Origin of the sequence: Microbacterium stercoris (genome assembly GCF_017592545.1) — a bacterium.
GTDB lineage: Bacteria > Actinomycetota > Actinomycetes > Actinomycetales > Microbacteriaceae > Microbacterium > Microbacterium stercoris.
The window spans coordinates 663924-720742 of the sequence record NZ_JAGFOA010000002.1 but is presented as its reverse complement, the minus strand read 5'-3'; the positions used below and the strand labels follow the sequence as shown (position 1 = coordinate 720742).

The following is a 56819-nucleotide window of genomic DNA, read 5'->3' as shown; positions in this document are numbered from 1 at the left end:
TGACCACTGAGGCGGCGCAGTGCGGTGTCGTCGTCGAAGCGGAGCAGCGCGTTCGCCTTGCCTCGGGCGTACTCGAGCGCGCGCTCGTAGTCATCGTCGGGCAGCATCTCGAGCGCCTGGTCGATGGTCGCCCGGTCGATGCCGCGCGCCGACAGCGCCTGGGCGATGGCGCGACGCCCCTGGTTCTTGCGCTCCACGCCGGCGTAGACCAGCTGGTCGGCGAGGGCCGCGTCGTCGAGTGCACCGATCCGTGAGAACCGATCGACGATCTCATCGATGGCGTCCGCGTCGAGCTCGCTCTCGCGCAGCTTCGCCCGTGCTTCCGAGACCGACAGCGAGCGGCGGCGGAGCGCCTTGACGAGTCGCTCCTCGGCGTCGGCACGCAGCTTCTCCAGATCGGGCTCGTCGCCCGTCTCCTCGTCGGGCAGCTCGACGAAGCGCACTCCCCCGGCCGGCTTGATCGCGAGGGGCTGCACCGGTACGGGCCGGCGGTCGCCCGGACGGGAGCCCAGGTCGCGCCACGTGGTGTGCCAGTCCTTTGCGCCAGGATCCGCAGGCTCGGCGGCGGGCGCCTGGGGCGCCGCGCCGCCGAACAGCGGGATCACGGGGGCGAGATCATCAGATTCCATAAATCACCCCGGTTGTCGAGCGATGCCGAGACACGGTTGTCGAGCGATGCCGAGACACGGTTGTCGAGCGATGCCGAGACACGGTCATCGAGCGACGCCGAGACATCAGGCCGACTTGCGGGCCGCTGCCTCTTCGGCCGGGGCGTCGGCGGTCACGGCCTTGGGCTGCCCGATGCCGAGCTTCTCCTTGATCTTGTTCTCGATCTCGAGCGCGACATCCGCATTCTGGATGAGGAAGTTGCGCGCGTTCTCCTTGCCCTGACCGAGCTGATCGCCGTCATAGGTGTACCAGGAGCCGGACTTCTTGACGATGCCGTGGTCGACACCGAAGTCGATCAGGCTGCCCTCGCGGGAGATGCCCACGCCGTAGAGGATGTCGAACTCGGCCTGCTTGAAGGGCGGGGCCATCTTGTTCTTGACGACCTTGACGCGCGTGCGGTTTCCGACCGCCTCGGCGCCGTCCTTGAGGGTCTCGATGCGACGGATGTCGAGACGCACCGATGCGTAGAACTTCAGCGCCTTTCCACCCGCAGTGGTCTCGGGCGAGCCGAAGAAGACGCCGATCTTCTCGCGCAGCTGGTTGATGAAGATGGCGGTGGTCTTGGTCTGGTTCAGGCCACCCGTGAGCTTACGAAGCGCCTGCGACATCAGGCGAGCCTGCAGACCCACGTGGGAGTCGCCCATCTCGCCCTCGATCTCGGCGCGAGGCACGAGCGCCGCGACGGAGTCGATGACGACGAGGTCGATCGCGCCGGATCGAATCAGCATGTCAGCGATCTCGAGCGCCTGCTCACCGGTGTCGGGCTGGGACACCAGCAGCTGGTCGATGTCGACGCCGAGCTTCTTGGCGTACTCGGGGTCGAGCGCGTGCTCCGCGTCGACGAAGGCGGCGATGCCTCCGGCCCGCTGGACATTGGCGATCGCGTGAAGCGTGAGCGTCGTCTTACCCGACGACTCGGGGCCATAGATCTCGATGATGCGCCCACGGGGCAGGCCGCCGACGCCGAGGGCGACGTCGAGGGCGATCGAGCCCGTGGGAATCACCTCGACGGGGGCACGCTCGTCGCTGCCCAGTCGCATGACCGAGCCCTTGCCGAACTGCTTGTCGATCTGGGCGAGGGCTGCGTCGAGAGCCTTCTCGCGATCCGCTGCTGATGCCATGACCTGCTCCTTCTCACTCGTGTATCCGCCGCCTGTAGGCTGCCGCGCCCCGGTCGGGATGACCGGGATCTGCGACAAGGCGCGTGGCTGTGATGCCATCTCTCACGGTAGGGAGGGCCACCGACATTCACGTCGACTGCGCCCCCGCCGGGAGAAGAAGTCCTCGTCAGACCACCTGGGGACGAGATTACGCCCCGTTCGAACGAGTGTTCGATGACACGCCGGAGAAGATTCGAAAGCGTTCGAAATCGAACCGCGTCACGGACGCGGTTCGAGCCGCCCGACGCCGTACCGGCGCTCGACGGGCACATCCATCTCCTCGCAGAGGGAGGCCCAGATATCGCGCGGCGGGACGCCCTTGTCGAGCGCATCGCGCGCCGTGAACCCGATGCCGGGCAGAACGAGGTCGCCCATCAGCATCGGGGCGCGCGCGCCGAACTCGTCGTCGACGGCGCGAAGGAACTCGCTGCGTCTCAACGCAGCGAGAGCTCCGGGCCGACCTCGGCCACGAGCTCGTCGGGCACGATGTCGGGGAACGACTGCACGCCCTCGAGAACGGCGATGCGGTCTCCGACCTCGCGCATGATCGACGAGATGGGAACATCCAGCGCCTCGGCCACAGAGGCCAGGATCTCGCTCGATGCTTCCTTCTGGCCGCGCTCGACCTCGCTGAGGTAGCCCAGCGCGACGCTCGCCTTGCTGGCGACCTGCCGGAGGGTCTGACCCTTCTGCTGACGAACGTCCCGAAGCACGTCGCCGATCTCCTGACGAACAAGAATCATTTGGGGCCCCCTCCTCACAGATCTCCCATCGGGTGCACCACAGTACAACACCGATAGAGCCAATTTAGTCCCGTCGCTTAGGGATCGGGTGAGAAACGGCCGCTCTTTTCCCTGGGAGCCCGGATCGAACCGATTCAGTCGACGCCCAGGGCCGCTGAGGCCTCAATGATGGCCTGTGTGACGGTGGCATCGCGGATGGCCGCGCGTCCTCCCGCGAAGACCCACGAGGTCGCGAACACACCGTCGGGGGTCGCGATGCCGATGTGCACGGTGCCGACGGGCTGCCCGTCCGGAGATTCGGGGCCAGCGATGCCTGTCGTCGCGATACCGACTTCCGACGGCTTCCCGTCGACCGTCATCGCCCGGCGCACGCCGTCCGCCATCTGCCGAGCGACCTCGGGGTGCACGGGGCCGTGCTCGGCGAGCAGCGCATCATCGACGCCCAGCAGCGACGCCTTCACGGCGGTGTCGTAGGCGACAACGCCTCCGCGCACGGACGCCGAGGCACCGGGGACGTCGACGAGCGTGGCGACGACGAGACCACCCGTGAGGGACTCCGCAACCCCCACGGTCCAGCCGCGCTCTCTCAGGGCGGCCAGCAGAGCCACCGGATCTCCGGGAACGGCCATCACGACTCCTTACGCGCGCCGCGGACCTGCGCGACGACGTAGTCGATGCCGCTCGCGACGGTCAGGATGACCACGATCGACATCAGCACCAGCGACACCAGCGAGAACGCCGGAACTCCGATCCACAGCCAGAACGGGAGCAGGCACCACGAGAGCGCCACGCCCTGCGCGACGGTCTTCACCTTCCCCATCCACGCGGCGGCGACCACGTGCTCCTTGACGATCGTGAGGCGGTGGATCGTGACGCCCCACTCGCGGATGAGGATGATCAGCACCATCCACCACCAGACCTCACCCAGGATGGCGAGCCCGACGAAGCCCGCTCCGGTGAGCAGCTTGTCGGCGATCGGATCCCACAGCTTGCCGAAGTCGCTGACGATCTTGTACCGGCGAGCAAGGTAGCCGTCGACCCAGTCGGTCGAGATCCCGACGATGAAGATGATCGCCGCGATCCATCGCAGGGTCAGGTCGTCCGCTCCGAGTGCGCCGCCGAGGAGAAGGAGGACGAAGGAGACGACGGCGAGCGGGATGCGCGCAACGGTGATCGCGTTGGGCAGCTGTCTCGGTATGGCCATGTGTCGTGTCAGTCCCGTCCGGTCAGCTGCCAGGCGTCTTCGTCGCCCTCGTCGTCCTCGACCGGGCGGTCCTTGAACTGGGCCTCGATCGGATCCTCACCATAGCGGTCATCGCCGTACCCGTCGTCGGCGACCGGCGTCGCCGCAGCGGCGGGCGCGGCGGCCCGCGGGGGCTCTTCGCCGTTGATGCGGGCGAGCACCTCGGGCAGCTGTTCGGGAGTGACGAGCACGTCGCGCGCCTTCGATCCCTCGGACGGCCCGACGATCTCGCGGGATTCGAGGAGATCCATGAGCCGTCCCGCCTTCGCGAAACCGACGCGCAGCTTGCGCTGCAGCATCGAGGTGGAGCCGAACTGGCTCGTGACCACCAGCTCGGCGGCCGCCAGCAGCACCTCGAGGTCGTCGCCGATGTCGGAGTCGATCTCCTTCTTCGGAGCGTCGATCGCCTCGGCCACGTCGGAGCGGTACTCGGGCCGCGCCTGGCCGGTGACGTGCTTGACCACGCGGTCGATCTCGTCCTCGGTCACCCACGCGCCCTGCACGCGGAGGGCCTTCGACGATCCCATCGGCGAGAACAGGGCGTCGCCCTGGCCGATCAGCTTGTCGGCGCCGCCCTCGTCGAGAATGACGCGGCTGTCGGTGACGCTGGTGACCGCGAAGGCGAGACGCGAAGGCACGTTGGCCTTGATGAGGCCCGTGACGACGTTGACCGAAGGGCGCTGCGTTGCGAGCACGAGGTGGATGCCTGCCGCGCGAGCGAGCTGCGTGATGCGGACGATCGAGTCCTCCACATCGCGCGGGGCGACCATCATGAGGTCGGCGAGCTCGTCGACGACCACCAGCAGGTACGGATAGGGCTTAAGCACGCGCTCGCTGCCGACGGGCAGCTCGACCTCGCCCTTCGCGAGGGCGGCGTTGAAGTCGTCGACGTGACGGAACCCGAACGACGCGAGGTCGTCGTACCGCATGTCCATCTCCTTCACGACCCACTGAAGCGCCTCTGCGGCCTTCTTCGGATTCGTGATGATGGGCGTGATCAGGTGCGGGACACCGGCGTAGTTGGTGAGCTCGACGCGCTTCGGGTCGACCAGCACCATCCGCACCTCGCTGGGCTTCGCGCGCATCAGGATGCTCGTGATCATCGAGTTGATGAAGCTCGACTTTCCGGATCCGGTCGAGCCCGCCACGAGCAGGTGCGGCATCTTCGCGAGGTTGGCGACGACGAATCCGCCGCCGACGTCCTTGCCGACACCCACAGTGAGCGGATGCGTCGACTTCTGGGCGGCACCGGAGCGCAGGACGTCGCCGAGCGCGACGGTCTCGCGGTCGGTGTTCGGGATCTCGATGCCGATGGCGCTCTTGCCCGGGATCGGCGCGAGGATGCGCACGTCGTTCGAGGCGACCGCGTACGAGATGTTGCTCTGCAGCTGCGTGATGCGCTCGACGCGCACGCCGGGAGCGAGTTCGATCTCGTACTGCGTCACGGTCGGGCCACGCGAGAACCCGGTGACCTTGGCGTCGACCTTGAACTCGTCGAGCACGCGGGTGAGCTGTGCGACCACGCGATCGTTCGCCTCGCTGCGCGCGACCGAGGGCGGTCCCGCCGAGAGCGAGGAGGGCGAGGGCAGCACGTAGGGCGCGACGGGCGGCTGGGGACCGCGGGATCCGGGGCCGTCGGTGCCGAAGCCGAGGAGACCGGGCAGCTCGCCCGTGTCGTCATCGTCGCCGTCGCCCACGAGCCCCGTGGACCCGTTGCCCGCGAGCGAGCCGGTCACGCCGCTGATCGAGCTGAGCACCTGGGTGGCCGAGTCGGAGCTCTCGGGCTCCGCGACCACGATGGCCTTCTCGTAGCCGCCGTCGGTCTGCGCGCCATAGGCGTCGCCGCCCAGCAGCTCGGTCAGATCCTGCGGCGAGTCGACGACATCCGGATCCTCTTCGCGGCCGGACTTGTTGCGACGCCACCACGGCACGCGGTCGGCATCGGCATCGGCATCGCTCTCCGGAAGCACCTCGGTCTTGGCGGTGGCATTCGAGACCGCCGTGGCCTCGTCGCCGTGCTCGGCACCGAACATCCAGGCGTAGAGGTCGCCGAGACGACGGCCGATGCGGTTCGGCGGCGTCTTGGTGAGGATCAGCACGCTGAGCGCCGCGACGAGCGACAGCAGCACGTAGGCGCCGATCTCGGTGATCAGCAGCGAGGTGGGCTCGCCCACCATCCAGCCGAACAGGCCGCCGGCCCGGCTGAGCGCGGGCATGCCCTCGCTGGGCTGCGGCCTCTCGCCCGCGATGTGGCAGAAGCCCGCCACGGTGACCGCGAGGAGTCCGAAGCCGATGCCGATGCGGCCGTTGTCGTGCACCGAGGAGGGGTGGCGGAACAGCCAGCCGGCGAGCAGCAGCAGCGCCACGGGGAACACGAAGGCCGCACGGCCGACGAGCATGCCGAACGTGTAGGCGCTGATCGTCTCGGCGACCTCGTTGCCGATGAAGAACCACTCGGTGACGGCGCCGGCGATGGCGAGGAACACCAGCAGCAGCGGGAACCCGTCGCGCCGATCGTCCTTCTCCAGCGTCTCCGGGCCGAAGGCCCGGAACAGACCGCCGACCGCGTGGCCGAGGCCGACCCACGCGCGGGCCGCGAACGGCGGGCGATCGGAGTCTTCGAAGTACGGCTTGGCGGCGGGCTCGGACTTGCGCGCACGCGAGGACGTGGAGCCCCCCGACTTCGAGGTGCCCTTGCCCGCGGGCGAGCTCTTGCGGCTCGAATCGCGAGGAGACGTGGCGGACGTGCGTGGCATTCCCCCACGGTACGACGGACCCCCGACATCGCGCGGGAGCGACGCCGGGGGTCTGCCGGATCGGAGCCGCAGAGCGGCTCCGGGATCAGGCCTCGATGACGAGCGGCACGATCATCGGACGACGACGCAGCGACTGGTTGACCCACCGTCCGATCGTGCGTCGGACGACCTGAGAGAGCGCGTGGGTGTCGCGCACGCCGTTGGCAGCGGCCTCCTCGAGCGCCTTGGCGATCTTCGGCTTGACCGCCTCGAACACCGAGTCGTCCTCGGCGATGCCGCGGGCGTGGATCTCCGGGCCCGTGATGACCTTGCCGGTCGCGGGGTCGACCACCACGATGACCGACACGAAGCCCTCCTCGCCGAGCACACGACGATCCTTGAGGTCGGCGTCGGTGATCTCGCCCACGGTGGATCCGTCGACGTAGACGAATCCGAGGTCGAGCTGGCCCACGACACGGGCGACGCCCGCCTTCAGGTCGATGACCGAGCCGTTCTCGCCCAGGATCGTGCGCTCCTCCGGAACGCCGGTGTCCTGCGCCAGCTGCGCGTTGGCCTTGAGGTGGCGGTATTCGCCGTGCACCGGAAGCACGTTCTTCGGCTTCAGGATGTTGTAGCAGTACAGCAGCTCGCCCGCGGCGGCGTGGCCCGAGACGTGCACCTTGGCGTTGGACTTGTGGACGACGTTCGCGCCGAGCTTGGTGAGGCCGTCGATCACGCGGTAGATCGACGTCTCGTTGCCGGGGATCTGGCTCGATGCGAGGATGACCGTGTCGCCCTCGCCGGGCTCGATCGCGTGGTCGAGATTCGCCATGCGCGACAGGACCGCCATCGGCTCGCCCTGCGATCCGGTCGACATGTAGACGATCTGGTCGTCGGGGACGTCCTTGGCCTTCTTATAGTCGATGAGGACGTTGTCGGGGACCTTGAGGTAGCCGAGGTCGGCGGCGATCGTCATGTTGCGCACCATGCTGCGACCGAGCAGGGCGACGCGGCGACCGTTGGCCGCGGCGGCGTCGAGAACCTGCTGCACGCGGTGCACGTGGCTCGAGAAGCTCGCGACGATGACACGGCCCGGGGTCTTCGAGATCACCTGGTCGATGACCGGGCCGATCGCGCGCTCGGTGGGCGTGAAGCCCGGCACATCGGCGTTCGTCGAATCGGGCAGGAAGAGGTCGACGCCCTCCTCACCCAGACGCGCGAAGGCGCGCAGGTCGGTGATGCGGCCGTCGAGCGGCAGCTGGTCCATCTTGAAGTCGCCCGTGTGCAGGACGAGGCCCGCGGAGGTGCGGATCGCGACCGCGAGCGCATCCGGGATCGAATGGTTCACGGCCACGAATTCGAGGTCGAACGGGCCGATGTCCCAGCTCTCCTCCTCCTTGACCACCGTCAGCTCGGGCTTGATCCGGTGCTCCTTGAGCTTCGCCTCGACGAGTGCGAGGGTCAGCGCGGATCCGATCAGGGGGATGTCGCGACGCAGCTTCAGCAGGTACGGGACGGCGCCGATGTGATCCTCATGACCGTGAGTCAGGACAACGCCGACGATGTCCTGCAGACGGCTCTTGAGCGGCTCGAAATCCGGCAGGATCAGATCGACGCCGGGCTGGTGCTCTTCGGGAAAGAGCACGCCGCAATCGACGATGAGGATCTTGCCGTCGAACTCGTACGTGGTCATGTTGCGACCGACCTCGCCGAGCCCTCCAAGCGGGACGACGCGGAGCGTGCCCTGCTCGAGCGCAGGGGGATCGAAGACCGGAGTGGACATTGTCCGCCTTTCACGGGCCCCGCCGGGCGGGTGCCCTCATCCGATCGGACGCGAGCTACGCGCTGACCGATCTCGTGTTCTGTTGTGTGGTGCGACCTTCTCGGCCGCTGTTGAGATCCATGGATGCGCTGACGCGCCGGGCGCCGCGTCAGCGGGTGGTGCCGGCGACCTTGGGCAGCGCGCCGCCCGCGGCCGCATTGCGGTCGGGGCGGAAGTTGGTGAAGTCGACACCCTGGATGTCCTTCACCAGGGCGAGCTCGTCCTCGATGAGAGCGGCCTCCCACTCCTCTGGACCGACGAGCGGCAGGCGCACGCGCGGGCTGCCGATGCGGCCGAGGCCGTGCAGGATGTACTTCGCCGAGACGGTGCCGGGGACGTGCGTCATCACGGCGCGCACGAGCGGCTCCAGCTTCTTGTGCTGCTCGGTCGCGGTGGCCAGGTCGCCGCGGTTCACGGCGTCGACGATCGCCCGGTACGGGGCCGCCGCGATGTTGGCGGTCACGCCGATGAGACCCGACGCGCCGATCGCGAGGTGCGGCAGCACGTTGGCGTCATCGCCGGAGAAGTAGAGAAGATCCGTCTGGTTGAGCACGCGGCTCACCTCGCTGAAGTCGCCCTTGGCGTCCTTCACCGCGAGGATGTTCGGATGCTTGGCGAGGCGCAGGATCGTCTCGTACTTGATCGGCACCCCGGTGCGACCCGGGATGTCGTAGAGGATGACCGGCAGATCGGTTGAGTCGGCCACGAGCCGGAAGTGCGTGAGGATGCCCGCCTGCGTCGGCTTGTTGTAGTAGGGCGTGACGATCATGATGCCGTCGGCGCCGGCCTTCTCGCTCTTCTTGTAGAGCTCGATGGCGTGCGCGGTCTCGTTGGAGCCGCCGCCGGTGATGATCTTCGCGCGGCCCGCCGCGACATCCTTGCCGACCTCGACCAGCCGGAGCTTCTCGGGGTCGGTCAGCGTGGAGGTCTCGCCGGTCGTGCCGGTGACGACGATGCCGTCGGCGCCCGCCGTGATGACGTCGTCGATGTGCTTCTCGACTGCGGGCCAATCGACTTCGCCGTCGGCCGTGAACGGAGTCACGAGCGCGACCAGCACCTGTCCGAAGGGATTGCCCGAATGCGTCATGAAGCCAGGCTATCGCGGCGGAGGACCTCGAATCGGTACCGGGTGCCCGTCCGGCTCGTGTGCCAGCCGCCGTGCTCCGGCGGATCCGACCGGTCGAGGTGCCAGGATCCGTCGATCTCGGGGGCGTATGCGTCGCCCTCCGCGTCGACGTCGACGCGCGTGACCCACAGCTCGTCGAGGAGCGGCATGGCCTGGCGGTAGATCTCGGCACCGCCGATGACCCACACCTCGTCGTCGAGCTCCGCCGCCCGGGCGAGGGCCCGATCGAGCGAGTGGACGACCTCGGCACCGGGCGCCTCGAACCCCTCATCGCGGGTGATGACGATGTTGGGCCGATCCGGGAGCGGTCGGAAGCGGTCGGGGAACGACTGCCAGGTGCGCCGTCCCATGACGACGGGCGATCCGGTCGTGGCCCGCTTGAAGAACGCCATGTCCTCCGGGAGGGTCCACAGCATCCCGCCGTCGGCGCCGATGGCGCCCGAGGCGGACTGAGCCCAGATCGCGCGGACGACCATCAGACGGCCACGGCGGCGCGGATGGGCGCGTGGTGCTGGTAGTCGACGAGCGCGAAGTCTTCGTACTCGTAATCGAAGATCGACTCGGGTGTGCGGGCGATCTCCAGGCGCGGGTACGGGAACGGCTCGCGCGAGAGCTGCTCAGCGACCTGGTCGCGGTGGTTGTCGTAGATGTGGCAGTCGCCGCCCGTCCAGACGAACTCGCCCGGCTCGAGCCCCGCCTGCTGCGCCATCATCAGCGTGAGGAGGGCGTAGGAGGCGATGTTGAAGGGCACGCCGAGGAACATGTCGGCGCTGCGCTGATAGAGCTGGCACGACAGCTTGCCGTCGGCGACGTAGAACTGGAAGAAGGCATGGCACGGCGGCAGCGCCATGCCGGGGATGTCGGCCGGGTTCCATGCCGAGACGATGATGCGTCGCGAGTCGGGATTGGTCTTGAGCAGGTCGACGGCCTGCTGGATCTGGTCGATCTGCTCGCCGCTCGGGGTCGGCCACGACCGCCACTGCACGCCGTACACGGGGCCCAGTTCGCCGTCGGCGTCGGCCCACTCGTCCCAGATCGAGACACCGCGCTCCTGCAGCCAGCGCACGTTGGAGTCGCCGCGCAGGAACCACAGCAGCTCGAGCGCGACCGACTTGAAGTGCACGCGCTTCGTGGTGATGAGCGGGAAGCCCGCACTCAGGTCGTAGCGCAGCTGGCGTCCGAAGACGCTCGTGGTGCCGGTGCCCGTGCGGTCGTCCTTGTGGACGCCGTTCGCGAGCACGTCTCGCAGAAGGTCTTCGTACGGAGTGGGGATCGGCTGGCTCACGCCCCCCAGGGTAGTCGTGGCCGCCGACATCCGGCCCCGCATCGCCGGATCCGGCGAGCGCAAGCGCCCGGGGCAGTACTACCCCCGTTCACCGTCCGGTCTCCCCCGCGTGAGGCGGCGCGCGCACCGTCTGGCGTGTGACTGATTCCCTGCTCTCGCGCCGCCGGCTCACCAGGCCCGCCGCGCTGATCGCCCTGTCCGCCGCGGCGTCCCTCGTGGCGGGCCTGCTCCCGATGGCGGCCTCGGCCGCCGAGCCTGCACACAGACCCGCCGTGCCCGTGCAGAAGCCCGGTGGTGCGGCCGCCCACACGGTGGTGCCGACGCTCGAGGCGCGCGCCACGCTGTCCGCCGACTTCCTCGCCGAGGGCCCCGCCTCCGGTGCCGCGATGACGCCGGCGAACGGCCGCACGGGCCCGTTCGACGGCCAGGTCGTTCCGGGCTTCTCGGCCATGATCGACAACGGCGACGGCACGTTCTGGGCCCAGCCCGACAACGGCTTCGGCTCGAAGGGCAACTCGGCCGACTTCCTGCTGCGCAACTACCTCGTCACGCCGCACTGGCAGACGGCCGCCGGCGGCGAGGGCCGGATCGAGGTGGAGTCGTTCATCTCGTACAACGACCGGAACGGCGTGCTGGACTTCCCGATCGTCAACGAGGAGACCGCCGAGCGCCAGCTCACCGGTGCCGACTTCGACATCGAGTCGGTCGTGCGTGCGAAGGACGGATCCTTCTGGGTCGGCGAGGAGTTCGGGCCGTTCCTGCTGCACTTCGATGCCGAGGGCACGCTGCTCGAGAAGCCGTTTCCGCTCGCCGGGGCGCAGTCGCCCCAGAACCCCTATCTGAACGGCGCCGCTGCGACGATCGCCGCCAGCCGCGGGTTCGAGGCGATGGCGGCATCCCGCGACGGCCGCTACCTCTACCCCGTGCTCGAGGGCGCATACCTTGCAGATCCGGATCCGCGCCGCCGCGTGATCAACGAGTTCGACACCCGGACCGGCTCCTACACCGGCCGCACGTGGGCCTTCCAGACCGACCAGCCGGGAGATGTGATCGGCGACGCCTTCCTCGGGAAGAAGAACGAGCTGCTCCTCATCGAGCGCGACGACTTCGAGGGCGACCAGGCCGTGATCAAGCGCGTCTACTCGGTGAACCTCGGCAAGACCGATGCCGAGGGCTTCCTGCAGAAGTCGCTGGTGCTCGACGCCCTGCGCATCGACAACCCCCACGGCATCGACGCGGGCGAGGGCTACGGGCTCGGTGAGACCTACGCTCTGCCCGTGCAGTCGTTCGAGACCGTGCTGCAGCTGCGCGACGGCCGCCTGCTCATCGGCAACGACAACAACTTCCCGGGAAACGACGCCCGCCGCACGGGGACTCCGGATGACACGGAGTTCGCGATCGTGAACCTGCAGCGCACGAAGACGGTCGCGGATGCCGTCACCGTCGTCGGCCACCGCGGCGCCAGCGGCTACCGCCCCGAGCACACGCTCGCCGCCTATGAGGCCGCGATCACGCAGTGCGCCGAGTTCATCGAGCCCGATGTGGTCTCGACCAAGGACGGTCAGCTCGTCGCCCGCCACGAGAACGAGATCGGCGGCACGACCGACGTGGCGGCGCACCCCGAGTTCGCGGCCCGCAAGACGACGAAGAAGATCGACGGCTCGGCGGTCACCGGGTGGTTCACCGAGGACTTCACGCTCGCCGAGCTGCGCACCCTGCGCGCGAAGGAGCGCCTGCCGCAGGTGCGTCCGCACAGCGCCGCGTTCGACGGTCTGTACACGATCCCGACCCTCGACGAGGTGCTCGACCTCGCGCGGCACTCGAAGACCTGCGACGGCCGCCCCGTCGGCGTCTATCCCGAGACGAAGCACCCCACCTACTTCGACCAGGCCGGTCTCTCGCTCGAGGAGCCTCTCGTGGCCGAGCTCGCCCGCAACGGTCTGAACAGCGCGAAGGCGCCCGTCATCCTGCAGAGCTTCGAGACGGGCAACCTGCGCGAGCTCAGCACGGTCACGAAGGTGGGCATCGCCCAGCTGATCAACGGCTCGGGCGCCCCGTACGACCTCGTCGCCGCGGGCGATCCGCGCACCTATGCCGACCTGCTCACGCCGCGGGGCCTCGCGGACATCGCGACCTACGCGGACGGCATCGGGGCGGAGAAGAGCCGCATCATCCCCCGGCGCGCCGACGGCACCCTCGCGGCACCCACAACGCTCGTCGCCGATGCACACGCGGCCGGCCTCCAGGTGCACGCCTGGACCTTCCGCCTCGAGAACCAGTTCCTCGCGGCCGAGTTCCGCTCGAGCGCCGATCCGAACGAGGCGGGCGACATGGCTGCGGAGATCCGGGTCTTCCTGTCCACGGGCATCGACGGCCTGTTCAGCGACAACCCGGACATCGCCGCGGAGACCGTCGCTACCGCGAACGTCCCGGCGGCGACCGCCCCCTGACGTCGATCCGAAGGCGGCCCGCTCGCCCCGGTGAGGCGAGCGGGCCGTTTCACACTGTTACGAGGGCGACCGGATCCGGCCCCTCCTCCCGGTGGCCCGGGATATCGTCGCCGCTATGGACCCCGTCGCCGCGCTCATCGTGCTGGCCGCGATCGTGCTCGTCGGCACGACCGTCGGCGTAGTGCTGCGTCATCGCGACGGGCATGTGCGCCACCGCGCGCGCGAGAGGGAGCACGCGACCGCGACCGCCCTCGGCAGGGACGCCTCGGAATTCGGGTCGGATGCGACGCTCGTCCAGTTCAGCACCGAGTTCTGCACGCGATGCCCGCAGACGCGGCGCGTACTCGGCGGCATCGCGCAGCAGCGCGAGGGCGTGACCCACGTCGACGTCGACCTGACACACCGCCCGGATCTCGCGAAGCGGTTCCACGTGCTGCAGACCCCGACCACTCTGCTCGTCGACGCCGCCGGCACCGTGCGCGCCCGGATCGCCGGTGCGCCTCGCCGCGATGAGGTCATCCGCGAGCTCGACACCATCCTGGAGACCGCACATGCCTGAGACTCCCGCCGGCATCGACCCGCGCGGTCCGCGCTTCGCCGCGACGATCACCACTGTGCTGCTCGTCGTCGCCACGTTCCTCGCCCTGATCACCGCACCGCCGGCCGCCGACCTGGGCGCCCGCGTCGCCGATGCGGGCTTCCTGGCCGTGCTGGTGGTGGCGCTGCTGTTCGTGTGGGGCGTCGCCTCGCCGTCGACGGCTCCGTGGGGCCTGCTGTTCCGGAAGGTCGTGCGCCCGCGGCTGGCGCCCCCGGCGGAGCTCGAGGATCCGCGACCGCCGCGCTTCGCGCAGGGGGTCGGTCTGCTCGTGACCGGCCTCGGCCTGATCCTTCACCTGATCGGTGTGCCCTGGGCGCTGCCCATCGCGGCGGCGATGGCGCTGGTGGCGGCCTTCCTCAACGCCGCGTTCGCCTTCTGCCTCGGCTGCCAGCTCTACCTGCTGCTGCAGCGCGCCGGTGTCCTCGGGCGGGAACGCGCCGCCTGAGCGACGCGCCCGTCCTCCGAGGCCGGTGACGTGATCCGCGCTGGTCGATAGGCTGGCGCCGACACCCGCTCATCCCCGAATCGGAGGACGTTATGACCGTCACCAGCGAAGCCACCACCGCCTGGGCTGGAAGCCTCACCGAGGGATCCGGATCCGTCTCGTTCGCCTCCGGCATCGGCACCTTCCCGGTCAACTGGAAGGCGCGCTCCGAGGGATCGGACTCGACCACCACGCCCGAGGAGCTCATCGCGGCGGCGCATGCCTCCTGCTTCAGCATGGCGTTCTCGCACGCGCTCTCCCAGAACGGCACCCCGCCCGAGAAGCTCGACACCACGGCATCGGTCACGTTCAAGCCGGGTACGGGCATCACGGGCAGCCACCTCAACGTCAGCGCGGTCGTGCCGGGCCTGGACGCCGAGAAGTTCGCCGCGCTCGCGGAGGAGGCGAAGTCGGGCTGCCCGGTGTCGCAGGCGCTCGCGGGCATCACCATCACGCTCGAGGCGACGCTGGCCTGAGCCATGCACATCGTCATCGGGGGCGCGTCCGGTCTCATCGGGCGCGCCCTCGTCGCGTCCCTGCGGGAGCGCGGCGATCGTGTGACCCGTCTTGTGCGCCATCCGGCGACCGCACCGGATGAGGTGCGCTGGCTGCACGACGGTCCCCTGGATCCGTCGCTGGTCGCCTCCGCCGACGCGGTCGTCGGCCTGAACGGGGCCTCCATCGGGCGCATCCCGTGGACGCGCTCCTATCGGAGCACGATGCTGTGGTCGCGACTCACCCCCACGCGCACGCTCGCGCGGGCGATCGACGCGCTGCCCCCCGCAGAACGCCCCCTGCTCGTCTCGGCCAGCGGCGTCGGTTTCTACGGTTCGCGACCGGGAGTGCGCATCAGTGAGGCGACCGGACGCGGGCGGGGATTCCTCGCCGACCTCTGCGTCGACTGGGAGCGGGCCGCCCTCATCGCGGGCGATCGGGTGGCGCTGCTGCGCACGGCGCCCGTTGTGCACCCCGCGGGCGTGCTCAAGCCGCTGATCGCCCTCACGCGTGCGGGCGTTGCCGGCCCGATCGGCCCGGGAACGCAGGTGTGGCCGTGGATCTCCCTCGATGACGAGGTCGCGGCGATCCTGCATGTGATCGACAAGGATCTGACCGGTCCGGTGAATCTCGCGGGGCCCACCCGGGCGACCGCGAACGACCTCGGCTTCGCGGTGGCGATGCGCATGCAGAAGCCGTTCCTCGTGCCCGCGCCGGCCTTCGCCCTGCGTGCCGCACTCGGACGCTCCTTCGCCGACGGCCTGCTGCTCAGCGATGCGCTGGTCGAGCCCGACGCGCTCACGGCCTCCGGGTTCTCGTTCCGCCATCGCACCGTGGAGGATGCGGTCGCGGCGGCGATCCCGGCCTGACGCGGGATCCACCGCGCCCTGCGCCTTCAGCGGCCCCGGCGCTCCGTGGTCCAGGCGCTCCGTGCGCTCAGCGGCCCCGGCGCTCCGTGCGCTCCAGGCGGATGGCCTCTCGCACGGCCGAACGAGCGCGGCGGCGGTCGCCGGCCGCGTCGTAAGCCAGGCTGAGGCGGAACCACGCCTTCCAGTCCTGCGGGCTCGTCTCGACGTCGGCCTTGTAGCGCGGGAAGACGGCGTCGCCCTCGGCGCGGGTCGGACGCCCGCTGGGGGTGGTGGCGACGATCTCCTCGGGAAGCCCGCCCTCCGATTCGAGCCGACGGGCCAGCTGATCCGCGCGCCAGCCGAACCACAGCTCGCGTCCCAGCGCCCATACGGCGATCACGGGCAGCACCACGAGAGCGGTCGCCATGGCGACGGCCACGGGTTCGCCCGTCTGGAACAGCTGCACGGAGCGCCAGCCGACGAGGGCGATGTAGAGGGCGAGGACGATGGCCATCACGGCCACGCCGATGCGAGCACTCACGCGCTGGTCACCCGCGCCACCTGACCGGGCGTGCCCTCCTCGGCGACAGGGCCCGACGAAGCCGCCTGCGGCGATCCGATCCCGATGTCGATGAAGCTCTCCAGTCCCACGACCACACCGCGCACGTCGAGCACGTTCCGCACCGCGATCGCGATGCCGGCCGCGTACGCCGCGGCCGGGTCGGTGGTGTCGTGCACGATCGTCAGCGACTCCCCCGGGCCCGACAGGATCGCCTCCTGCTTCGCGACGACGCCCGGGCGTCGCAGCGAGTGCACCGGCACGCTCGCGACCTGCTGGCCGCGGGCCCGCTGATCCGCATAGGGCGCCTCGACAGGCGTCGCGCGCGCCGCGGCGATCAGCTCGGCCGTGCGCACCGCGGTGCCGCTGGGCGAATCGATCTTCGTGTCCCGGTGCGCCTCGACGATCTCGGCGAACGGGAAGAAGCGCGAGGACGCGGCGGCGATGGCGCTGCCGATGACGGATCCAAGCGAGAAGTTGGGGATGAAGACGACGCCCGTTCCGGCTGCCTCGACCAGCGGACGCACCAGAGCGATGCGCTCGGCCGACCAGCCGCTGGTGCCGACCAGCACGTTGAGGCCGCGCTCGATCGCCGCGCGCACCACGTCGATGCTCACGGCCGGCGTCGACGCATCGACCACAACGTCCGCGCCGTCGAGCTCGGACAGATCGCTGCGCGAGCCGAGCACCGCGGTGACCTCGAAGCCGTCGAGCTCGTCGATCACCTGGTGGATGATGCCGCCGAGCTTGCCGTTTCCGCCGACCAGCGCGATCCGTGTCGTCATGCCTCCATCCTAGGTTCGCGGTTCAACCGATCCGCTCGCCGACAGTCGTACGCTCGAAGATGTGATGTCGTTCCGCGCCGCCTCCCCTACCGACCCCGACGCCCGCGAACTGATCGTCGAGTACTTCGCCGAGCGCGCCGCCGGCTTCCCCGGCGACTACCGCCCGGTGCTGCCCGGACCCGACGCGTTCCGCGAGCCCGATGGCGTGCTGCTGCTCATCGAGCACAGTGAGCGAGGGCTGATCGGATGCGGCGCCGTGCGGCGCATCGCCGACGGACCTGCCGGCCCGCGCTTCGAGATCAAGCACGTCTACACGCGCCCGGCCGCCCGCGGACTCGGCGCCGGCCGCCTGCTCATCGAGGAGCTCGAGGCCCGCGCCCGCTCCTGGGGTGCCCGGGAGCTCTTGCTCGACACCCACCACACTCTCGAGGCCGCAGCCTCGCTGTACGCCCGCACGGGCTTCGAGCAGATCGAGCCCTACAACGACAATCCCAACGCGACGCGCTGGTACGCCAAGACGCTCGCCTGAGCCCGTGACTCCCGGTCTTAGGCTCACGGCGTGAGTCGCGTACGCCACCGTCGTCTTCCTCGACAGCGAGCGCGCGGGTGGCATTGGCTCATCATCGCCGGTCGCGCGTTATTCCTCGTCGCGATGACCGTGACGACGTTCGTCGGCGTAGTCGTCGGGGTGGCAGTCGCGCTCGACGCCGATGAGCCGAGGCATTGGGGAACGTTCACCGAAGAGAGCTGTACCGGCGGCGGCATCCGACACCGCTGCCAGAGCATCGGCACCTGGCTGAGCGACGACGGCGAGATTCGCCTCACGGGTGTCGCGCTGGATGGGACGCCCGGATCCGACGGAATGGCTCGGGCGCAGTACCAGCCGACCGGAGTCCTCAACGACGCTGATAGCAACATCGTTCACAGCTCCACTGGAGCGATGCTGGAACCCGTCGCCCCTTGGATCCTCGTCGCTCTCGGAGGTGGCACCGCTGTGATGCAACTGCGGAAGTGGCGCGGAACGTGGAGGTAGTCGCCTGCTCCGGAGGCATGGCTTGGATACGCCTCGAACCGCGACAACCCGAACGCGCCTGTGTGGTTGCGGAAGGTGCTCTGATGGCGCGCTCGCGCCAGCGATAATGCCGACATGAGTCAAGCGCGTCGCCCGTTGATGCCCGCGACTGTGGCGATGCGATCTGCCGCGGATGGCGGGCGCAAGACTGCCGCGGGCTTGAATGGCGAATACCACCCTCATCTTCGAGTGCGCGGACATGAAGCGCTGCTGGGCGTGACATTTCACAGTGATGCGTCCGACCTGATCCATCCTGGCGAACGCACGACCGTAGTGCTGGTTCCGCTCTACGAAATCGACTACAGCGCACTACGACCAGGTGTCGAGTTCGATGTCCTCGAAGGACCACAGGTCGTCGGAACCGGGACCGTCGAATGATGCACGACAACCCCAACGCGACGCGCTGGTACGACAAAACGCTCGTCTGAGCGCGAGCGCCCAGCGTGTCCCTCCGCGGGTTCTCGTAGGGTGAGGGCATGAAGCCGAAGACACGTGGCAGGTTGGTTACCTGCGGAGCTTCGCTCGCAGTCTTCGGCGGCGTCGCCACGGTTGTGTTTTTCTTCCAGCCGTGGCGCGCGTGTCCGTACGAGGAGTCATCCGCGGGGTGCGCGATGGTTCCCGCGGACGCTACTGGAATGGTCATCGCTACCCTCATTGCGCTGCTCGGGGGCCTCGCTCTGATTGTCGGGATCACCGCGAAGTCAACGGTCGTACCGCCCGGACATCAAACGACGAATACCCCAACGCGACTGTGTGACGCGTAAGGTTCTCATTCACGGAAAGCACGCGTCCGCCGGAACAACGGCAATATCATGACCAGCATGCAACAGCTGCCCCACGGAGACTTTCTCGTTACATCTGAGGAGATAAGGATTCTTCGGGCCGGGCTGTTCATCACCGTCTATCACCTCGAATCCGGCATTTGAAGAAGACCTCCACAGCATCACTGGATTCGATGCGGACGTCTTCGAGCGGTTGATGGGCGTCATCGACGAGGCGCGCTAACGTAACGACCGGCCAGGCGATCCAACGACAACCCCGACGCGACGCGCCGGTACGCCAAGACGCTCGTCTGAGCCGGGCGGAGCGGGAGGGGATCCCGCAGCTGGAGGATCCGGATCCCGGATCAGGCCCTCCGGATCCGGGATGCCCTCCCGTTCCGGGCGCCGGGGTGGCCGGCACCGGGCGCGAAGCGGGAGGGGATCACGCATCGGGAGGACCCGGATCGCGGATCAGGCCCTCCCGATCCGGGATGCCCTCCCCTTCCGGGGACGAGGTTGGCGGCACCGGGCGCGAGGCCGGAGGGAATCACGCAGCGGGAGGATCCGGATCGCGGATCAGGCCCTCCGGATGCGGGATCCCCTCCCGTCCGGGCGCCGGGGCGGGCCCAAGCGGGCGGCACCGGGCGCGAAGCGGGAGGGAATCACACAACGGGAGGACCCGGATCGCGGATCAGGCCCTCAGCTTGCGGGATCCCCTCCCGTTCCGGGCGCCGGCCGGCCCGCGCGCGTCAGTAGGTGTACTGCTCCGGGAGGCCCGTGCGGAGCTCGACCGGGAGGTGGGCGAGGTCGTTGTGCGTCAGGAGCGTCCAGGGGCGGCCCTGGCGCTGGGCGATGACCGTGAGGCCGCAGTTGGCCTGGTTGAGGGTCATCCAGCGCCACTCCGGCGCGCCGAGCACCTCGCGCACGAACCACGAGATCACGAAGTTGTGGGTGATGAGCAGCTCATGCACGTCGCCCTTCTTGCGGACGAGGAACTCACCCACCGCGTCGGCCATCTGCGCGCTGCCGGCCTCGATCTGCGCCTCGGTGACGGATCCGAAGAAGGGCTCGAACGCCGAGGGCGTCTCGTCGGTCATGCCCGTGGGCACGCAGTCGAAGAGGAGGGCGTGCGGCTCGGGCGTGATCGCGGGCATGCGCTCGGCGATGATCCGAGCCGTGTCGGAGGCGCGCACGAGCGGTGAGTGCCACACGTTGTCGAACGGGATGCCCGAGAGGCGGTCGGCGAGGAGCTCCGCCTGACGACGACCTCGCGGAGAGAGCGGGCCGTCCTCCATGCCGTGCTCGGCGTCCTGCTGCTCGCCATGACGGACGAGATAGATGTAGTGCGCCACTGCCTCACCTCATCCCTCGTCGCGTGTGATCAGTCAGGCGGATCGCTCGGGCGCGGGGGCGCCGGGATCCTCACACACCCTACGCGATGAGTCCATCAGCCCCGCGTACGGCGCACGGAGAGCGGTGCCCCCGTGACGAGATCGCCGGGCGGTGTCGCGAAGCGTCACTCCGCGGCGCGTGCCAGCTCGGACAGGTGCGCCCGCGTCAGGCGCACGCCCACGCCCTGCACCAGCTCGTCGAGCTGCGCGGGCGAATGCACGTTGACGATCGGCGCCACGACGGAGCGCTGCGACAGCAGCCACGCGACGGCGATGGCCGCGTGCGAGACACCCAGTTCCGCCGAGATGGCGTCGAGCGCCTTCAGCACGCGTGCTCCCCGGCGATTCAGCGCTCCGGCGAGCAGGCGCCCGCGTGCCGAGGTCGCGACCTCCTGACGCGAGCGATGCCGGCCCGAGAGGAAGCCGTGCTCCAGCGCTTGGGACGGGGTGACCGCGATGCCCTGGGCGCCCGCCACCAGACGCAGATCGCCCTCGAACTCGGCGCGGCGCATGAGGTTATACGGCACGTCGACGGCCACGAGTCGCGGGTAGCCGGCGGAAGACAGGATGCGCGCCTCCACCAGCTGCTCGGCCGTGAGCCCGTGCGAGGCGACGTAGCGCACCTTGCCGGTCTCGATCAGCCACTCGGCGGTCGCCAGGGTGTCTTCGAGGGACTCCACCGGCTCGGCCGTGCCGTCGAGGTAGAGCACGTCGATGCGGTCGGTGGCCAGCCGCGTGAGGGAGGACTCCACCGCGCGGACGAGATTGATCGACCCCAGCCCGGGATTGTCGGGGTGGTCGCCGACGCGCACCGCGAGCACCACGTCGTCTCGCACCTTGCGGCGACGGATCCAGCGTCCCAGGATGTGCTCGCTGCGACCGGCGGCGAAGCTGTCAGCCGTGTGGACGGCGTTTCCGCCGATGGCGTGGAAGTGATCGAGCAGGGCGTCGGCGCGGGCCTGATCGATCGTCCAGCCGAACTCGGAACCGCCGAGCATCACCGGGAAGATCGAGAGATCGGTGTCGCCGAACTGCTCCCGCACGAAGCTGCCGAGCGCGGGCCCCTGCACCGGAATCGGGGCTGAGGGGTGCTCGAGGCGCGCGTGAGAGGCACGTGTCGGCGTGTTCGCCGGCGCTTCTTCCATTCCCCGCCCCCCTTCGCGCGCGTCGCCCGGGGGTACGACTTCGCGGCACACCATCAAACCGATGCGTGCTACGAGGGTATTCCAGTCTGCCGACCGGCACGCGCGCCGCGCCGTAACGCTTCGGTCACGTGGGTGCTCAACGGAACGGCCCGCCCATCCGGAGATGAGCGGGCCGTTCGACGCGGAGGGGTCAGCCCTCGACGGGAGCCTCGGTCTCGGAGGCCGCAGCCTCCTCGACGACCGGCTCGAGCGCCATCTTGCCGCGGTCGTCGATCTCGGCGATGCGGACCAGGATCTTCTGGCCCACCGAGACGACGTCCTCGATGTTCTCGACGCGCTTGCCGCCGTTGAGCTTGCGGATCTGCGTCACGTGCATGCGACCGTCCTTGCCCGGGAGCAGCGAGATGAACGCGCCCGAGGGGATGATCTTCACGACCGTGCCGAGGAACTGCTCGCCGATCTCGGGGTTCGTCGGGTTGGCGATCGCGTTCACCTGAGCGCGAGCGGCCTCAGCCGACGGGCCATCGGTGGCGCCGATGTAGACGGTGCCGTCCTCCTCGATGGAGATCTGGGCGCCGGTCTCGTCCTGGATGGCGTTGATCGTCTTGCCCTTGGGGCCGATGAGCTCGCCGATCTTGTCGACCGGGATCTGGACGCTGATGACGCGCGGCGCCGTCGGCGCCATCTCGTCGGGCGCATCGATCGCGGCGTTCAGGACCTCGAGGATGCGCGTGCGCGCATCCTTGGCCTGCGTCAGGGCGCCCGCGAGAACCTCGGACGGGATGCCGTCGAGCTTCGTGTCGAGCTGGATCGCGGTGATGAACTCGCTCGTGCCCGCGACCTTGAAGTCCATGTCGCCGAGGGCGTCCTCGGCACCGAGGATGTCGGTCAGCGCGGCGTAGCGCGTCTGGCCGTCGACCTGGTCGGTGACAAGGCCCATCGCGATGCCCGCGACGGCGGCGCGCAGCGGCACACCGGCGTTGAGCAGCGACAGGGTCGACGCGCACACCGAGCCCATCGACGTCGAGCCGTTGGAGCCGAGAGCCTCGGACACCTGACGGATCGCGTAGGGGAACTCCTCGCGCGACGGCAGCACCGGAACGAGCGCGCGCTCAGCCAGGAAGCCGTGACCGATCTCGCGACGCTTGGGGCTGCCCACACGTCCGGTCTCGCCGGTCGAGTAGGGCGGGAAGTTGTAGTGGTGCATGTAGCGCTTGCTCGTCGTGGGCGACAGCGAGTCGATCTGCTGCTCCATCTTGAGCATGTTCAGCGTGGTGACACCCATGATCTGGGTCTCGCCGCGCTGGAAGATCGCCGAGCCGTGAACGCGCGGGATGACCTGCACCTCGGCGTCGAGCGGACGGATGTCGGCCAGGCCGCGACCGTCGATGCGGACACCCTCGGAGAGGATGCGACCGCGCACGATCTTCTTCGTGACCGACTTGTAGGCGGCCGAGAACTCGAGCGGGGCGGCGGCGGGCAGCTCGCCCGCCTCGACCTTCTCGATCAGCTCTGCCTTGACGCGGTCCTTGACGGCGTCGTCGGCGTTCTGGCGCTCCTGCTTGTCGGCGATCTTGTAGACCTCGACGAGCTCGCCGTACGCCTTCTCGTTGACGAACGCGAAGGTCTCGTCCGAGTAGGCCGGGAAGACCGGGAACTCGAGCGGCGTCTTCGACGACTTGGCGGCCATCTCGGCCTGCGCCGCGACGAGCTGCTTGATGAAGGGCTTGGCGGCCTCGAGACCGCCGGCGACGATCTCCTCGTTGGGCTTGACGGCGCCGGCCTTGATGAGGTTCCAGCTGTTCTCGGTGGCCTCGGCCTCGACCATCATGATCGCGACCTCGCCGTTGTCGAGGACACGACCCGCGACCATCAGGTCGAAGACGGCCGACTCGACCTGCTCGGCGTTCGGGAACGCGACCCACTGGTCGGCGTGCTCGCCGTGACCCGGAATGAGCGCGAGGCGCACGCCGGCGATGGGGCCGGAGAACGGCAGACCCGAGATCTGGGTCGAGGCCGACGCGGCGTTGATGGCCAGGGCGTCGTAGAACTCGCCCGGGGCGATCGAGAGCACGGTGACGACGATCTGGATCTCGTTGCGGAGGCCGTCGACGAACGACGGACGCAGCGGACGGTCGATCAGACGGCACACGAGGATCGCCTCGGTCGAGGGACGACCCTCGCGGCGGAAGAACGAACCGGGGATCTTGCCCGCGGCGTACGAGCGCTCTTCGACGTCGACCGTCAGCGGGAAGAAGTCGAAGCCCTCGCGGGGGTGCTTGCTGGCGCTGGTGGCCGAGAGGAGCATCGTCTCCTCATCGAGGTACGCGGCGACCGCGCCCTGGGCCTGCTGTGCGAGACGACCGGTCTCGAAGCGGATCGTGCGGGTGCCGAAGCGGCCGTTGTCGAGAACGGCCTCGGCGGCAGTGATTTCAGGACCTTCCAAGAGGTCTCTCTCCTTCTGTCGCGCCCTGGACAGGGCAAAGGGTGAGGAGCCGTCATGCTCCTCTTATAGATATGGACTTTTCCTACCCACCCTACCAGCGGGATCCGGATCCAGTCAGGCTCTGGTGAGCGTGCGGAACCGGTGCCAGCGTGGGGGCATGAGCGATTTCACGAACCAGCCCCCGGAGGTCGTGCGCCCGGTGCTGCACGACGAGGACGTGCCCGACGAGGACCGCGAGGTCGACCTCGATGACGACGCGGAGCTGAAGCTCCCGCCGCCCACGATCGACCCCGACGAGGCGGTCGAGGACCCCACCGATCCCGTCGCCGACGACCTGCGTGACGAGGCGAAGGGCGCGGGCGCCGTCGATCAGTAGCCGCGCCGCTCAGCTCTGCTGACGGCGCCGCGCGGTCTCGCCTCCGGGGATGACGACGACGTCGGCGTGCTTGGAGACGAGGCCGTCGCCCGCCGTGCGCCCGCGCATCCGGCGCCACATCCACGGCACAGCGTGCACGGTGAACCACGGACCGCGGTGCTCGTCGTCGCGGCCATGCTCGTGCAGCGCGTCGTCGAGCAGGCCCAGCGCCTCCGCATCCGGCACGCCGAGCGCCTCGGCCGCGCGATAGGCCAGATGGCGATGGCCGCGCGAGGAGAGGTGGACGAGGTCGGGCGCGAACATCGAGCGATCGTCGAGAGCGGGCATGGCCGCGACATCGAGCAGGTAGGAGTCGGTGGCGGCGGCGATGCGACGCATCTCGGCGGCGTATACCGCGAAACGGCGCGCGAAGATCCGGGCCGCACGGATCGCCGGAAGGCACGGCGCCACGAGCAGCACATCGGCACCCGTGGCTCGGATGTCGCGCACCGCTTTCTCGACGTGGACGGCGAGGCGCAGCGGATCCGCGCCGTGACTTGCCAGATCGTTCGAGCCGATGAACACCGACACGAGGTCGGGCTTGAGGGCGAGCGCCTGCGGGGTCTGCTCGCTCACCAGGTCGCGGACACGACGACTGCGCACGGCGAGGTTGGCGTACTCGAAGCGATCGACCCCTTGCGCGAGCAGGCGGGAGAGGCGATCCGCCCACCCGCGATACTCGCCCGGCGCCATGCGCGACGTGTCGCACAGACCCTCGGTGAGCGAATCGCCCAGGGCGACGTACCGCCGCCACTGTCGCCGCTGCGGAGGCTGCACGATCGCGGGCCGCGGCAGGCCGCGCGACCGCGCCGCCTCGTCGAGGGGACGCAGGCGCTCCGCCTCGCGGTAGTGCTCGATGAGCTGATCGCCCAGCGACTCCCAGGTGCGCATCCTCACGCTCTCGCGCGCGGCCGCGGCGAACGAGCGACGCTTGGCGTCGTCGCCGACGAGGTCGAGCACGCGCTGGCGCAGGTCGTCCAGGTCGCCGGGACGATAGAGCCAGCCGTCCACGCTCGAGCGCACGAGGTCGAGGGGACCCCCGCGGCCCGTCGCGACCACGGGCACGCCGGATGCGAGGGCCTCCTGCACGGTCTGGCAGAAGGTCTCGCTCTCCCCCGGGTGCACGAACACGTCCACGCTCGCCATCGCGATGGCGAGCTGATCTCCTCCGAGGAATCCGGTGAACACCGCGCCGGGGAGCTCCCGCTCGAGGCGAGCGCGCTCGGGCCCGTCGCCCACGATCACCAGGCGCGCACCGGGGATGCCGCACAGAACCCGCAGGTCGTCGACCTGCTTCTCCGGGGCGAGTCGGCCGACGTAGCCGATCAGCACCTCACCGGGCGCGATGGACGCGCGCCAGGCCTCGCTGCGGCGCTCCGGGCGGAATCGTTCGGCGTCGACACCCCGGCCCCAGCGCCGGAGCCGGTCGACGCCGAGGGCGGCGAGCTGCTGCTGGGACGCGGACGAGGGCGCGAGGGTGAGGGTGGCTCGTCGATGCAGGCGCGCGACGTGCGCCGACGCGAGGGGCGCGGCCCCTGGCACCCCGTAGCGCTCGGCGTAGGCGATGACGTCGGTCTGGTAGACCGCGACGCTCGGCACCCGGAGCACGTCGGCCGCCACCTGACCCTTCCACCCCAGTGCGAAGGGCGAGGCCAGGTGGATGACATCCGGCTGGAAATCGCGGAGCACGCGCGTCATGCGGCCGGTGCTGGGAAGCGCCACGCGCACATCCGGGTAGGCGGGCATCGGCAGCGATGGCAGCAGCGCGGTGCGCCCCGACGGAGCGGGCTGCGCGGCCCCTCCGGCGTCGGGGGCGACCACGAGGGTCTCGTGCCCGCGGAGCTCGAGGTGACGGATCATCTGCAGGACGGAGTTCGTGACGCCGTTCATGTGGGGCAGGAAAGACTCGGCTACCAGAGCGATTCTCACCTCTCCAGGGTGCCCGGCGCGGCGGACGGGGGCCGCCGATCCGGGCCCGCTTCGCCGGACGTTCATCCCGGCATCCCCGAACCGTCACCGCCCCTCCCCCGGTGCGTCACGGGATCGCCCGGATCGCGCCGGTGCGGTCGGCACTCGTTGCAGGATGAGAGGACCGTCCATCGACGAAAGCGAGCCCCCGCGTGTTCCAGAACCACCATCCCTTCGACGCCATCACCGTCGAGTCGCTGCGCGAGGTCGGGAGCCTGAAGTGGACGGCGTTCCCCGACCGCCTGGCCGCGTGGGTCGCGGAGATGGACTTCGGGATCGCGCCGCCCATCACCCAGGCGCTGCACGCGGCCGTGGACCGCGGTGCGTTCGGCTATCTGCCGCCGGCCGACGCGGCCGCGATGAGGGAGGCGTTCGCCGGGTGGTCCGCCGCGCGATACGCATGGAGCGTCGACCCGGCGGATGTGCACGCGTTCCCCGACGTGATCAGCGCGCTCGAGATCGCGATCCAGCACTTCAGCGCACCCGGCTCCGCGATCATCGTGCCGACGCCGGCGTACATGCCGTTCCTGACGGTGCCCCTGCTGCACGGTCGCCGGATCATCCAGCTGCCGCTCGCGCGCGAGGGCGAGCAGTGGGTCTACGACCTCGACGCGCTGGACCGGGCGTTCTCGGAGGGCGGCGGGCTGCTTGTGCTCTGCAACCCGCACAACCCGATCGGCAAAGTGCTCGACACGGCCGAGATGGCGAGGATCGGAGAGGTCGTGGAGCGGCACGGGGGCCGCGTGTTCTCGGACGAGATCCACGCGCCGCTGGTCTACCCCGGCCGGCGCCACGTTCCGTACGCGTCGGTGAACGAGGTCACCGCCGGGCACACGCTGACCGCGACTTCGGCGTCGAAGGCGTGGAACCTGCCGGGCCTGAAGGCCGCGCAGGTCATCGTGTCGAACGCGACGGATCGCGCGCGCTGGGAGAAGGAGGGCGCGATGTGGGGACACGGCGCCGCCAACCTCGGCGTGATCGCGAACACCGCCGCGTATGAGGCGGGCGGGTTGTGGCTCGACGATGTGGTGGGCTACCTGGACGGAAACCGCCGGCTGCTCGCGGACCTGGTCGCCGAGCAGCTGCCCGGGGTGCGCTACTCGGCCCCGGACGGCACCTACCTCGCGTGGCTGGAGTGCGCCGCGATCGAGCTGCCGCAGCCGCCCGCGGAGTTCTTCGCCGAGCGCGCCGGCGTCGCCCTGACGGACGGCGCGCTGTGCGGCGAAGTCGGCGCGGAGGCCGTGCGGTTCAACTTCGCGATGCCGCGGCCCCTGCTCCGTCGCGCGATCGCGGCGATGGGCGAGGCGCTCGCCGCGCGCTGAGCCGCCTGTTCCCCGGGCGTTCACCGGCGCCCGTTACACACGTCACGTGGACGAGCTGATCGCGGGCCTCGCAGCGAAACCCTGGGCGCTCGTCGTGCTGGCCGGTCTGGTGTTCGCCGACGCGTTCCTCGTCGTGGTGCCGGGAGAGGTGGCGGTGACCGCACTCGGCACCGTCGCCGTGGCACACGGCCTGCCGCCGCTGTGGGCCGTGATCCTCACGGGCGCGGCGGCCGCGTTCGCGGGCGACGTGTGCTGCTATCTCGTGGGGCGCCTGCTCCACCCGCACCGGTGGCGCATCCTGCAGCGTCCGACCCTGCAGCGGGCCCTCGATGGGGCGGCGAGGCGCCTGCGCACCCACGCGGCAACGGCCGTGTTCACGGCCCGCTTCATCCCGTTCGGGCGCCTGGCCGTGAACCTCTCGGCGGGCGCCGCGGTCGTGCCGGCGGTGCGCTACCTGCCGATCGCCGCCGTCGCCGCTCTCGCGTGGGCCGCGTTCCAGGCGCTGGTGGGCGCGGCGATCGCCGCGATCGTCCCGGGCGGCACCGTGGTGGCCGTGCTGGTGTCGATCGCCATCGCCCTGGCGGTCGGCTGGACGGTGGACGTGGTGCTCGCGAAGGTGCGTCCGGCCTCGTGACGCAGAGGCGGGAATAGAAGTGGCGTCCCCGCGTTGCATCGGATACATTCAAACGCATACAAATGCGGATGACCCACCACACGCCCCGCCGGACGACGGGACGCAGATTCGGAGTATGAGAGCCATGAGCGAGTCCCCCGTCACCAACGCCTCGACCCTTCCCGGCGAGGGGCAGATGCAGTTCGGCATCTTCTCGGTGAGCGACATCACCACCGACCCCACCACGGGTCACACGCCCAGCGAGGCCGAGCGCATCCGCGACATCGTCACGATCGCCAAGCACGCCGAGGAGGTGGGCCTGGATGTCTTCGCCATCGGCGAGCACCACAACGCCCCGTTCTTCTCCTCCTCCCCCACCACGACCCTCGCCTACATCGGCGCCCAGACCGAGAAGCTCATCCTCTCGACGGCGACCACGCTGATCACCACGAACGACCCGGTGAAGATCGCCGAGGACTACTCGATGCTGCAGCACCTGACGAACGGTCGCGTCGACCTCGTTATGGGCCGTGGCAACACGGGGCCGGTCTACCCCTGGTTCGGCCAGGACATCCGACAGGGCCTGCCGCTGGCCATCGAGAACTACGCCCTGCTGCGCCAGCTGTGGGACGAGGACGTCGTCGACTGGGAGGGCAAGTTCCGCGGCCCCCTGCAGGGCTTCACCTCCACGCCCCGCCCGCTCGACGGCGTCTCGCCCTTCGTCTGGCACGGATCCATCCGCACGCCCGAGATCGCCGAGCAGGCCGCCTACTACGGCGACGGCTTCTTCGCGAACAACATCTTCTGGCCCAAGGAGCACTACCAGCGCCTGATCCAGCTGTACCGCCAGCGCTTCGCGCACTACGGCCACGGCACCCCGGAGCAGGCGATCGTCGGCCTCGGCGGTCAGGCGTTTATGGCCAAGAACTCGCAGGACGCGGTCACGGCGTTCCGCCCGTACTTCGACAACGCCCCGGTCTACGGTCACGGCCCCTCGATGGAGGACTTCACCGAGATGACGCCCCTCACGGTGGGCTCGCCGCAGCAGGTGATCGACCGCTACGCCGCCATGCGCGACCACTACGGCGACTACCAGCGCCAGCTGTTCCTCATGGATCACGCGGGTCTGCCGCTGAAGACGGTGCTCGAGCAGCTCGACCTGCTCGGCGGAGAGGTCGTCCCGGTGCTCCGCAAGGAGCTCGCGAAGAACCGCCCCGCCGAGGTGCCGGATGCTCCCACGCACGCCGCCCGCGTGAAGGCGGTCTACGGCGACGGACCCACGCGCCAGGCGCGCCCGAACGCGGCCGGCGGCAACAACCTCACGGTCGGCGGCCCCTACCAGGACACCCCTGCGGCCGCTCCCAAGGCCGGCTCCGCCTTCGGCGCCGCGGCCACCCGCTGATCCGCCCAGACAAGAAGGAGACAGGATCATGACCGACACCCGTCGCCTCGCGGTGATCTCCGCCGGGCTCTCCACCCCCTCGTCGTCCCGGATGCTCGCCGACCGGCTCGCCGCCGCGGCGGTCGCCGAGCTCGAGGAGCGCGGCATCCAGGCCGAGGCCTCGGCGTACGAGCTGCGCGACTACGCCCACGACATCACGAACAACCTGCTGGCCGGTTTCGCGCCGCCTGCGCTCGAGAAGATGCTCGACGCGGTGGCCAAGGCCGACGCCCTCATCGTCGTCACGCCGATCTTCTCGACCAGCTACTCGGGCCTGTTCAAGTCGTTCATCGACATCCTCGACCGCGAGTCGGTCACGGGGAAGCCGGTGCTGATCGGCGCGAACGCGGGCACCGCCCGCCACTCGCTCGCGATCGACTACGCGATCCGCCCGCTGTTCGCGTACCTGCACGCCGAGCCCGTCTCGACCGGCGTCTTCGCCGCGTCGAGCGACTGGGGCGGCAAGGAGGACGACGTCGCCCCGCTCAGCGCCCGCATCGAGCGCGGCGCGCGCGAGCTCGCCGAGGCGATCGCGGCCAAGCCGCAGATCGCCGAGCTGGATCCGTTCGACCCCGACTCGTATCTCGGAGCCGGAAAGGGCTTCGGCCACCTCCTCGGAGGCCTGGCCGGAGAGTGCCCCCCCCGGCGGGCGCCCCGGCCCCCCCGGGGGCCCCCCCCCCCTCGTCCCCCCCCCCCCACCGCCATGCGACGAGCGCGAGGCCGACGATCAGCAGGCCGGATGTCAACCAGAACGGCCACGTGCGATCCATGCCCGACAGCCACCCCGAGATCCAGCCGAAGGGCGCGGCGGCGAGCATGATCACGGTGCGCTGCACGGCCATCACGCGCGACCGCTCCGCCTCGTCGACGTGCAGCGCGACCAGCGACTCGGAGAGCATAAACACCATCGCCCCGCCGAAGCTGTCCAGCAGCAGGCACACGCCCAGCAGCGCGTAGGTCTGGAGGTCGGCCTGCCCCGCGGCGGCGGGGATCAGCACAAGCAGCACCTGACCGGCCAGGTAGATGCCGAAGCCCCACAGCGCCGCCGCCTTGAGGTCGCGGCCGTGGCTGAGCGCCGGGATCACGGTGAACAGCAGCACGATCGACAGCAGCGAGCGGACCATCGGGAAGAACGGCAGCAGCGGATCCGGCACATGCAGGTGCTGCGAGATCACCACCTGCCAGAAGGTTCCGTTGACGAGTGTGACGGCCGCCACGAGCGCGGCGATCACCAGGGCCAGCACCGATCCCCGCGACCGCATCAGCAGACCGACGGCCCCGCGGTAGCCCGCGAGCAGGCGCAGGATGTTCTCGTGCCGGGTCTGCTCCATCCGGATCACTCCCTGGCGCGTCTCCCGGGACCAGCGGTACAGCCAGATCGCCTTGGCGCTCATCACGACCGCGGCGTTGATGAACAGCAGGCGCACGGCCGGTTCGAGCCCGAAGTTCGCCACGAGCACGGCCGCGATCGGCGCGAACAGGGCGGAGCAGTCGGCTGCCACCCGCACCAGGGAGTAGATGCGGGTCAGCTGGCTGCGCTCGGCGTCCTCGACCATGAGGCAGTCCCACGAGTTCTGCGTGACCTGCATCGCGCCGTTCACGAGGGCCGCGGCGAGGAAGAACCAGAAGTTCTGCGCGAAGGCCCAGATGATGCACGGGATCACCCAGGCGATCACGTCGAAGACCGCGGTGGTCCATCGCCGGCCGAGGCGATCGGTGATGATGCCGCCCGCGAAGCCGAAGACCACCTGCGACACCATGCCGGCCGAGGCGATGAGCCCGATCTGCTGATCGTGCACCCCGAGGGCCAGCATGAACACCGACAGATACGGGAGCACAAGCGCCATCGACAGGCCCCAGAGCGGCTCGGTCCACACGCACGCGCGCGGGTTGCCCTTCAGGGTCAGCAGCGTCTGCCAGAGCGAGTTCGACCTCTTCGTCACCTGAGGATTCTGCCAGCAGGAAGCGCTCCCGGATCGCACCGGGCGCGCGGTGGCGACTCCGGCGTGGCGGAGGGCCCGAGTACCGTGTAGTGATGAGCACGCCCTCCCCGACGACCGGCTCGCACCCTCGCGCGAAGAGGCGCGTCCCCTACTGGGACAACGCGCGCTTCGCATGCATCCTGCTCGTCGTCCTGGGGCACGCGATCCAGCGGCTCACCTACGACTCCGACATCGCGTACGCGGTCTACCTCGTCATCTACGCGTTCCACATGCCGGCGTTCGCGATCATCTCGGGCTACTTCTCGAAGTCGGATCCGCCCAACCGCCGTCAGATGGCGCGGGTGGTGACCGACATCCTGCTTCCGTACCTGATCTTCGAGGGGCTGTGGTGGCTGACGAAGACCCTGGTGGAGGGCGAGGCGTCGCCCAACATCACCAAGCCGTCGTGGACGCTGTGGTTCCTGCTCGCCCTCGGCATCTTCCGGCTGATCCTGCCCTACCTGGCACTGCTGCGGTGGCCCCTGCTGTGGACGCTGATCGCATCGGTCGGCGCGGGGTACCTGCCCAACGTCGGCGCGACCTTCTCGCTCGCGCGCACCCTGGGCTTCCTGCCCTTCTTCGCGCTCGGATGGTGGCTGCGCGAGCGCGACGTCGTCGGGCGTCTGCGTCTGCTCGAGCGCAAGGCGTGGTGGGCGCGCGTCAGCGCAGTGGCGGTGTTCGCCGGCGCCGGCGCCATCGCGTGGTTCGGTCTGGACGGCTGGCACGCGATGGACATGCGCAACTGGCTGTTCTACGACCAGGACTACGCGCACTTCCTCGGCGACGAGGGCGGCCTGCCCTGGTGGGCGGGTGGTGTGCGGCTCGCCCTGATGGTGCTCGCCGTTGTGCTCTGCGCGGCCTTCTTCGTGCTCGTGCCGCGTGGACAGTTCTCGTTCACCAAGCTCGGCAGCTACACGATGTACATCTTCCTGCTGCACTCGTTCGTGCTGTATCCGTTCCGCGAGTCGGGCCTGCTCCGCGACCTCGAGCCCACCTGGATCTGGCTGCCGATCGTGGTCGTCGCATCGGTGCTGCTCACGGTGGCGCTCGGTTCGAAGCCCGTGCGCTGGGTGTTCCGCCCGCTCGTCGAGCCTCGGGCGCGCTGGCTGTTCGCGGATCCGTCGATCACGCCCCGCGGCGGGGCGGACCCGACCGGATCACGTCGGCCGCGTGAGACCCCGCGGGGCGGGGCGGATCGCGCGGGCGCCCGCCGCCCGTGAGCGGACGCCCGGGGCCGTGCCCCGGGCATCCGTCCCGCCAGGCTCAGCCGAGCGCCACGGCGAGCTCGTTCGGAGCCGCGTCGAGCTCGACGCTCGCGACGGTCTCGCCCGTGGTGAGATCGATCGCGTGGACGGCGTTGCTCGACGGCTCGGTCACGTAGGCGATGTCGCCGGCGACCTTGATCGACGGGTGCGGATCCTGCCACTCGGCCGGTCCCTCCCAGGGGTCGATCACGTCGAAGGCATCCACGAGCTCACCCGTGGCGGGGTCCAGCACGTGGATCGCGCCGTCGGTCGCGAGAATGTACGCCAGGTCCTCGGGCCCGCGCGCCACGTCGCGGTACGTGAAACGCACGTCGTCCGGAAGCTCGACCACCTCGAGGGTCTCGGCCGCCGTGTCGATGAGCGTGACCGCCCCGAGCAGGTAGCCCTCGGCGTCGGGATCGCTCTTGTAGTCGCCCACGACGATCGGGCTCGTCTCCGACACGTAGGCGTTGCCCATACGGCCGTATTCGTCCGGAGCGGTCAGCTTCACGAAGCCGCCGTCCTTGTAGAGGAGCGCGCCGTTCTCGCAGCCGAACACGGCGACCTCGTCGGCCGCGGTCCCCTCGCCGTGGATGCCCGGGCAGGCGTCGCTCGACGCCGCCTCGTCCCAGTGGTCGTCGTGGGCGTGCAGCGCCACGGCGCCGGTGCGTCCGGTCTCGTCGCCCACCGTGGTGAGCAGGGTGCCGTCCTCCAGCACGATCGAGACGCCGTGGTGGGCCGCATCCGCCGCGTACGTCTCGGTCTCGGGCAGCTCGGTGGCGCCGGGCTCGATCGCGTCGGTGTCGACGATGGTCGTCGTTCCGGTGCCGTCGTCGAACAGCACGGTGCGGCCGTGATGGATGACGACGTGCCCGGGGGTCGTGGCGCCGAACACGAGGTCGGTCAGCTCGGGCGCCGCGGTGTCGAGCAGCTGGAATCCCTGCGAGGTGGTGACGGCGATGTGCCGCCCGTCGCCGAACGGATTCAGGCGCGTGAACGCCTCCGTGGCGACCTCGCCGACCACCTCGAGCGTCTGCGGATCGAGCACCGCGATGCCGTTCTCGTAGGCGACGGCGACCCGGCCCTCGGCCGGGGCCTCGGCCTTCGGGGCGCTCGTGCCGCTCGCGCCGGGCGCGGCGGGCGGACTCGCGCAGGCCGTTGTGACCAGCGCCGCCCCCGCGAGTGCGGCCGCCGCGGCGATCAGTCGCGTATGTCTCTTCATCGTTTTCCTTTCATGGGTGGCCTCATCGGCTGAGGCCCTGTGCGATGCGCTCGGTGTTCGCGCGCATCATCGTCAGATAGGTGTCGGCGCCCTCTCCGGGCTCGGTGAGCGACTCCGTGTAGAGCTCCACCACCTGGATGTCGATCCCCACCTCGCTCGCGAGCGCCTGCACAAGGCGGTCGGGCTGGGAGGACTCGGCGAAGATCGTGGGCACCCCGGCGTCCTCGATCGCCGCGGCCAGGTCGCGCAGGTCCGCCGCGCTGGGCGCGGCGAGCGTGGTGCCACCGGGGATGACCGCACCGACGACGCGGAAGTCGAAGCGGTCGGCGAGGTAGCCGAAGACGTGGTGGTTGGTCACGAGGGCGCGGCGCTCGTCGTCGATCGCGGCGAACCGCTCGCTCATCTCGGCGTCGAGATCCGCGAGCTCCTGCCGATAGGCGTCCGCACCCGCGCGCACGGCGGGCGCGTCGATCCCGTCGAGCGCCACGAGGGCCTCCTCGAGCCCGTCCACGACGTCGCGCATACGCTCCGGATCGGTCCAGAAGTGCGGATCGTCCGCGCCATCGGCCTGCTCCTCGCTGTAGGGCAGCACCTCGATGACGTCCCCCGCGACGAACGGCGTGGCGCCCGCCGCGACCGCTCGCTCGAGGTGCTGGGCGAGGCCCTCCTCGAGCCCGAGCCCGTTGGAGACGAGGAGGTCGGCGGCGCCGAGCTCAGCCGCCTCCTGCGCCGAGATCTCGAACGAGTGCGGATCGGCGTTCGGTCGCATGAGGACGCGCACATCCGCCTCGTCGCCCACGATGTTCTCGACCACGTCGCCGAGGATGTTCGTGGTCACCACGATCCGGATCTGCTCGCCGTCGCGCGCGGGGACGCCGCAGCCGGCGAGCGCGAGAACGCACGCCGCGAGGGCCGCGATGCGCACCGGCACGGCGGCGCGCGCGAGGCGGCGCGGAGCGGGGCTCATCGACCCACCTCGGCGAAGAACGTGGGGACGGTCGGCGTGGCGAGGGTCCGCGCGATGCGCGCCCCGTCGGCGTAGGCGATCTCGTGCACAACCCCCGCGGCCGGGTCGTTGAGGTACGCCCGCTGCGCGTCGACCGACAGGGTGACGCCCGCGGCGACCTCGACGAGCGGCGCGGTCGCCGCGCGCTCCTCCCCGCTCGCGCCGTACACGTGCACGCGACCGGATTCGTCGAGCGCGACGACGCTGCCGTCGGCGTCGTCGGACGCCACCACGCGCGCGAGCGGCACGGGGGTGTCGATCAGCTGCCATGCGCGCTCGCGCACATCCAGCAGCCAGAATCCCCGATCGCCCGCGACGGCCGCCACGGTCGGCCTTCCCTTCCGCGCGTCGAAGGACATCGCACGCTCGGCCGTGGCGCCGACCGGGTACGGGATCGTCTCGAAGACGGGCTCGTCGCGCTCGATGCGCGCCACCACGGCGCCCTCCTCGCAGCCCACAACGAGGCCGGCGCGCGTGGTGATGGATCCGGACGGCGCCGTGCACGGCGCGCCGGGGACCGGTCCGCCGGCGGCGTCGTGGAAGGCGAGACCGCCGTCGGCGTCGCTGACGAGCGCGCCATCGCCGAGCGGGGCGATCACCCCGTTCGGCGCTCCCGTCCGCACGCGCAGGGTCTCCACGATGCGGCCACGGGACAGCTCGGCATTGTCCAGCAGCACGGCCTCGCCCGAGCCGGCGAAGAACAGGCCGGTGGCGCCGGCGGTGGAGAGCGCCCCCGTCGAGACGCTCACGGGCCCCTCCCCCGGCACCTCGCCCAGGATCGACGGCTCTGATCGGTAGTAGTGGAAGTGGTCGACGTGGTCCCAGGTCCACACGCCGCTGTCGATGACCGTCACGGCGCCGTCTGTCTCCGCGAACACGTAGCGGCCATCGGTGGCCGTGGAGCGCGGAGCCTCGATCGCCCCGAGCTCGGCCTCGGAACCGTCGAGGAGGTCGAGCGAGCCGACCGCGCCCTGAGCATTGATCGACACCAGCTGCAGGGGCGGCTCGGCGACCTCGGCGGCACCCGTGATCGCGCCGTGACCGGCGGAGGGCTCCTCGGGCGCGGCCGAGGCGGCCCCCTGGCCGGCGGTCGATGAGCATCCGGCGAGCGCGGCGAGCAGCAGGGTGCCGGAGACGATCAGGAGGGGGCGTCGGGGGGACATCAGTTCCTTTCGAGGGGTGATCAGGGGCGTCGTCGCGGGGGTCATCGCAGGGCCGCCACCGGCGGGGTATGACCCGCCCCGTGACGGGCACGGCGGATGCCCCCTCGCACCACGGCGGAGATCGCGGTGAGGAGGATCGCGCAGCACGCGATGGAGGCGCCGGCCGCGGTGCCTGCGTGCCACGAGACGAGCAGCCCCGCGACCACCGCGGCAGTGCCGCAGGCCGCGGCGAGCAGCATGGTGGGGGCGATGCGCGTCGTCCAGGTCCGGGCCGCCACGGCGGGGCCGAGCAGCAGACCGACCACGAGCAGCGAGCCCACCGCCTGGTAGGAGGCGACCACGGCGAGGGTGACGAGACCGGTCAGCACGATCTGTGCCAACTGGGGTCGCAGGCCGAGCGCCTGCGCGATCCGCCGGTCGAAGGCGGCCGCGACGAAGGAGCGGTGGAAGACCGCGGCGAGCGCGATCGTCACCACGGCGGCGACGGCGAGCAGCAGGATGTCGCCCCCGCCGATCGCGAGGATGTCCCCGAACAGGATCGTGGTGGCGTCCGTGGCGAAGCTGCGCGAGTGGGACACGATGATGACCCCGAGCGAGAGCATCCCGACGAACAGCAGACCGATGCTCGTGTCGTAGGTCAGGCGACCGCGCCGCTGCAGCGCCCCGATCGCGGCGCTCATGGCGATCGCGCTGGCGGCCGCGCCGAGGACGGCGGGTGCGCCGGTCACCGTCGCGACGGCGACCCCGGGGAGCATGCCGTGCCCGATAGCCTCCCCCAGGAAGGCCATGCCGCGGATGATCACCCAGGTGCCCACGACGGCGCAGATGACGGCGACGAGGGCGCCGCCGAGCAGAGCGCGCAGCACAAAATCGGCGCTGAAGGGCGCGGCGAACCATGCGAGGAAGGGGGGCATGGTTGGGGAGTCTAGGTGAATATGAGAATGATTATCAATTGCTATAGTCGGCGGAGTGTCCTCCCCCCGTGATGCCGTTCTCGCTCAATCCGTCTGCTTCGGCTACACCGCGCAGGACGTCCTGCACAACGTCTCCGTCCGTCTCCCGTTCGGCGAGGTGACCGTACTGGCCGGGCCCAACGGATCAGGCAAGTCGACGCTCCTGGAGCTGCTCGCCGGCGTCCGTGTACCCCGCTCCGGTCGCGTCATCCGCTCCGCCGAGGTCGCACTCGTCGTCCAGCGCCCGGACGCGCCCGACACCCTTCCCGTGACCGTCGCCGACACCGTGGCGATGGGCACCTGGCGACGCCCACGCGCCGGCTACAGACCGCGACCGACGCGCGCCTCGCGGCGCGCCGCGATCGCCCAGGCGATCGAGCGGGTCGGGCTGGCCGGGCTCGAGGGGCGCCCCTTCGCGGACCTCTCCGGCGGCCAGCGTCAGCGCGCCCTGATCGCGCAGGCCCTCGTCGGGCGACCGGGGATCCTGCTGCTGGACGAGCCTGCGGCCGGTCTGGACCACCGCAGCCGGGAGATCACGCAGGCCCTCCTCGCCGAGGAGGCGCGCCGCGGAGCCGCCGTCGGCTGCGTGACGCACGACGACGCGGCCATCGCGGCAGCGGATCGCGTTGTGCACCTGAGAGACGGCCGGATCATGTCGGCCGCGCCCGATGACGACGCGCCCCGTAACAAACAACGCCTCGCCGCCGGTCTGTGACGACACATATTCGCGCAGGCCGACCAGGGTTTGTACGGTCGCTTCCATGACCGACCTGACGCTGCCGATTCTGGATCTCTCACAGCTCGATGCGGGCCCCGAGGCCGCGGCCCGTTTCCGCGACGAACTGGCGGCGGCCACCCGCGACGTGGGCTTCTTCTATCTCGTGGGCACGGGCATCTCCCCCGAGCTCGAAGAGCGGGTGCATCGCGTCTCGCGCGCGTTCTTCGATCTCCCCGAGGAGGAGAAGCTCGCGATCGAGAACCTCACCAGCCCGCAGTTCCGCGGCTACACGCGCATCGGCGGCGAGCGCACCCAGGGGAAGGTCGACTGGCGGGAGCAGATCGACATCGGTCCCGAACGTGAGGTCGTCGCCGAGCCGGAGCACGACTTCGACCGGCTCATCGGCCCGAACCTCTGGCCCGAGGCCCTGCCGGAGCTGCGGGAGGTCATCACCGAATGGCACGACCGCCTCACCGACGTCGCCCGCCGGCTGCTGCGCGCGTGGGCCGTGGCGCTGCACGCGCCGGAGGACCACTTCGAGCGCCACTTCGGCGACCCCGCCACGCTCATCAAGATCGTGCGCTACCCGGGCGTCGACACGGACGAACCGCAGCAGGGCGTCGGCGTGCACAAGGACTCGGGAGTGCTCACCCTGCTGTGGGTCCAGCCCGACCGCGGGGGCCTGCAGGTCGAGTTCGAGCAGGAGGACGGCTCGCGCGTCTGGATCGACGCCCCGCCCGTCCCGGGCTCGTTCGTGGTCAACATCGGCGAGATGCTCGAATACGCCACGCAGGGCTATCTGCGCGCCACGAACCACCGCGTCTTCTCGCCTCGCGCCCCGCAGGATCGCATCTCGATCCCGTTCTTCTTCAACCCCGCCCTGGATGCCCGGCTGCCCCTCCTCGAGCTGCCGCCCGAGCTGGCCGCCCTGGCGCGCGGGGTGGAGCAGGATCCGTCGAACCCGATCCACGCGCTCTACGGCGAGAACGCCCTGAAATCGCGTCTGCGCGCGCACCCCGATGTGGCCGAGCGGTGGCACGCCGACCTCGTGCCGGCCTGGACCTGAGCCGCTAGCGCCCGGGTCCGCCCGACGCAAGGGGGCTGAAGCCCGGCCGGGAGCCGTCCTAGCGTCATGATCATGCCGGATATCGCCGTCTTCGCTCCTTCACCCTCCCTCACGGTCACCATCGAGGACCGCGGAATGGAGGGCGACGACTCCGCCCCGGAGATCCATATCCATGCGGGCGGACAGGGCGTGTGGCAGGCCCGGATGCTGCGCCGGCTGGGAGTGTCCGTCACGCTCTGTTGCGTGCTCACGGGCGAGCTGGGGCGTGTGGTGCGGCGTCTGCTCGAGGACGAGGGGTTCCGTGTGGCCGCGGTCGAGAGGGAGGGGCACGGCGCCGGATACGTGCACGACCGCCGCGATGGGGAGCGCACCGCCATCGCGGAGTCCCCCGGTGAGCCGCTCGGTCGGCACGAGCTGGATGAGCTCTACGGGGTCATGCTGCGCGCGGGGATCGATGCGGGCCTGGCCATCCTGAGCGGACCGGACGGCGACGGAGTGCTGCCCTCCGACACCTATCGCCGGCTCGCCGCGGATCTGCGCACGAACGACGTGCGGGTGGTGGTGGATCTGGCGGGCGCCCGCCTGCTCGCGGCTCTCGAGGGCGGGGCCGACGTCGTCAAGGTCAGCGACGAGGAGCTGCGCGCCGACGGGCTGCTCACCGACGCCGGTGACCTCGGTGCCGTGCGCGCGGCCGTCGAGGAGCTGCGCCGTCGCGGCGCACGCGACGTGATCGTGACGCGAGCGGGACAGCCGTTCCTCGTGTGCAACGGCCCGCGGGCGTTCGAGATCACCCCTCCCCCGCTGGAGGTCGCCGATCATCGCGGTGCGGGCGACTCGCTCACCGCGGGCACCTGCGCCGGTCTCGCCGCCGGCCAGTCGCTGCGGGAGGCGGTTGTCACGGGTGCCGCGGCCGGCGCACTGAACGTGACGCGGCACGGCCTCGGCACGGGAGACATGTCGACGATCGAGCGACTGCGCGAAAGCGTCGTCGTGCGGGAGCTGCCCGCCGCCGAGCACGATCCGGACGAGAGCCACGGCCGGGTGAGCCCCGACGGGCTCGCGGCGCTGGCGGAGCAGGAGCCGGAGGACGGGCGATGACGCGGGTGCTGGTGACCAACGACGACGGCATCGACGCTCCGGGGCTGCATGTGCTCGCCCGGGCGGCCGTCGCCCAGGGATTCGATGTCACGGTGGCGGCGCCGGAGCGGCAGTCGAGCGGCGCGAGCGCCTCCATCGTCGCGGGTGAGGAACAGGGCCGCATCGCCGTGGAACGGCGCACCCTGCCAGGGCTCGACGGCGTGCCGTCGTTCGCGGTGCGGGGAGGTCCCGGCCTCATCGCCCTGATCGCCGCGCACGGCGCCTTCGGCGAGCGCTTCGACGTGGTGCTCTCCGGTGTCAATCACGGGGCCAACGTCGGGCGGGCCATCCTCCACTCGGGCACCGTGGGCGCCGCGCTCACGGGCGGCCTCAACGGCGCGTGGGCGCTCGCCATCTCGCTCGATGTCGGGATGAAGCCCGAGGTCTTCGAGTGGGAGGCCGCATCGGCGACCGCTCTGGAGATCCTGCCCTTCCTCCTGTCGCTCGAGCGCGGATCGGTGCTGAATCTGAATGTGCCCAACCGCCCCGAGCATGCCGGGGTCCGCGAGGCCCCGCTCGCGCCCTTCGGCATCGTGCAGACCACGCTCTCAGAGCGCGGAGAGCACCACATCCGGCTCGCCGTGGAGGATCTGCCGAACGTCCCGGATCCCGGCACCGACGCCGCTCTGCTGGCCGAGGGCTACGCCACCGTCACCGGCGTCGAGCCCGTATCAGGTCGCATCGTCGGTTTCCGCTGAACAGCGAAGGCCCGCCCCACACCGTGGGACGGGCCTTCGAGAAAGCGATTGAACGCTGGTGTCGAGCTGATGCTCGCTCACCTGGTTGCGAGAAGCGACCAGATCAGCGGCGCAGGCCGAGACGCTCGATGAGCGAGCGGTAGCGGTTGATGTCGACATCCTGGAGGTAACCCAGGAGGCGACGGCGCTGGCCGACCAGGAGGAACAGACCACGACGCGAGTGGTGGTCGTGCTTGTGCTCCTTGAGGTGCTCGGTGAGGTCCTTGATGCGCTGCGTCAGCATCGCGACCTGCACCTCGGGGGATCCGGTGTCACCGGGGTGCGTCGCGTACTCTTCGATGATCGCCTTCTTGACATCTGCTTCGAGAGCCATGGATGGGATCCCCTTTCTCCTCATTGCGCGGCGCTCGGCACCTGATGTGCGAGCTCTCTTTATCCGCGGCCGATCGAACGGCAACTTCACGAGTCTATCAGCGATAGAGGCGCCTGCGAACCGGCGCCGCGGATCCACCGGCCGTTAACCCGCGCGACTTATCGTGCCCGGATGCGCAGCACGTCCCCTCCCTCGTCCGGTCGCGGGCTGCGCGCCGACATCCAGGGTCTGCGCGCGGTGGCGGTGCTGGCGGTGCTGCTCGCGCACACGGGCATCCCGGGATTCGCGGGCGGCTTCGTGGGCGTCGACGTGTTCTTCGTCATCTCGGGCTTCCTCATCACGGGGCACCTGCTGCGTGAGCGGGCCGAGCGCGGACGCATCTCCTTCACCGCCTTCTACGCCCGGCGCGCCCGGCGACTGCTGCCTGCCGCGCTCACCGTGGTCGCATTGACCATGGCGGCAGCCACGCTGCTGATGTCGCCGCTGCGGATCGCATCGGTGGCGCAGGACGCGATCGCCACCGCTCTGTACGTCCCCAACCTGCGCTTCGCCGTCGAGCAGACCGACTACCTCGCCGGCACCGAGCCGTCGCCTTTCCAGCACTACTGGTCGCTCGGTGTCGAGGAGCAGTTCTACCTGCTGTGGCCGCTGCTTCTCGTGGGCCTGGCCGCCCTGGGCGCCCGTCCGTGGCTGCGCCGGATCACCCGGCACGGGCTGGCCGCGGGCATCGCGGTGCTCGCCCTCGTCTCCCTCGCGCTCTGCCTCACGGTCGCCGAGATCTCCCAGCCCTGGGCGTTCTTCGCACTGCCGACGCGCGCATGGGAACTGGCGACCGGGGCGCTCGTGGCGTGCGCGGCGAACGCCCTCGCGCGGGTGCCCCGACCCCTCGCGGCGGTCGGCGCGTGGGCGGGGTTCGCCGCGATCATCGGCGGCGTTGTGCTGCTCGACGACACCGCGAGCTGGCCGGGGCCGCTGACGCTTGTGCCCGTGCTGGGCACGGCGGCGGCGATCGGCCTCGCACCGGCCGCCGGGCGCGCAGGACCGCAGCGCGCTCTCTCCCCCGCTCCCCTGCAGTGGACGGGGCGCATCTCCTACTCGCTCTACCTGGTGCACTGGCCCCTCGTGGTGTTCGCCGCCGAGCGCCTCACCCTCGACGGATCACTGCCGCTGTGGGCCGGGATCGTGATCGCCGCGGTGGCGCCGTGCCTCGCGTGGGTGCTGCACCGCCTCGTGGAGGAGCCGCTGCGCCACCCGCACACCCGCACCCCCGTCACCCCGCGCGCGCACGGACGCACGCTCGCCGCCATGGCGGCGAGCTCGCTGGCCATCGCCGCGGTCGTGGGCGGTGCGGGCACGGCCGTCTCCGCACTGCCGATCGACGCGGGTCGCGCCGCACCGCACACCGCCCTCACCTCGCTGCCGCCGGGCACCGACTACGTGCCGAGCAACCTCGCCCCCTCGCTCACCCGCGCGGCGGACGACACCGGCGAGATCTACACCAACGGATGCCAGCAGGACAAGTTCACCGCGGAGCTGACGACCTGCGAGTACGGCGCGGCGGACGGAGATCTCCGGATCGCGCTGTTCGGCGACTCGCACGCGGGCCGTCTGTTCCCGGCGGTCGAGCGCGTCGCCGAACAGGCGGGGGCGCGTCTCACGACCCTCACCAAGAGCGGATGCCGCTCGATCGACACGGTCCATGCCTGGACCACGACCGGCGACACCGACTGCGCCGCCTGGCGCGAGGCCGCACTCGCGGCACTCGTGGCCGATCCGCCCGACGTCGTGCTGATCTCGAACCACATCGGTCCGATGCCCGGGCGCGATCCGGTCATCATCCAGGAGGACTGGGAGGAAGGGATCGAGGCGGTGCTCGCGCGGCTGCCGGCCCAGACCATCCCCGTGATCGTGCAGGACAACCCCGAGCTGCCCTTCTCGGCGCCCTCGTGCCTCGCCGAGCACGTCCACAGCGCCGCCCGGTGCGCCGCCCCGCGCGAGGAGGCCCTCAACCCGGCGGTGCGCGCGGCGATCGACGCCGTCGCGGCCCGCACCCCCGCCGAGGTCGTCGACCTCACGGATGCCATGTGCAACCAGCGCACCTGCCCGGCGATCATCGGGGCCACGCTCGTGTACTCCGACGACCACCACCTCACGGCCACGTTCGGAGCCGAACTCGGCGATCCGCTCGACCGGGCGCTGGCGCCCATTCTGCGGCAGGCGGCGGGCTGACCCCGGCTGCCGGCGTCATAGAGTCGAGAGGTGCTTCACAGGACCATGCCGTGAGCGAGCGCCGCGGCCACCTCATCGACGTCCGACCGCTCACCCAGAGCCCCGCGTTCGCGCGACTGTGGCTCGGCACGCTGCTCGGCGGTCTCGGCGGGCAGCTGACGATCACCGCCGTCATGCTGCACATGTTCGCGCTGACCGGATCGACCTTCGCGGTCTCCATGATCGCGTTCGCGGGCCTCGTTCCGATGATCGTCGCCGGCCTCTACGGCGGAATGCTCGCGGATCACTTCGACCGTCGCGCGGTGGCGCTCACGGCCGCGGTGATCGGATGGAGCGCCACGGTCGCCCTCGCGGTGCTCGCCTGGACGGGCCTCGTCAACGAGTGGTGGCTGTACGCCCTGTCGATCCTGAGCTCGGCCGCCACGACCGTCGCCTCGGCGACCAAGATGGCGATGACGCCCACCCTCGTCGGCAAGGACCTCATCGCCCCCGCTGCCGCTCTGCAGGGGATCACGGGCGGCATCATGGTGATGGCCGGGCCGGCGCTCGGCGGCATCCTGGTCGCGGCGTTCGACTACCCGCTCACGTACACGATCGACGTGATCCTGACGCTCTCGCTCTTCCTCGGCTTGGCGACCCTGCCCAAACTCCCGCCCGAGGGGCAGACCGAGCAGCCGGGTCTGCGATCCATCCTCGACGGATTCGGGTTCCTCAAGACGGCCCCGAACATCCGGATGCAGTTCCTGCTCGACATCATCGCGATGACCTTCGGGCAGCCCATCGCCCTTTTCCCCGCGCTGGGGGTGGTGCTGCTGGGCGGCGGTGAGGTGACCTCGGGGATCCTGATGGCGTCGATCGCCGTGGGCGTGTTCGTGTCGAGCCTGTTCTCGGGTCGCGTCGTCACGGTTCGCCGCCAGGGTCTCGGCATCGCGCGGGCGATCCAGGCCTTCGGGCTCGCCACGGGTCTGTTCGGCCTGGTGCTGATGGGCGCGGCCTTCGGCTGGTCAGGCCACGCGACCGAGGCCCATCCGGACATCCCGATGATCGTGCTGGCGTGCATCGCCCTCGCTCTCACGGGCGCCACCGACAACGTCAGCTCGATCTTCCGTCAGACCATGCTCCAGGCCGCCGTGCCCGATGCCGTGCGGGGCCGCCTGCAGGGCATCTTCATGGTGGTCGTCGCCGGCGGGCCCCGGATCGGAGCGCTCGTGACGGGCGTGCTCTCGGGCATCGCCCTGTGGGTGCCGCCGCTCGCGGGCGGCATCGCGATCATCGTGATCGTGGCGGTCATTCTGCGCTTCGCGACCCGCTTCCGCGCCTACGACGCGCTCGAGCCGCAGCCCTGATGCCTCGGCTCCGGGCACATGAAGGGGCGGGTGCGCGATGCACCCGCCCCTTGTCGTTCCCGCTGCTTACGCCTGAAGCGAGGCCTGCAGGTCGAGCGTGATCGTGACGTCCTTGCCGACGAGCACGCCACCGGTCTCGAGGGCGGCGTTCCAGGTGAGGCCGAACGACTCGCGGTCGACCTTGGCGGTGCCCGTGGCGCCCGCCTTGAAGTTGCCCCACGGGTCGGTGCCGAAGCCGCCGAGCTCGAGGTTGAAGGTGACCGGCTGCGTCACGCCGTGGATGGTGAGGTCGCCGTCGACGAGGAACTCGCCGTCCTCCTCGCGCACGCCCGTCGAGACGAACTCGATCGTCGGGAACTGCTCGGCGTCGAAGAAGTCGGCGGAGCGCAGGTGCTGGTCGCGGCCCTCGTCCTTCGTGTTGATCGAGGCCACGTCGGCCTTGGCCGTCACGGACGCCTCGAGCGGGTTCTCGGGAGCGACGATCGTGCCCTCGATGACGTGGAAGGCGCCCTTGACCTTCGAGATCATCATGTGGCGGACGCTGAAGCCCACCTCGGAGTGCGCAGGGTCGATCGTGTAGGTGCCGGGACGGTAGCCGGGGATCTCGATGGTCATGTCTCTCCTTGGCAGAGGGGTGATGGAAGCGGTGCCGCGAACGGCGTCACGGGTGATAATACCTATTCAGTCGCATATATTCCCGACACGCGGAGATTCGTCGGGAGACGACGAAGCGCCCCCGCGGACGGAGGCGCTTCGGATCACGCGGCTGAAGGGGGTCAGCCGACCTTGATCAGGTCGATGATGAAGATGAGGGTCTTGCCGCTGAGGAAGTGCCCCGCGCCGGCGGGACCGTAGGCGAGGTGCGGCGGGATGACGAGCTCGCGGCGGCCGCCTTCCTTCATGCCCGGGATGCCGTCCTGCCATCCCTGGATCAGGCCGCGGAGCGGGAACTGGATGCTCTCGCCACGACCCCACGACGAGTCGAACTCGTCGCCGGTCTCGTACTCGACGCCCGCGTAGTGGACGGTGACGGTGTCGCCGGGCTTCGCCTCGGCTCCGTCACCCTCGATGAGGTCGCGGATGACGAGCTCCTCGGGCGCCGGGCCCTCGGGGGCGTCGAACTCGGGCTTGGTGCGATCTGCGCTCATGGCTCCATCGAACCACGATCGCGACCGCACCGCCGGGGCATTCGCGGAACGCGAACATCCGGATCCGTGCGCGCAGCGCCCCGGACAGCACTCAGCGCCCGGGTCGCGGCGATGCCTGCGAATCATCCGGGCGCTGAGTTGATCTGAATCCAGGATGCTCCCGCGTTCCGCGGAGTGTCAAGACCCCGCGCGGGGGCAGATCAGCGGGACAGCAGCGACCTCCGGGTCGCGGTGATCCGCGCCAGCAGCACGTGCTCGTCCTGCTGCGCGTGCGGGTCGCGGCCCGAGATCGCGCGGTGCCGTGCCGCGGCGAGCGCGGACGCGTCGCGGATGAACGAGACCATGAGCGTGCTGCGGCCGCCCGGGAGGGATGCGGCCCACGCCCTGCCCGCACGACGTCCGCGGGGAGTCGCGAGCATGTCGATCTCCTGCGGGGTGAACCAGCCCGCGACAGCATAGTCTCCGAGGCGCTCGCGGGTCAGGCGGGCCTCCTCCTTGCGCAGGTGCACGACACCCCAGACGAACAGCGCGAAGATCGGCACCTGCAGCACGATGTAGTACCCGAGGAAGCCGATGAGTCCCCCGGAGATGACGAACGAGGCGCCGTTCCACAGGGCGTGCAGCGCGACGGCCGCGGCATAGCCGACGATCGCGTAGCCGATCAGCGGCAGCGCCTTACGGCCTCGCCGGGCAGCGAGGCCGATCGCAAAGCCGGTGCAGGCGGTGAACATCGCGTGGGTGAAGGGCGACAGGATGGCGCGCAGGAAGAACGTCACCCCGAGCTGCACCTCGCCTCCCTCCAGCAGCGAGATGGCGAAGTACTGGATGTTCTCGGTGAAGGCGAAGCCGGCTCCGACGAGAGCGCCGTAGACCACGCCGTCGACGGGACCGTCGAACGCGCGGCGGCCGATCCAGACCAGCAGGAGCAGGCCGAGACCCTTGAACCCCTCCTCCACCAGCGGCGCCTGGATCACGGGGCCGAAGAACTCCGTGCGCTGGATGCCGAGCGCGTAGTCGAGGTACTCGAAGGCGATGCCCACAAGCAGCGTGAACGCGATCGACGCGACGCCGCCCCAGGCGAGGGCGAAGAACACCAGAGCCTTCGGCTCCGGCTCCCAGCGATCGATCATCACCACGACCCAGATCACGACCGCGAACGGGATGAGGGCGAGGATGAGCCCCACGGCGGTCGCGCCCGGGCCGAGGAAGACGACGAGGTAGGCGAGCACGGCCAGCAGGAGGATGCCCAGGACGGGCCAGATCCAGACCGGGACGCTGCGGCCCCTCTTGTCGGGAACCGGAAGGGGCGCGACGGCGGCGGGCGCCGGGGCGATCGCGGCGCCCGCTCCGTACGCGGGCTGCGCGAGGGCGCTCGGAAACGGCTGCGGGTTCGGAGGTGTCAGGCCGGCGTTCGTCATGTTCTCCCCAGATCGCACCGCGGCGCGCCCGCGGACACCCGTCATCCTATGGGTGCACCGGCACGCCCCGAGATACCGGTCGGCTCAGCGCCGCGGGTCGCCCGGGGACTAGCCTGGATGGCATGCGATTCGCCCACGTCGTGCGTCCCGGGGGCGCCTCCGCCACGCTCGTCATCGTCGACGACGAGGGCGCGGTGCCGGTGCCCACTCTGATCCCGGACGGACCGTCCACCCTGGAACAGCTGATCGCAGGCGGGCCGCAGCTGCTCGACGCCGTGCGCGAGGCTGCCGCCGGCTACGCCGGCGAGCGGCTGCCGATCGCCGACGTCTCCTTCGCGCCCGCGGTGCTCGCGCCGCCCACGATCATGGCGATCGGCCTGAACTACGCCGCCCACTCCGGCGAGCTGAACCTCAAGACCGACGACACCCCCACCGTGTTCACGCTCTGGCCCAACTCGATCGCCGCTCATAACGCCACAACGACCTGGTCGCGCTCCCTGGCCAAGGCCGTCGACTACGAGGCCGAGCTCGGTGTGATCATCGGCACGCCCGCGCGTGATGTGAGCGAGCAGGACGCCCTCTCCCACGTGTTCGGGTACACCGTCGTCAACGACATCACGGCACGCGACATCCAGTACTCCGAGGCGCAGTGGTGCCGCGCGAAGTCGCTCGACGGCTTCACGCCGGTCGGCCCGTATGTCGTCACCGCCGACGAGATCCCGGATCCGCAGAGCCTGCACATCTGGACGGTGCTCGATGGCCACACCATGCAGGACTCGACAACGGGTTCCATGGTGCGCACGGTGGCGAAGCTCATCTCGCACCTGTCGAAGGGCATCACGCTGATGCCCGGCACCCTCATCTCGACGGGCAGCCCGGGCGGATCCGGATACTCGCGCACCCCGCAGGTTCTGATGCGCGACCGTTCGGTGGTGACGGTGGGCATCGACGGCATCGGCGAGCTGACGACGCACTGCCGCGTCGTCGACTGATCCGGGCCCTCGCACGAGAAAGGCACGGGATGCGCTCGCATCCCGTGCCTTTCTCGCGAATTCGTCAGACGCTGGACGCCGGCAGGTCCTCGGCTGCCACCACCGGGATCGCCGAGGTGACCGCTTCGATTCCGGAGAGGCGCGCGGGCGAGAGCTGCTTGTCGACCTCGGAGCGCTCCATGAGCCCCGCCTCGACGACGAGATCGGCAACGCTGCGGTTGGTGAGCAGCGCCGTCTTGGCCAGCGCGGCCGCGGCCGCGTAGCCGATGAACGGGGTCAGCGCCGTGACCACGCCCACCGACGAGCCGACCATCGCCCCGAGGCGGTCGCGGTTCGCGGTGATGCCGTCGACGCAGTTCACGCGGAGCGTGTGCATGCCCTGACGCATCCACGTGATCGACTGGAGGATCGAGTGAGCGATCACCGGTTCGAAGGCGTTCAGCTGCAGCTGGCCCGCCTCGGCGGCCATCGTCACGGTCATGTCGGCGCCCGCCACGGCGAAGGCCACCTGGTTGACCACTTCCGGGATGACCGGGTTGACCTTTCCGGGCATGATGCTGGACCCGGCCTGACGGGGCGGCAGATTGATCTCGCCGAAGCCCGCCTGCGGGCCCGACGAGAGCAGACGCAGGTCGTTGCAGATCTTCGACAGCTTCATCGCGTTGCGCTTGAGCGACGACGAGAACGACATAAACGCGCCCGTGTCGCTGGTGGCTTCGACGAGGTCGGTGGCCGTGGTCAGCGGCAGGCCCGAGATGTCGTTGAGGTGCTCGCGCACCGCCTGCGCGTAGCCGTACGGCGCGGTGACGCCCGTGCCGATCGCCGTCGCCCCGAGGTTGATCTCGTACAGGAGCGACGAGTTCTCGCCGAGGCGCGCGTAGTCCTCCCCGAGCGTGGTGGCGAAGCCGTGGAACTCCTGCCCGAGGGTCATGGGCACCGCGTCCTGGAGCTGTGTGCGGCCGACCTTGAGCACGTCGTGGAACTCGCGCGACTTGTTCAGGAACGCGCGACGGAGCATATCGAGCTCGTGCAGCAGCGAGACGTGCACCAGCGAGATGCCGACCTTGATCGCCGTCGGGTAGACGTCGTTCGTCGACTGGCTGCGGTTGGTGTGGTCGATCGGCGACAGATAGGCGTAGTCGCCCTTCTCGCGTCCCGCCAGCTCGAGGGCGACGTTGGTGATGACCTCGTTGGCGTTCATGTTCGTCGACGTGCCGGCGCCGCCCTGGATGACGCCCACAACGAACTGGTCGTGGAACTCGCCGTCGATCACGCGCTGCGCTGCGCGGTCGATCAGATCCGCGCGCTCGTCATCCAGCACGCCGATCTCGCGGTTCGCGCGTGCGGCGGCCTGCTTCACCATGGCGAGGGCGACGACGAGCTCGGGATACACCGAGATGGGTCGCTTCGAGATGTCGAAGTTGTCGAGAGCTCGTGCCGTGTGGATGCCCCAGTAGACGTCGCCGGGGATCTCCAGCGATCCCAGCGAATCCGTCTCAGTGCGGGTCACAGATTGTGTCATTCAGCGAGCCTAGGCGCGCGGAGGCTTCCGCGAGAAGGCCTCGAGACGCTGCTCGGGAGAAAGATCCGCCATTCTTGCGTACCAGTCAGGCGTGAAGTATCCGGCGGGGTCCTCGGCGTCCACCGGCACGACCGTATGCGTGACGGTGTCGGCGTACACGTGCACCAGCTGGAAGCTCTGACCGGCATCCATGCCGTTCACGCGCAGGGGCGGGCGGGCGACGTCCATCGTGTAGCAGGATGCCGCGGCGACGCTCACGGGCACCCCGGCGAACGTGCCGCTCATCGAGTAGTGCAGATGCCCGGCGAGGATCGCCCGCACATCCGATCCGGCGATCACCTGCGCGAGTGCCGCCTGGTCGCGCAGCTCGAGGATGTCGAACATCGGCACGTGGCTCGGCAGCGGCGGATGATGCAGCGCGAGGATCGTGCCGAGCGGCGCCGGCTCGGACAGCACCCCCCTCAGCCACTCGCGCTGCGCGGCGTCGATCTCGCCGTGATGCCATCCGGGAACCGAGCTGTCGAGCGCGACGAGGCGAAGCCCTCCGAGGTCCCAGACGCCCGTGATGGGCGTCTCGTCGGGAACCAGGCCGAGAAGGTCACGGCGCATCTCCGGCCGCTCGTCATGGTTGCCCGCGACCCACACGACGGGGGCGCCCAGGCGCGCCGCCACCGGCTCGACCAGCTCCCGCACCCGCACGTAGGCCAGCGACTCGCCGAGATCGGTGAGGTCGCCCGTGAACACCAGCGCGTCGGGGACGAAGGCTCCGTCGGTCGCCATCTGCTCGACCCGGTCGAGCGTTCGCCGAAGGTTGCCCTCCGTGTCGTATCGGCCTCCGAGCGGCGCATTCGCCGCGAGGAGGTGGGTATCGCTCAGATGGACGATCGTTCGCTGCGCGGGGGCGTGCTGGCCGAACTGCATGCCGCCAGACTAGGCGCATGAGCGCATCCCTCTCTTCCGCGGACCTCCTCGTCGTCGGCGAGAGCGTGGCCGATGTCATCCTCCAGCCCGACGGCACGCAGGTGACCCACGCCGGCGGCAGCCCCGCGAATGTCGCTTTCGGGCTCGCACGTCTGGGCGCCGACGTCGCGCTGCTGACACAGCTCGGAGCGGACGACGACGGCGCACTGATCGCCGCGCACCTCGTGGGCGCGGGCGTGCGGCTGGTGGAGCCGCCGCATCCGGCGCTGCGCACACCACGCGCGACCGCCCGGATCCAGCCCGACGGATCCGCCCGGTACGACTTCGAGATCGGGTGGACGCTCACCCCGCGCGAGACCCGCGCCGTGCGCCACGTGCACACGGGCTCGATCGCCGCCTTCCTCTCCCCCGGCGCCGAGGCCGTGCGCGCCCTGCTCGAGGGCGCGCGGGGCGTGGCGAGCATCAGCTTCGACCCGAACATCCGGCCTGCGCTGCTCGAGGACCACGAGGCCGCGCGGGCGCGTTTCGAGCAGTTCGCGGCGCTCTCGGATGTCGTCAAAGCCAGCGACGAGGACCTCGACTGGCTCTACCCCGGTGAGGACCCCGCGGGCATCGCGCGAGGGCTCGTCGAGACCGGCACGGGCGCGGCCATCGTCACCCGGGGCGGCGACGGAGTGATCGCGATGACCCGCACCGGGCTGCTGGAACTGTCGGCGGTGCGTGCCGACGTCGTCGACACCGTCGGCGCCGGCGACTCCTTCATGGCCGCGCTCCTCGCCGATCTCGGGCGACACGGCCTGCTGGGCGGTGGCTTGCGCGCGACTCTCGCCCGCGACGACTTCGACCTGCGCCCGCACCTCGAGATCGCCGCGCGCGCGGCGGCGATCACGGTGTCGCGCGCGGGTGCGAATCCGCCCTCCGCGGCCGAACTGGCTGCGGAGGGCGGTGACGAGGCCTGATCAGCCGGCGGCGGATCCGTCAGCCCGCGACGATGAGCAGGATGCCCGCGACGACCGCGAGCGCGCAGACCGTGAAGCACGCGTAGGCGCCGAGCATGGCCAGGCGCTTCTGCGCCTCGCTGAGGGGGTTCTTCCTCGCCGCCTTCGCGGCGGCCTTCTCGGCCTTGGCGATCTCCTTCGGCGTGACCACCTGGATCGCGTCCGTCCACTGCACCGGGGCGACGACGGGGATGCGGCCGGCCGCCGCCATCAGCCGCAGGCCGAGCGCGTAGAAGCCGACCACCACAACGGCGCCGATGATCGCCGCGAGGAAGACCTGCAGGAATGCGAGCCAGTCGATGATCACTTGTCCGCGCCCTTCGTCTTCTTCTTCGCCGCCTTGCGGGCGGCCTTCTCCTCCATCGCGCGCTGCTGGCGCGGAGTGGGCGGCGGGTTCTCGTCGAGCTCGACGGCCTGACCGGAGACGGCGACCTCGCTCATCGCGTTGCCCGCGTGGACCTCGTCCTTGCGCGAGCGCAGGAACAGGAAGACGATCGCGATCGTCGCGAGGATCGCGTCGATGATGACGCCCGTCACCCCGAGACCCGCGTTCTTCGACCACACGACGAGGAGCGCCATCAGACCGCCCACGAGACCCGCGGCGGGAAGGGTGAGCAGCCAGCCCACGAAGATCTTGCCGACCATGCCCCAGCGCACCTCCGATCCGCGACGTCCCAGACCCGATCCGATGACGGATCCGGAGGCGACCTGCGTGGTCGACAGCGCGAAGCCGAGGTGGCTCGAGGCCAGGATGGTGGCGGCCGTGGACGCCTCCGCCGAGAAGCCCTGGGCGGGCTTGACGTCGGTGAGGCCCTTGCCGAGGGTGCGGATGATGCGCCAGCCGCCGACGTAGGTGCCGAGCGCGATCGCGGACGCGGCCGCGAAGATGACCCACAGCTCCGGCTCGGGGTGATTCTGCCAGCCGACCGCGATGAGCGCGAGCGTGATGATGCCCATGGTCTTCTGCGCGTCGTTCGTGCCGTGCGCCAGGGCGACAAGCGACGACGTGAAGATCTGGCCCCAGCGGAAGCCGTCGCGACCGTCGGGCTTGCCGTCGTAGCGACGCGTGACGGCATACGCGAGCTTCGTGGCCGCGAAGGCGATGATGCCGGCCGTCAACGGCGCCAGAAGCGCCGGCAGCACGACCTTCGACATCACGACGCCGAAGTCGATGCCGTGGACTCCGAGTCCCACGATCGTGGCGCCGATCAGGCCGCCGAACAGCGCGTGCGACGAGCTGGAGGGAAGACCCAGCAGCCACGTGAACATGTTCCACGTGATCGCGCCGATGAGGCCGGCGAAGATCAACGAGGGGAAGACCTCGCCCGAGATCTGATCCTCGCGGATGATCCCGCCCGAGATGGTCTTCGCCACCTCCGTCGAGAGGAACGCGCCGACGAGATTGAGAATGGCCGCGAGAGCCACGGCCGTCTTGGGCTTCAGCGCACCGGTGGCGATGGGCGTGGCCATCGCATTCGCGGTGTCGTGGAATCCGTTGGTGAAGTCGAAGAAGAGCGCCAGGACGATGACCAGCGCGACGACGAGGGCTGCGGTTTCCACCGTCCGCCTTCCGTGATCGAGGATCCGGGGGGGATCCGATCCTGCGAACGAAGGGTTCGCTATCTGTTCCGGGTCTGGTAACCAGACAGTGCACGATTCTCCCATCGCGAGGACGATGCGGCAAACCGCGCCGGGCGCGTCGCGCGCACGCGCGAGCCGAGCGCCCCACGAGGCGGTTAGCGTGGATGGATGACCGCTCCTCGCCCCGACCGGCGACCCCAGCCCCGCACCCATCACGGCGACACCTTCGACGACCCGTACGAGTGGCTGCGCGAGAAGGAATCGCCCGAGGTCATCGCCCACCTCGAGGCCGAGAACGCCTACACCGACGAGGCGCTCGCCCATCTCGAGCCGCTGCGCGAGAAGGTGTTCCAGGAGATCAAGGGCCGCGTCCGCGAGACCGACCTCAGCCTTCCCAGTCGCCGTGGTGACTGGTGGTACTACGGGCGCACGGTCGCCGGCAAGCAGTACGGCATCCAGTGCCGTGCCCCCATCGCCGGCCCGGACGACTGGACCCCGCCGATCCTGGCGCCCGACACCGAGGTGCCGGGCGAGCAGATCCTGCTCGATGCGAACGCCGAGGCCGACGGGCACGAGTTCTTCTCGCTCGGCTCGTTCGACGTCACGAAGGACGGCACCCGCATGCTGTGGGCGGTCGATGTCGCCGGCGACGAGCGCTACACGATCCGGGTGAAGGACCTCGTCACGGGCGAGAGGCTTCCCGACGTGCTGGAGGGCACCTCGTCGGGCGCGCACTTCCTGCCCTCCGGCACGCACATCGTGTACACGACGGTCGACGACGCCTGGCGGCCCGACCGCGCCTGGCTGCACGAGGTGGGTGCTGCGGGACGCGCGGACGACCGTGAGATCTACCGCGACGACGACGAGCACTTCTGGGTCGGGGCGGGAGTCACCCGCAGCGAGCGGTTCCTCATCGTCGAGTCCGGATCGAGCATCACGAGCGAGGTCGCGCTGCTCGACGCCACGACCGTGGCGTCCGACCCCGAGGCCCGGCCGGAGGTCGTGTGGCCCCGCCGCGAGGGCGTCGAGTACGGCGTCGAGCACGCCGTGATCGACGGCGAGGACTGGCTGTACATCCTGCACAACGACGGGGCGCTCGACTTCGAGCTGGTGCGGGCACGCGCCGGATCGCCCACCGACACCGAGGTCGTGCTCGCACACCAGCCCGGACGCCGGCTCATCGACATCGACTGCTTCCGCGACTTCGCGGTCGTCGAGTACCGCCGCGAGGGACTCCCCCGCGTGGCGCTGCTCGACTACCGCACGCACGCGCTCACCGAGGTCGTCTTCGAGGAGCCGCTGTTCTCGGCCGGTGTCTCGAGCAACCCCGAGTGGTCGCCGCCCGTGCTGCGCCTGGGCTACGGCTCGTTCACGACCCCGGGCTCGGTCTTCGAGTACGTGCTGCCTGCCGGAGCGGCGATCGGGCTCGGCGCGGCGGGCGAACTGATCCTGCGCCGCCAGGTCGAGGTGCTGGGCGACTACGACCCCGCCGACTACGGCCAGGCGCGCCTGTGGGCACCGGCCGCCGACGGCACGCGCATCCCGGTCTCGCTCGTGTGGAAGCGGTCGTTCGGCGAGCCGGGCGACGCCCCGCGCCCGGTGCACCTGTACGGCTACGGCTCGTACGAGCACTCGATCGACCCGGGTTTCAGCGTGGCGCGTCTGTCCTCGCTCGACCGCGGGGTGATCTTCGCGGTCGCCCACGTGCGCGGCGGCGGCGAGATGGGCCGGCAGTGGTACGAGGACGGGAAGCTCGGCCACAAGAAGAACTCGTTCACCGATTTCGTCGACGTCGCGCGGCACCTGGTGGACAAGGGCTACACGACCCCGGATCGCCTCGTCGCGGAGGGCGGATCGGCGGGCGGGCTGCTGATGGGCGCGGTGGCCAACCTGGCGCCCGACCTGTTCGCGGGCATCCTCGCCGACGTGCCCTTCGTCGACGCGCTCACGACGATCCTGGATCCGTCGCTTCCGCTGACCGTGATCGAGTGGGACGAATGGGGCGACCCGCTGCACGACGCGGACGTCTACGAGTACATGAAGTCGTACACGCCCTACGAGAACGTGCGGGAAGGCGTCGAGTACCCGCGCATTCTCGCCATGACCTCACTGAACGACACGCGCGTGCTCTACCTCGAGCCCGCCAAGTGGGTCGCGCGGCTCCGCGATGTCGGCGCCGATGCGCTCTTCAAGTGCGAGATGGTCGCCGGCCACGGGGGCGTCTCCGGCCGCTACAACTCGTGGCGGGAGCGCGCCTTCCAGCTCGCCTGGCTCTTCGAGGTGCTGGGCGTCACCGACGCCTGATCGACGGAGGCGCCGACCGACCGCGCCCCTGAACGGGAGAGGCTCCCGGTGCCGCACGCACCGGGAGCCTCTCTCGAGCGGGGAGCTCAGCCGAAGAGGGCTGCGGCCTCCTCGTAGCGGGACTGCGGCACGGTGTGGAGCTCGCCGAGAGCCTCGGCGAACGGCACGCGGACGATGTCGGTGCCGCGCAGCGCCACCATCTCGCCCCACGCGCCCTCCTTGATCGCGTCGGCCGTGTGCAGGCCGAGGCGCGTCGCCAGAACGCGGTCGAAGCCGGACGGCGAGCCGCCGCGCTGGATGTGCCCGAGCACCGTGGAGCGCGTCTCGATGCCCGTGATGCGCTCGATCTCGGGGGCGAGGATCTCGCCGATGCCGCCGAGGCGGGGGCGGTTGAAGGCGTCGAGGCCCTTGTCGCTGTAGGCCTCTTCCTGGCCCTTGAGCTTGAAGCCCTCGGAGACGACCACAAGCGGCGCGCGACCGCGCTCGAAGGCGGAGCGCACCTGGTCGGTGATCTCCTCGATGGACAGCGGCACCTCGGGGATGCAGATCACGTGCGCACCCGACGCCATGCCGGCGTGCAGTGCGATCCAGCCCACGTGGCGGCCCATGACCTCGGCCACCATGCAGCGCTGGTGCGAGTCGCCGGTCGTGCGCAGGCGGTCCATGGCCTCGGTCGCGATGTTCACCGCCGTGTCGAAGCCGAACGAGTAGTCGGTGGCGCCGAGGTCGTTGTCGATCGTCTTCGGCACGCCGAACACGGGCACGCCGTCCTTCGACAGACGCTCGGCGGCAGCGAGAGTGCCCTCGCCGCCGATCGCGATGATGCCGTCGATGCCGTGCTCGCTCAGCGTGGCCTTGATGTTCTCGGCGCCCCCGCGCTCGCCCTCGTAGGGGTTGGTGCGGGAGGTGCCGAGGATGGTGCCGCCGACCTTCGCGAGGCCCTTGACCTCGTGACGGGTCAGGGGGAAGAAGTCCGCGTCGACGACGCCGCGCCAGCCATCGCGAATGCCCACGAACTCGATGTCGTAGGTGGTGGTGCCCTTGAGGACGACGCCGCGGATGACCGCATTCAGTCCGGGGCAGTCACCTCCGGACGTGAGGATTCCGATCTTCATATTTCGACACTAGCGGGAAGCGGGGGGGCCCCCCGGGGGGGGGGGGCGGGGGGGGGGGGGGGGGGGGGGCTCGGCGCCCGGGCCCCACCCGACCGGGGCGGCGGAAG

General features: G+C 70.2%; 52 protein-coding genes and 2 pseudogenes (1 of these 54 only partly in view). 23 read left to right on the top strand and 31 right to left on the bottom strand.

The window, feature by feature from the left end:
• The 11 genes from J5V96_RS07510 to J5V96_RS07460 all read right to left on the bottom strand — a co-directional run.
• Positions 1-629 carry the 5' portion of a regulatory protein RecX gene (locus J5V96_RS07510; RefSeq protein ID WP_208502248.1) on the bottom strand. The gene continues 100 nt to the left of window position 1, outside the view, so only the first 629 of its 729 coding nucleotides appear in the window; its start codon is at positions 627-629; its stop codon lies off the left edge, out of view.
• A gap of 105 nt (positions 630-734) precedes the next feature.
• Positions 735-1790 (bottom strand): recombinase RecA, encoded by a 1056-nt coding sequence (gene recA, locus J5V96_RS07505; RefSeq protein ID WP_208502246.1) that lies wholly within the window; start codon positions 1788-1790, stop codon positions 735-737.
• A 258-nt stretch (positions 1791-2048) separates the two neighbouring features.
• Positions 2049-2267: a DUF3046 domain-containing protein gene (locus J5V96_RS07500; protein ID WP_208502243.1), complete on the bottom strand. Its 219-nt coding sequence runs from the start codon at positions 2265-2267 to the stop codon at positions 2049-2051.
• Complete coding sequence (locus J5V96_RS07495; protein ID WP_208502242.1) at positions 2264-2572, bottom strand: helix-turn-helix domain-containing protein; 309 nt, start codon at positions 2570-2572, stop codon at positions 2264-2266. The genes J5V96_RS07500 and J5V96_RS07495 overlap by 4 nt, the downstream gene beginning before the upstream one ends.
• A gap of 134 nt (positions 2573-2706) precedes the next feature.
• On the bottom strand, positions 2707-3201 hold the full coding sequence (locus J5V96_RS07490) for a CinA family protein (protein ID WP_208502239.1): 495 nt from the start codon (positions 3199-3201) through the stop codon (positions 2707-2709).
• Positions 3201-3776: a CDP-diacylglycerol--glycerol-3-phosphate 3-phosphatidyltransferase gene (gene pgsA, locus J5V96_RS07485; protein ID WP_208502230.1), complete on the bottom strand. Its 576-nt coding sequence runs from the start codon at positions 3774-3776 to the stop codon at positions 3201-3203. Before pgsA ends, J5V96_RS07490 begins: the two co-directional genes overlap by 1 nt.
• 8 nt (positions 3777-3784) lie before the next feature.
• The gene (locus J5V96_RS07480) at positions 3785-6571 is read right to left on the bottom strand and encodes an FtsK/SpoIIIE family DNA translocase (RefSeq protein ID WP_208502228.1); all 2787 of its coding nucleotides are present in this window, start codon (positions 6569-6571) and stop codon (positions 3785-3787) included.
• 85 nt (positions 6572-6656) lie between these two features.
• Positions 6657-8333, bottom strand: a complete 1677-nt coding sequence (locus J5V96_RS07475; RefSeq protein WP_208502221.1) for a ribonuclease J — start codon at positions 8331-8333, stop codon at positions 6657-6659.
• A 148-nt stretch (positions 8334-8481) separates the two neighbouring features.
• Positions 8482-9459 (bottom strand): 4-hydroxy-tetrahydrodipicolinate synthase, encoded by a 978-nt coding sequence (gene dapA / locus J5V96_RS07470; RefSeq protein WP_208502220.1) that lies wholly within the window; start codon positions 9457-9459, stop codon positions 8482-8484.
• The gene (locus tag J5V96_RS07465; RefSeq protein ID WP_208502219.1) at positions 9456-9974 is read right to left on the bottom strand and encodes a dihydrofolate reductase; all 519 of its coding nucleotides are present in this window, start codon (positions 9972-9974) and stop codon (positions 9456-9458) included. The genes dapA and J5V96_RS07465 overlap by 4 nt, the downstream gene beginning before the upstream one ends.
• Positions 9974-10813 carry a thymidylate synthase gene (locus J5V96_RS07460; protein WP_208502218.1) on the bottom strand — a complete coding sequence of 280 codons (840 nt, stop codon included), beginning with the start codon at positions 10811-10813 and terminating at the stop codon, positions 9974-9976. The genes J5V96_RS07465 and J5V96_RS07460 overlap by 1 nt, the downstream gene beginning before the upstream one ends.
• Before the next feature lie 107 nt (positions 10814-10920).
• Between J5V96_RS07460 and J5V96_RS07455 the strand changes: the two genes are divergently transcribed.
• From J5V96_RS07455 to J5V96_RS07435, 5 genes are all read left to right on the top strand, one after another.
• Complete coding sequence (locus tag J5V96_RS07455) at positions 10921-13233, top strand: esterase-like activity of phytase family protein (protein ID WP_307793552.1); 2313 nt, start codon at positions 10921-10923, stop codon at positions 13231-13233.
• 115 nt (positions 13234-13348) lie between these two features.
• The gene (locus tag J5V96_RS07450; protein ID WP_208502217.1) at positions 13349-13792 is read left to right on the top strand and encodes a TlpA family protein disulfide reductase; all 444 of its coding nucleotides are present in this window, start codon (positions 13349-13351) and stop codon (positions 13790-13792) included.
• Positions 13785-14276: a DUF4395 domain-containing protein gene (locus J5V96_RS07445; protein ID WP_208502216.1), complete on the top strand. Its 492-nt coding sequence runs from the start codon at positions 13785-13787 to the stop codon at positions 14274-14276. Before J5V96_RS07450 ends, J5V96_RS07445 begins: the two co-directional genes overlap by 8 nt.
• A gap of 92 nt (positions 14277-14368) precedes the next feature.
• On the top strand, positions 14369-14791 hold the full coding sequence (locus J5V96_RS07440; RefSeq protein WP_208502215.1) for an OsmC family peroxiredoxin: 423 nt from the start codon (positions 14369-14371) through the stop codon (positions 14789-14791).
• Positions 14792-14794: 3 nt separating this feature from the next.
• Positions 14795-15679: a TIGR01777 family oxidoreductase gene (locus J5V96_RS07435; RefSeq protein ID WP_208502214.1), complete on the top strand. Its 885-nt coding sequence runs from the start codon at positions 14795-14797 to the stop codon at positions 15677-15679.
• Positions 15680-15746: 67 nt separating this feature from the next.
• Here J5V96_RS07435 and J5V96_RS07430 read toward each other — a convergent pair whose 3' ends face one another.
• On the bottom strand, positions 15747-16199 hold the full coding sequence (locus J5V96_RS07430) for a hypothetical protein (protein ID WP_208502213.1): 453 nt from the start codon (positions 16197-16199) through the stop codon (positions 15747-15749).
• The gene (gene dapB / locus J5V96_RS07425; protein ID WP_208502211.1) at positions 16196-17002 is read right to left on the bottom strand and encodes a 4-hydroxy-tetrahydrodipicolinate reductase; all 807 of its coding nucleotides are present in this window, start codon (positions 17000-17002) and stop codon (positions 16196-16198) included. The genes J5V96_RS07430 and dapB overlap by 4 nt, the downstream gene beginning before the upstream one ends.
• Positions 17003-17066: 64 nt before the next feature.
• On the opposite strand from dapB, the gene J5V96_RS07420 reads away from it, so the two are divergent.
• The 3 genes from J5V96_RS07420 (at position 17067) to J5V96_RS07410 (ending at position 18452) form a co-directional block, all read left to right on the top strand.
• Entirely contained in the window at positions 17067-17531 is a 465-nt protein-coding gene (locus tag J5V96_RS07420; protein WP_208502454.1) for a GNAT family N-acetyltransferase, read from the top strand.
• A 123-nt stretch (positions 17532-17654) separates the two neighbouring features.
• On the top strand, positions 17655-18035 hold the full coding sequence (locus J5V96_RS07415; RefSeq protein ID WP_208502209.1) for a hypothetical protein: 381 nt from the start codon (positions 17655-17657) through the stop codon (positions 18033-18035).
• Between the two features lie 114 nt (positions 18036-18149).
• Positions 18150-18452: a hypothetical protein gene (locus J5V96_RS07410; protein WP_208502207.1), complete on the top strand. Its 303-nt coding sequence runs from the start codon at positions 18150-18152 to the stop codon at positions 18450-18452.
• Between the two features lie 1132 nt (positions 18453-19584).
• On the opposite strand, the gene J5V96_RS07405 is transcribed toward J5V96_RS07410, so the two are convergent.
• The 3 genes from J5V96_RS07405 to J5V96_RS07395 all read right to left on the bottom strand — a co-directional run bounded on the left by J5V96_RS07405 (position 19585) and on the right by J5V96_RS07395 (position 23817).
• Positions 19585-20187: a histidine phosphatase family protein gene (locus J5V96_RS07405; RefSeq protein ID WP_208502205.1), complete on the bottom strand. Its 603-nt coding sequence runs from the start codon at positions 20185-20187 to the stop codon at positions 19585-19587.
• A gap of 164 nt (positions 20188-20351) precedes the next feature.
• Positions 20352-21371, bottom strand: a complete 1020-nt coding sequence (locus tag J5V96_RS07400) for an aldo/keto reductase (RefSeq protein ID WP_208502202.1) — start codon at positions 21369-21371, stop codon at positions 20352-20354.
• A 190-nt stretch (positions 21372-21561) separates the two neighbouring features.
• The gene (locus tag J5V96_RS07395; RefSeq protein ID WP_208502200.1) at positions 21562-23817 is read right to left on the bottom strand and encodes a polyribonucleotide nucleotidyltransferase; all 2256 of its coding nucleotides are present in this window, start codon (positions 23815-23817) and stop codon (positions 21562-21564) included.
• A 157-nt stretch (positions 23818-23974) separates the two neighbouring features.
• Here J5V96_RS07395 and J5V96_RS07390 point away from each other — a divergent pair, with 157 nt between their 5' ends.
• On the top strand, positions 23975-24193 hold the full coding sequence (locus tag J5V96_RS07390; protein WP_208502464.1) for a hypothetical protein: 219 nt from the start codon (positions 23975-23977) through the stop codon (positions 24191-24193).
• Between the two features lie 9 nt (positions 24194-24202).
• Here the strand turns inward: J5V96_RS07390 and J5V96_RS07385 are convergent, their stop codons facing one another.
• The gene (locus J5V96_RS07385) at positions 24203-26161 is read right to left on the bottom strand and encodes a GDSL-type esterase/lipase family protein (RefSeq protein WP_208502198.1); all 1959 of its coding nucleotides are present in this window, start codon (positions 26159-26161) and stop codon (positions 24203-24205) included.
• Positions 26162-26352: 191 nt separating this feature from the next.
• On the opposite strand from J5V96_RS07385, the gene J5V96_RS07380 reads away from it, so the two are divergent.
• The 4 genes and pseudogenes from J5V96_RS07380 to J5V96_RS07365 all read left to right on the top strand — a co-directional run.
• Complete coding sequence (locus tag J5V96_RS07380; RefSeq protein ID WP_307793551.1) at positions 26353-27522, top strand: MalY/PatB family protein; 1170 nt, start codon at positions 26353-26355, stop codon at positions 27520-27522.
• 46 nt (positions 27523-27568) lie between these two features.
• Positions 27569-28156, top strand: coding sequence for a DedA family protein (locus J5V96_RS07375; protein ID WP_208502196.1), 588 nt, complete (start codon positions 27569-27571; stop codon positions 28154-28156).
• A 175-nt stretch (positions 28157-28331) separates the two neighbouring features.
• On the top strand, positions 28332-29537 hold the full coding sequence (locus J5V96_RS07370; RefSeq protein ID WP_208502450.1) for an LLM class flavin-dependent oxidoreductase: 1206 nt from the start codon (positions 28332-28334) through the stop codon (positions 29535-29537).
• A 28-nt stretch (positions 29538-29565) separates the two neighbouring features.
• Positions 29566-30210, top strand: a pseudogene (locus tag J5V96_RS07365) (CE1759 family FMN reductase); the annotation flags it as partial.
• Positions 30211-30391: 181 nt separating this feature from the next.
• On the opposite strand, the pseudogene J5V96_RS07360 reads toward J5V96_RS07365, so the two are convergent.
• A pseudogene (locus J5V96_RS07360) lies at positions 30392-31423 on the bottom strand (MFS transporter); the annotation flags it as partial.
• Between the two features lie 188 nt (positions 31424-31611).
• Here J5V96_RS07360 and J5V96_RS07355 point away from each other — a divergent pair.
• The gene (locus J5V96_RS07355) at positions 31612-32778 is read left to right on the top strand and encodes an acyltransferase family protein (protein WP_208502194.1); all 1167 of its coding nucleotides are present in this window, start codon (positions 31612-31614) and stop codon (positions 32776-32778) included.
• Positions 32779-32821: 43 nt separating this feature from the next.
• Here the strand turns inward: J5V96_RS07355 and aztD are convergent, their stop codons facing one another.
• Genes aztD through aztB form a run of 4 tightly spaced genes read right to left on the bottom strand, consistent with a single transcriptional unit; the run spans position 32822 to position 37107 of the window.
• Positions 32822-34024, bottom strand: a complete 1203-nt coding sequence (gene aztD, locus J5V96_RS07350) for a zinc metallochaperone AztD (protein WP_208502192.1) — start codon at positions 34022-34024, stop codon at positions 32822-32824.
• Between the two features lie 22 nt (positions 34025-34046).
• Positions 34047-34991 carry a zinc ABC transporter substrate-binding protein AztC gene (gene aztC / locus J5V96_RS07345; RefSeq protein WP_208502190.1) on the bottom strand — a complete coding sequence of 315 codons (945 nt, stop codon included), beginning with the start codon at positions 34989-34991 and terminating at the stop codon, positions 34047-34049.
• A complete protein-coding gene (locus J5V96_RS07340) occupies positions 34988-36193 on the bottom strand; it encodes an ABC transporter (protein WP_208502188.1) in 1206 nt (401 codons plus the stop codon). The genes aztC and J5V96_RS07340 overlap by 4 nt, the downstream gene beginning before the upstream one ends.
• Before the next feature lie 41 nt (positions 36194-36234).
• On the bottom strand, positions 36235-37107 hold the full coding sequence (gene aztB / locus J5V96_RS07335; protein ID WP_208502186.1) for a zinc ABC transporter permease AztB: 873 nt from the start codon (positions 37105-37107) through the stop codon (positions 36235-36237).
• Positions 37108-37162: 55 nt separating this feature from the next.
• Between aztB and aztA the strand changes: the two genes are divergently transcribed.
• The 4 genes from aztA (at position 37163) to surE (ending at position 40765) form a co-directional block, all read left to right on the top strand.
• Positions 37163-37861 carry a zinc ABC transporter ATP-binding protein AztA gene (gene aztA / locus J5V96_RS07330; RefSeq protein WP_307793550.1) on the top strand — a complete coding sequence of 233 codons (699 nt, stop codon included), beginning with the start codon at positions 37163-37165 and terminating at the stop codon, positions 37859-37861.
• Between the two features lie 46 nt (positions 37862-37907).
• The gene (locus tag J5V96_RS07325; RefSeq protein WP_208502184.1) at positions 37908-38930 is read left to right on the top strand and encodes an isopenicillin N synthase family dioxygenase; all 1023 of its coding nucleotides are present in this window, start codon (positions 37908-37910) and stop codon (positions 38928-38930) included.
• Positions 38931-39002: 72 nt separating this feature from the next.
• A complete protein-coding gene (locus tag J5V96_RS07320) occupies positions 39003-40028 on the top strand; it encodes a PfkB family carbohydrate kinase (protein ID WP_208502183.1) in 1026 nt (341 codons plus the stop codon).
• Positions 40025-40765: a 5'/3'-nucleotidase SurE gene (gene surE, locus J5V96_RS07315; protein WP_208502181.1), complete on the top strand. Its 741-nt coding sequence runs from the start codon at positions 40025-40027 to the stop codon at positions 40763-40765. The genes J5V96_RS07320 and surE overlap by 4 nt, the downstream gene beginning before the upstream one ends.
• A 103-nt stretch (positions 40766-40868) precedes the next feature.
• Here surE and rpsO read toward each other — a convergent pair whose 3' ends face one another.
• Positions 40869-41138, bottom strand: coding sequence for a 30S ribosomal protein S15 (gene rpsO / locus J5V96_RS07310; protein WP_018187174.1), 270 nt, complete (start codon positions 41136-41138; stop codon positions 40869-40871).
• A gap of 171 nt (positions 41139-41309) precedes the next feature.
• Between rpsO and J5V96_RS07305 the strand changes: the two genes are divergently transcribed.
• Together J5V96_RS07305 and J5V96_RS07300 are read left to right on the top strand one after the other, a co-directional pair.
• Positions 41310-43367, top strand: a complete 2058-nt coding sequence (locus J5V96_RS07305; protein ID WP_208502179.1) for an acyltransferase family protein — start codon at positions 41310-41312, stop codon at positions 43365-43367.
• Between the two features lie 50 nt (positions 43368-43417).
• Positions 43418-44713 (top strand): MFS transporter, encoded by a 1296-nt coding sequence (locus J5V96_RS07300; RefSeq protein ID WP_208502177.1) that lies wholly within the window; start codon positions 43418-43420, stop codon positions 44711-44713.
• A 66-nt stretch (positions 44714-44779) separates the two neighbouring features.
• On the opposite strand, the gene J5V96_RS07295 is transcribed toward J5V96_RS07300, so the two are convergent.
• From J5V96_RS07295 to J5V96_RS07285, 3 genes are all read right to left on the bottom strand, one after another.
• A complete protein-coding gene (locus J5V96_RS07295; RefSeq protein ID WP_208502174.1) occupies positions 44780-45328 on the bottom strand; it encodes a YceI family protein in 549 nt (182 codons plus the stop codon).
• A gap of 161 nt (positions 45329-45489) precedes the next feature.
• Positions 45490-45861, bottom strand: coding sequence for an FKBP-type peptidyl-prolyl cis-trans isomerase (locus J5V96_RS07290; RefSeq protein WP_208502172.1), 372 nt, complete (start codon positions 45859-45861; stop codon positions 45490-45492).
• A 200-nt stretch (positions 45862-46061) separates the two neighbouring features.
• Entirely contained in the window at positions 46062-47279 is a 1218-nt protein-coding gene (locus tag J5V96_RS07285; RefSeq protein WP_208502170.1) for a PrsW family intramembrane metalloprotease, read from the bottom strand.
• Positions 47280-47401: 122 nt separating this feature from the next.
• Between J5V96_RS07285 and J5V96_RS07280 the strand changes: the two genes are divergently transcribed.
• Positions 47402-48271: a fumarylacetoacetate hydrolase family protein gene (locus J5V96_RS07280; RefSeq protein WP_208502168.1), complete on the top strand. Its 870-nt coding sequence runs from the start codon at positions 47402-47404 to the stop codon at positions 48269-48271.
• A 64-nt stretch (positions 48272-48335) separates the two neighbouring features.
• Here the strand turns inward: J5V96_RS07280 and J5V96_RS07275 are convergent, their stop codons facing one another.
• Both J5V96_RS07275 and J5V96_RS07270 read right to left on the bottom strand, forming a co-directional pair.
• Entirely contained in the window at positions 48336-49793 is a 1458-nt protein-coding gene (locus tag J5V96_RS07275) for an aspartate ammonia-lyase (RefSeq protein ID WP_208502166.1), read from the bottom strand.
• A 9-nt stretch (positions 49794-49802) separates the two neighbouring features.
• Positions 49803-50714, bottom strand: a complete 912-nt coding sequence (locus J5V96_RS07270; RefSeq protein WP_208502164.1) for a metallophosphoesterase — start codon at positions 50712-50714, stop codon at positions 49803-49805.
• Between the two features lie 17 nt (positions 50715-50731).
• On the opposite strand from J5V96_RS07270, the gene J5V96_RS07265 reads away from it, so the two are divergent.
• Positions 50732-51673, top strand: coding sequence for a carbohydrate kinase family protein (locus J5V96_RS07265; RefSeq protein WP_208502162.1), 942 nt, complete (start codon positions 50732-50734; stop codon positions 51671-51673).
• 19 nt (positions 51674-51692) lie between these two features.
• Here the strand turns inward: J5V96_RS07265 and J5V96_RS07260 are convergent, their stop codons facing one another.
• Positions 51693-52016, bottom strand: a complete 324-nt coding sequence (locus J5V96_RS07260; RefSeq protein WP_208502446.1) for a peptidase — start codon at positions 52014-52016, stop codon at positions 51693-51695.
• Entirely contained in the window at positions 52016-53272 is a 1257-nt protein-coding gene (locus tag J5V96_RS07255) for an inorganic phosphate transporter (protein WP_208502160.1), read from the bottom strand. The genes J5V96_RS07260 and J5V96_RS07255 overlap by 1 nt, the downstream gene beginning before the upstream one ends.
• Positions 53273-53461: 189 nt before the next feature.
• Between J5V96_RS07255 and J5V96_RS07250 the strand changes: the two genes are divergently transcribed.
• Positions 53462-55597, top strand: coding sequence for a S9 family peptidase (locus J5V96_RS07250; RefSeq protein ID WP_208502158.1), 2136 nt, complete (start codon positions 53462-53464; stop codon positions 55595-55597).
• Between the two features lie 86 nt (positions 55598-55683).
• On the opposite strand, the gene J5V96_RS07245 is transcribed toward J5V96_RS07250, so the two are convergent.
• On the bottom strand, positions 55684-56712 hold the full coding sequence (locus J5V96_RS07245) for an ATP-dependent 6-phosphofructokinase (RefSeq protein ID WP_208502156.1): 1029 nt from the start codon (positions 56710-56712) through the stop codon (positions 55684-55686).
• Between the last annotated feature and the right edge of the window lie 107 nt (positions 56713-56819).

Coding starts and splice junctions, on each gene's coding strand:
- J5V96_RS07250 (WP_208502158.1), top strand. CDS start 53,462: ATGACCGCTCCTCGCCCCGACCGGCGACCCCAGCCCCGCACCCATCAC.
- J5V96_RS07475 (WP_208502221.1), bottom strand. CDS start 8,333: ATGTCCACTCCGGTCTTCGATCCCCCTGCGCTCGAGCAGGGCACGCTC.
- J5V96_RS07325 (WP_208502184.1), top strand. CDS start 37,908: ATGACCGACCTGACGCTGCCGATTCTGGATCTCTCACAGCTCGATGCG.
- J5V96_RS07415 (WP_208502209.1), top strand. CDS start 17,655: ATGACCGTGACGACGTTCGTCGGCGTAGTCGTCGGGGTGGCAGTCGCG.
- J5V96_RS07465 (WP_208502219.1), bottom strand. CDS start 9,974: ATGGTCGTCCGCGCGATCTGGGCTCAGTCCGCCTCGGGCGCCATCGGC.
- J5V96_RS07390 (WP_208502464.1), top strand. CDS start 23,975: ATGAGCGATTTCACGAACCAGCCCCCGGAGGTCGTGCGCCCGGTGCTG.
- J5V96_RS07320 (WP_208502183.1), top strand. CDS start 39,003: ATGCCGGATATCGCCGTCTTCGCTCCTTCACCCTCCCTCACGGTCACC.
- J5V96_RS07280 (WP_208502168.1), top strand. CDS start 47,402: ATGCGATTCGCCCACGTCGTGCGTCCCGGGGGCGCCTCCGCCACGCTC.
- pgsA (WP_208502230.1), bottom strand. CDS start 3,776: ATGGCCATACCGAGACAGCTGCCCAACGCGATCACCGTTGCGCGCATC.
- J5V96_RS07420 (WP_208502454.1), top strand. CDS start 17,067: ATGTCGTTCCGCGCCGCCTCCCCTACCGACCCCGACGCCCGCGAACTG.
- dapA (WP_208502220.1), bottom strand. CDS start 9,459: ATGACGCATTCGGGCAATCCCTTCGGACAGGTGCTGGTCGCGCTCGTG.
- J5V96_RS07295 (WP_208502174.1), bottom strand. CDS start 45,328: ATGACCATCGAGATCCCCGGCTACCGTCCCGGCACCTACACGATCGAC.
- J5V96_RS07450 (WP_208502217.1), top strand. CDS start 13,349: ATGGACCCCGTCGCCGCGCTCATCGTGCTGGCCGCGATCGTGCTCGTC.
- J5V96_RS07440 (WP_208502215.1), top strand. CDS start 14,369: ATGACCGTCACCAGCGAAGCCACCACCGCCTGGGCTGGAAGCCTCACC.
- dapB (WP_208502211.1), bottom strand. CDS start 17,002: ATGACGACACGGATCGCGCTGGTCGGCGGAAACGGCAAGCTCGGCGGC.
- J5V96_RS07410 (WP_208502207.1), top strand. CDS start 18,150: ATGAGTCAAGCGCGTCGCCCGTTGATGCCCGCGACTGTGGCGATGCGA.
- J5V96_RS07490 (WP_208502239.1), bottom strand. CDS start 3,201: ATGGCCGTTCCCGGAGATCCGGTGGCTCTGCTGGCCGCCCTGAGAGAG.
- J5V96_RS07445 (WP_208502216.1), top strand. CDS start 13,785: ATGCCTGAGACTCCCGCCGGCATCGACCCGCGCGGTCCGCGCTTCGCC.
- J5V96_RS07355 (WP_208502194.1), top strand. CDS start 31,612: ATGAGCACGCCCTCCCCGACGACCGGCTCGCACCCTCGCGCGAAGAGG.
- aztD (WP_208502192.1), bottom strand. CDS start 34,024: ATGAAGAGACATACGCGACTGATCGCCGCGGCGGCCGCACTCGCGGGG.
- J5V96_RS07480 (WP_208502228.1), bottom strand. CDS start 6,571: ATGCCACGCACGTCCGCCACGTCTCCTCGCGATTCGAGCCGCAAGAGC.
- aztB (WP_208502186.1), bottom strand. CDS start 37,107: ATGCCCCCCTTCCTCGCATGGTTCGCCGCGCCCTTCAGCGCCGATTTT.
- recA (WP_208502246.1), bottom strand. CDS start 1,790: ATGGCATCAGCAGCGGATCGCGAGAAGGCTCTCGACGCAGCCCTCGCC.
- J5V96_RS07265 (WP_208502162.1), top strand. CDS start 50,732: ATGAGCGCATCCCTCTCTTCCGCGGACCTCCTCGTCGTCGGCGAGAGC.
- J5V96_RS07495 (WP_208502242.1), bottom strand. CDS start 2,572: ATGATTCTTGTTCGTCAGGAGATCGGCGACGTGCTTCGGGACGTTCGT.
- J5V96_RS07305 (WP_208502179.1), top strand. CDS start 41,310: ATGCGCAGCACGTCCCCTCCCTCGTCCGGTCGCGGGCTGCGCGCCGAC.
- J5V96_RS07290 (WP_208502172.1), bottom strand. CDS start 45,861: ATGAGCGCAGATCGCACCAAGCCCGAGTTCGACGCCCCCGAGGGCCCG.
- J5V96_RS07340 (WP_208502188.1), bottom strand. CDS start 36,193: ATGTCCCCCCGACGCCCCCTCCTGATCGTCTCCGGCACCCTGCTGCTC.
- J5V96_RS07460 (WP_208502218.1), bottom strand. CDS start 10,813: ATGTCGGCGGCCACGACTACCCTGGGGGGCGTGAGCCAGCCGATCCCC.
- surE (WP_208502181.1), top strand. CDS start 40,025: ATGACGCGGGTGCTGGTGACCAACGACGACGGCATCGACGCTCCGGGG.
- J5V96_RS07400 (WP_208502202.1), bottom strand. CDS start 21,371: ATGGAAGAAGCGCCGGCGAACACGCCGACACGTGCCTCTCACGCGCGC.
- J5V96_RS07275 (WP_208502166.1), bottom strand. CDS start 49,793: ATGACACAATCTGTGACCCGCACTGAGACGGATTCGCTGGGATCGCTG.
- J5V96_RS07270 (WP_208502164.1), bottom strand. CDS start 50,714: ATGCAGTTCGGCCAGCACGCCCCCGCGCAGCGAACGATCGTCCATCTG.
- rpsO (WP_018187174.1), bottom strand. CDS start 41,138: ATGGCTCTCGAAGCAGATGTCAAGAAGGCGATCATCGAAGAGTACGCG.
- J5V96_RS07435 (WP_208502214.1), top strand. CDS start 14,795: ATGCACATCGTCATCGGGGGCGCGTCCGGTCTCATCGGGCGCGCCCTC.
- J5V96_RS07245 (WP_208502156.1), bottom strand. CDS start 56,712: ATGAAGATCGGAATCCTCACGTCCGGAGGTGACTGCCCCGGACTGAAT.
- J5V96_RS07285 (WP_208502170.1), bottom strand. CDS start 47,279: ATGACGAACGCCGGCCTGACACCTCCGAACCCGCAGCCGTTTCCGAGC.
- aztC (WP_208502190.1), bottom strand. CDS start 34,991: ATGAGCCCCGCTCCGCGCCGCCTCGCGCGCGCCGCCGTGCCGGTGCGC.
- J5V96_RS07370 (WP_208502450.1), top strand. CDS start 28,332: ATGCAGTTCGGCATCTTCTCGGTGAGCGACATCACCACCGACCCCACC.